Raw genomic sequence first — 51671 nt, 5'->3', positions numbered from 1 at the left:
TGTGGAACCACCCGATCCCATCCCGAACTCGGAAGTGAAACGCAGCTGCGCCGATGGTAGTGTGGCTCAAGCCATGCGAGAGTAGGTCATCGCCAGGGTTTACACCCAAAACCCCGCTGCTCACGCAGCGGGGTTTTTCTTTGTGCGCAGTAAATGCGGGTCGTGCCGGCCGCTGGCCGGCAACCCGATGGCATTACATGGCCCGGTAGATCCACGCCATGCGTGGAGGCCCACTGCGAGGAAGCATGGCGCCAACCAAGGTTGGCCGCTACCAATCGATTGCCGGCCAGCGGCCGGCACTACCGGCAGATCCACACCAATCGTGGATCTGCCGCCGACGGTACGCAAAAGAAAAGCGGCGCCCCGTGGGGCGCCGCTCTGCTCTCAACGATGTTCAGTCGAGCATGGCCCGGCTTTACTTTGCCGAAGCCTTGTCCTTCATCATCGCGTCGCGGGCTGCCTTGAACGGGTTGCCTTCGTACCAGTTCGGCCAACGATCGCCACCGGCCAGTTCCTTGCCGACGCCGTACATCAGCTGCAGGTCCTCGACAGTCCCGTCCAGCTTCCAGGTGGACGCGTCGAACTCGTCCTTCGGACCGTGGTAGCGGTTGGCGCCGTAGTCCGCTGCGGCCTTGCGGCCGGCGTCCACGCCACCCTCTCGCAGATCCTCGCCACCATCGGCGTACAGGGCCGGCACGCCGGCCTTGGCGAAGTTGAAGTGGTCCGAACGGAAGTAGAAGCCGCTCTGCACCGAGGTCTCACCATGCAGCGTGCGGTCCTGGGCCGCAGCCAGCGGCTTGAGGATGTCCTCCAGCTCCGAACTGCCGAAGCCGGTGACGGTCACGTCCTTGGCACGGCCGGCCACCGACATCGCGTCGATGTTGATCACACCGGCAATCTTGTCCAGCGGGAAGGTCGGGTGGGAGACGTAGTACTTCGAACCCAGCAGGCCGGACTCTTCCAGGGTCACCGCCAGGAACACCACCGAGCGCTCCGGTTTCGGATCCTGGTGGGCCATGGCTTCGGCCACCTCAAGGATGCCGGCCACGCCGGTCGCGTTGTCGACCGCACCGTTGTAGATGTTGTCGCCGGTTTCACCCTCGTGCTTGCCCAGGTGGTCCCAGTGCGCCATGTACAGCACGGCCTCGTCGGCACGCTTGCTGCCCGGCAGCACGCCCACCACGTTGCGCGACTGCTTCTGCGCGATCTGGCTCTTCAGGTCGACCGTAGCGGTGGCCTTCAGCGGCACCGGCTTGAAGCCGCGCTTGCTGGCGTCCTTGTAGGCCTGTGCCAGGTCCAGGCCGGCGCCTGCGAACAGCGCCTTGGCGGCGTCGGCACTCAGCCAGCCCTGCACCGGAATGCGGGCTTCCGGGTCATCCTTGGCCGGCAGGTCGTACTGCGGGCCGGCCCAGGAGTTCTTCACCACGTCCCAGCCATAGGAAGCGCCGGCGGTGTCGTGCACAATCAGCGCCGCGGCGGCGCCCTTGCGCGCGGCCTCTTCGAACTTGTAGGTCCAGCGGCCGTAGTAGGTCATGCGCTTGCCGTCGAACAGCTTCGCGTCGTCAACATGGAAGCCCGGATCGTTGACGAACATCACGACCGTCTTGCCCTTCCAGTCCTGGCCGGCATAGTCGTTCCACTTCTGCTCCGGCGCATCAACGCCATAGCCGACGAACACCAGGTCGCTGGCATCGACTTTCACCTCAGCCTGGCCGGTACGAGTGCCGACCACCATGTCGGTACCGAACTTCAGCTCGGTGGTCTTGCCACCCTGGGTGATCTTCAGCACGGTCGATGCGTCGGCCGTGGTCTCGGTCATCGGCACGTCCTGGAACCAGCTGTCACCGTTGCCCGGCTGCAGGCCGATGCGCTGCATCTGGTCGCGGATGTAGTTGACCGTCAGTTCCTCGCCCTTGCTGCCCGGCGCGCGGCCTTCGAATTCATCCGAGGCCAGGGTCTTGACCATCTCGGCGAAGTCGCCGGCGTTGATCTCGGGGGAGAACTGATGAGCCGCCGGCTTCGCGGCAGCGGTGTCGGTGGCTGACGCCGGTGCGGTGGCCGGCGTGTCTTCGCCTTTGCAGGCACTGAGCGCGGCCGCGGCGGCCAGGCACAGGAGGAGTTTGCGGGGCATCGTCGATTCCTGGAAAACAAAGGGCGGCCGCACGTCGTGCACGGCCGGTATCAGCGAGTATCACCGAACCAAGCGGTCCGGTGCGTTCAGTCCGCCGGGGCGGTTTCGGTGTCGAACGGGATCGGTTCGGCGCCGGTGACCGGACCGATGCGCGCGGTGCGATGCACGTAAAGCACCACCTCGCGTTCGAACTGCAGGGGGCCGTTGACCACGGCATTCGGGCCGACGATCACGCGCGGCTTGCGGCTGGCGGTGAGCGAGACGCTGAAGTTCGGCTTGCGCACGTGCACACTGCCGTTGACCTGGGAACCGATGCCGACGGTGATATCGCCGTTGACAGTCTCCACGTCCTTGCCGACGCGGCTTTCGACCAGGCCGATGCCACCGTTCACGGTTTCGACGCCGCCTTCGATCTGGCTGCCGCGATCGGTGAAGATGCTGCCGTTGACGGTGCTGACGCTGCCGTGTGCAATCACCTCGCGGCCCAGGCGTACGCCGCCGTTGACCGTTTCAATCTTGCCGGTACGTGCACGGTCGGCCACCTTGACCCCACCGTTGACGGTGTCGATGCTGCCGGTCTCAACGCCTTCACCAACCCGGATACCGCCGTTGACGGTATCCAGCTTGCCGTAGCGCTGGCCAGGCTCGGCGCTGATGCTGCCGTTGACCTTGCTGATGTTGTCCTGGGCACCGGCGGGGCCGGCAACGAGCAGGACGCCCAACAACAGCGGAATGGAAAGAGTTTTCATGGGACCTCGATGGATGTGCGGCTGGCAGGCCGCGTGCGGAGATGTCACCATTCCCCGGTACCCCCTGCAACTGCCTGAAGTCACTGGAAAGCCCTTGCGCGACAACGCCTTCCCATCACGCCGACATCACATCGCCGCCATCCGCGGCGGGCGCTGCCTGCTGTTGGGGCTGGCCATCGCCTTGGCGCTGCCATTGCCGGGCGCCGCTCAGACCACCCGCGAGACCGAGCGCAAGCTGCAGAAGCTGCGTAGCGAGTTGAAGGGCGTGGCGCAGGAGCGCAGGCAGATCGAGGGCCAGCGGGGCCAGGCCTCGCAGCAGCTGCGTGAGGCGGACGAGAAGGTGGCCCGCACCGGCCGTGCGCTTGCGCAGACTGAAACTGCGCTGCGCGAGCAGGGAAGGGCCCTGGCCGAGGCCGAACAACGCCGCAGCACGCTGCAGGCCAACCTCGCCCAGCAGCATCGCGAGCTGGCCGGCCTGCTGCGTGCGGCCTACCAGCTGGGCAACCATGCACCTCTGAAGCTGCTGCTGTCGCAGGACACGGTGGCCGATGCCAATCGTGCCCTGGCCTACCACCGCTACCTGCAACGCGAGCGGGCACAGCGCATCACCACGCTGACAGCCGACCTGAAAGAGCTGGAAGTGCTGCAGGCGCAGATCGCCGAGCGCAAGCAGAAGCTGCAGGGTGCGCAGCAGGACCAGAAGCAGCAGGCTGCGGCGCTGGAAGCCGACCGTCGCGATCGCGCCAGGACCGTCGCCTCGCTGGATGAGCGCTTCAAGGACCAGCGCGAGAAGGAACAGGCGCTTGGCCAGGACGCCAAGGCACTGGAAACGCTGCTAGCCAACCTGCGTGCCGCTGCGGCACGGGCCGAAGCCGAGCGCCGCGCCGCAGCGCGGCGGGCGGCCGCTGAAAAGGCCGCCGCCGAGCGTGCCGCACGCCAGGCCGCCGCGCAGGGCCGCCCGCCACCGCCGCCCACCAAGGTCCCGCCTGCCGTGGCCTCTGCGCCGGCGCCGAAGGTGGGTGGCCTGGGCTGGCCGTTGTCGGGCAACCTGTTGGCCCGCTACGGCGGAAAGCTGCCCGACGGCCGCACCAGCAGTGGTGTGTTGATCGGCGCGCCCGCCGGCAGCACCGTCACCGCCGTGGCCGACGGCACCGTGGTGTTCTCCGACTGGATGACCGGCTACGGCATGATCCTGATCGTCGATCACGGCAACGGCTACATGAGCCTGTACGCGCACAACGACACCCTGCTGAAGGATGCGGGTGCCCGGGTCAGCCGCGGCGATGCGGTGGCCAAGGTCGGCAATTCCGGTGGCCAGGGCGTGACCGCGCTGTACTTCGAATTGCGCCGGGGCGGGCAGCCGGTCAACCCGGACAGCTGGCTGCAGCGGCGCTGAATCCGGCGCTGTCGCGTGGCGGACGGATTCAACGGGAATTTAGCTGTGCTTCGCGCATAATCGACGCATGTGCCTTGGGCACGATGCCAACGTCGACAGGAGTGATCCATGCGCGCAGCCCGTACCGCCACCCTCTTGCTGGCCCTGTTGCCGGCGCTGTCCTGGGCGCAGCAGACCGCGCCCGCCCCGAGCAAGGAAACCAGCGGGCAGGCAGCGAACAGCGAGGAGGCGGTGACCTCGAAGGTGCCGCTGGAGGACATCCGCCGCTTCGTGGCGGTGTACAACGCGGTGCGCGCGGCCTATGTCGACCCGGTCGATGACAATAAGCTGATGCAGTCGGCGGTGCGCGGCCTGCTGCTCGACCTCGACCCGCACAGCACGTACTTCAACAAGGAAGACGCGCAGGCCTTCGACGAGCAGGCCAACGGCGCCTACGAGGGCATCGGCGTGGAGTTGCAGCAGCAGCCCGACAACGCCAGCATGAAGGTCATCTCGCCGATCGACGACACGCCGGCGGCCAAGGCCGGCATCCTCGCCGGTGACCTGATCATCGCCATCGACGGCAAGCCGATCAGCGCCATTGATGCGAGCGAACCGTTGCGTGGCCCGGCCGGCAGCAAGGTGGTGCTGACCATCGTGCGCGCGGGCAAGCCGAAGCCGTTCGACGTCAGCCTCACCCGCCAGACCATCCGCGTGACCAGCGTGCGCAGCCGCCTGCTGGAGCCGGGCTATGGCTACATCCGCCTGAGCACCTTCCAGGCCGACACCGGGTCGGACTTCCAGAAGCACCTGCAGCAGCTGCAGAAGCAGTCCGGTGGCCAGCTCAAGGGCCTGGTGCTGGATCTGCGCAGCAACCCGGGTGGGCTGCTGACTGCCGCGGTGCAGGTGGCCGACGACCTGCTCGACAAGGGCAACATCGTCAGCACCCGCGGCCGCATCAGCATCAGTGATGCACGGTTCGATGCGACGCCGGGCGACCTGCTGAAGGGCGCACCAGTGGTGGTGCTGGTCGATGCCGGTTCGGCCAGCGCCTCGGAAGTGCTGGCTGGGGCGCTGCGCGACAACAAGCGCGCGCGCGTGGTCGGCAGCCGCACCTTCGGCAAAGGCTCGGTGCAGACCGTGCTGCCGCTGGACAACGGCGATTCGGTGAAGCTGACCACCGCGCGTTATTACACGCCCAGCGGCAAGTCGATCCAGGCCACTGGCATCGTGCCGGAGGTCGAACTGAAGCCTGCGGCGCGCCCGGAAGACGAGGCACTGCCGGCCAGCCTGAGCGATTACAGCGAAGCGACCCTGCCGGGCCATCTGCGTGGCGACGACGAAGGCACCGAGGGCTACCACGCCGGTGCGGTGCTGCCGGGCGATGGCCCGATCAATGACGCGCTGGCCGAGCTGAAGAACCCGGGTTCGGTGGCTGCACGCTTGAAGGCTGAAGCGGCGAAGGCGGATGCGGCCAAGGCCGCGAAGGCCGCTGCGGCGAAGCCGGAAGCGAAGGTCGAACCTAAGCCGGAAGCAAAGCCGGAAGCAAAGTCGGAAGCAAAGCCCGCACCGGCCCCAGCGAAGCCGTGAGGTAGCGCCGGGCCATGCCCGGCGGACGCCCTGTTCATCCGGAAGGCGGCGCAGCCGAGGTGTCGCCCGATAGAATCGGTCCATGGATGATTCGAACCTCGCGACCACGATCAGCCAACTGCTTGGTCGCGATCCGCTGCCGATTGACCGTGCCACTGGCTTGCTGGAATCCTTGGCGAGTCGCCATGGAATTGATCCGCGCTTTGTCTATTGGTGGGCAGGCAAAGCGACGTCTGATCAGACGATCCAATACGACAGCAGTGATGAAGGCCTTTCCTGCCTGGCTGAACTGCTGGCGGAAGTGAACGGCGAAATGTGCCTGGTAGCGTCAGATGAGCGCGCATCGCCGTGGCCGATCTGGACTCTGCAGGCAAGTGAACTGATTCCTTTGCTCGGCGAGTTGCCGTTCTTTGAGTACTTCGTGGTGCTGGATGACGGCGCTACACTGCTGTTCGATACCCACCACAACACGTTGGTGGTCAGTCGCGAGTGACGCATTCAGCATCATCGCGGACGGAGCAGATCCATATCGATGAAGGAGTCGAGCACGCTCGACGCTACGAACCGGCCGGTGAGCGTGGAGCCGGCCAGCGGCCGGCACTACCTGGGCGGTCAGAAGCCGTGGCGCTTGCGTAGGCGGCGGGCGATGGCCGCGCGCACGTAGACCCCGTACACCAGGCCGAACACGAAGCCGCCGATGTGCGCCCACCAGGCCACCATGCCGAAGCTTGGGCCGATATGGGCGAACACCACCTGCAGTGCGGCCCAGACGCCGATCAGCAGGTAGGCCGGGGCCCGCACGAACTCCAGGAACAGGCCGAGCGGGATCACCACGCCCAGCCGGGCGCCCGGGAACAGGGCCAGATAGGCGCCGATCAGCGCCGAGACCGCGCCACTGGCACCGATGATGATCTGGTCCGGGCTGCCCATGGTGTAGATCGCCACCAGGTTCGATACCGCACCGCCGACCAGGAACAGAAGTAGCAGGCGCCAGGGGCCCAGCACCCGCTCAGCGGGCAGGCCGAAGATCAGCAGGAACACCAGGTTGCCCAGCAGGTGCGACCAGTCCGCATGCAGGAACAGGGCGGTGAACAGGCGCAGCACGCTGCCGTCCTGCAGGGTGGCCCACCAGTCCAGCGGGTGGGTCAGGCCGGTGGACAGGGCGCCCCAGTCCAGCCAGAGGCTGCCGCGGGCATCGTCCGGGCGCGAGATCGACCACAGGAACGCCAGCCATAGTGCCGCAAACAGCACGGGCGTGGCCCAGCGCAGGGCCGCCTTCTTGCGGGACGGGAGGGAGACGAACATGGGCAATAGCCTAGCGTGCGGGCGCTTGCGGCGGGGATTGTCCTGTTCAGCTTTTGAGACGAAAAAACCGCCTGCGTCGTTATTGTTTCATTAACGGCTCTGGGTAATACTCGCATACGGCGTCGTATGTCGGGAGGGGAATCCGGCGCGCTTCGACGGGCCTCTGGGCCTGCCGGGCGCAGGCGCACTCAGAGCACCATCACCGCTTACCGGAGAGAGAGAACTACGATGCAAACCGCTTCCACCATTGCCCGACTGACCCTGCTGGCCGTCGGCGTTGCCGGTGCGCTGGCCGCCGCCGATGCCAATGCTGCCGCTTTCCAGCTGAAGGAAAACAGCGCCAAGGGCCTGGGCCGCGCGTTCGCCGGCTCCACCTCGACCGAAGGTGACGCCTCGGTCATCGCCACCAACCCGGCCTCCATGCGCCTGCTCGACGGCACCCTGATCCAGGGCGACGTCAGCGCCATCAGCTTCGGCGCCAAGTTCCGTGGCCAGGGCCAGTACGGCAACGGCGCTCCGATTTCCGGTGGCAACGGCGGCGACGCCGGCATGATCGCCCCGGTTCCGGCGGCCTACTTCCACCTGCCGTTCGGCGAGAAGGAGAACATGCACTTCGGTGCATCGCTGACCGTGCCGTTCGGCTTCAAGACCGAATACGACCGCGACTGGGTCGGCCGCTACAACGGCGTCAAGACCGAGCTGCAGGCGGTCGACCTGGGCGTGGCGTTCTCCTATGACGTCAATCCGTACCTGTCGTTCGGTGCGTCGGTGTTCGCCGAGCGCCTGAACGTCGACCTGACCAGCGCTGTCGACACCGGCACCGCGATCAACGCCACTGCCCAGCGCACCGCTGCGGCGCGCGTGCTGGCTGCCGGCGGCACCGCCGCCCAGGCTGCGGCGGCGTCGCAGGCGGCTGCACGCCAGGCTGCCCAGCTCGGCTTCTCGCCGGGTACCGCCGATGGCTACCTGCGCATCAAGGGCGATGAAGTGTCGGTCGGCTATACCCTGGGCATGACCGTCACCCCGGTGGAAGGCACCAACATCGCCTTCAGCTACCGCTCGAAGGTCGAGCACAAGATCACCGATGGCAAGGCGGACTTCACCATTCCGCAGAATGCGGCGGCCTTCCTGGCCACCGCTGCCCCGGGTACCTTCATCGACAGCAACGGTCGCGCGACCATCACCCTGCCGGCCAGCGCCACCGTGGGCTTCACCCACCGCGTGAACGACCAGTGGCAGATCATGGCCGAAGTCACGCGCACCGCGTGGAGCAAGTTCGACCAGGTCACCGTCGACTATGACTCCAACCAGCCGGACAGCGTGCTGCCGTTCCACTACCGCGACACCACCTTCGCGTCGATCGGTACCGATTTCCGCGTGAACGACAAGCTGACCCTGCGTGGCGGCCTGGCCTATGACCAGACCCCGACCACCGACGCCCACCGCGACGTGCGCGTGCCGGACACCACCCGCAAGTGGCTGTCGCTGGGCCTGACCTACGCCGCTTCGGACAAGATGGAGTACAGCGTGGGCTACACCCACCTGTTCACCAAGGATCCGAACGTGACCTCGACCTCGGCCACCGCCAACACCGTGACCGGCAAGTACAAGGTCAGCGGCGACGTGCTGGCGGCTTCGATGCAGTACAAGTTCTGATTCGGGCGATGGCCTGACGCAGGACGAAGGAGGCCCCGCGCAAGCGGGGCCTTTTTTTTGCGGAGTGGTGTGGGCCATCCACGCACGTGGATCTACGCGACAATAGCGCGATGAACCTGTCCGACCCGAACTTCCAGCTGGAGCTGGCTGCCAACATCGCCGTCGCCGGCTCGATCCTGCTGGCCGGCCGCAACAACGTGCACACCTGGTGGCTGGGCATCGTCGGCTGCGCATTGTTTGCTGCGGTGTTCGAACGATCGCACCTGTATGCGGACATGGTGCTGCAGTTCTTCTTCATCGCCATCAGCGTGCTGGGCTGGTGGCAGTGGCTGCGTGGTGACCATGGCGCGCCGCTGCCGATCACCGCGCTGCGCCCACGGGCCTGGGCCTGGCTGGCGCCGCTGGCGGTAGTGGCCACCTTCAGCTACGGCTGGATGCTGACCCGCCTGACCAATGCCTACGCGCCGTACATCGATTCGGCGGTGCTGGTATTGAGCGTGATCGCGCAGATCCTGATGATGCGCCGCAAGCTGGAATCGTGGTGGGTGTGGCTGCTGGTGAACACCGTGGCGGTGCCGCTGTACTACAGCCGTGGCCTGCACCTGACCTCGATCCTGTACGTGGGCTTCTGGATCAATGCGCTGGTGGCCTTGCGCCACTGGCGGCACCTGATGCGTGACGAGGCCAAGACGGCCGATGCTGCTGCCTGAGCGCGTTGCACGCGGCCTGGTGGTGGGCAAGTTCTGCCCGCTGCATCTGGGTCACGAACACCTGATCGAGTTCGCCGCCACGCGCTGTACGCAGCTGCTGGTGATCGGCTGGTCGCAGCCGGGCTTTGCCGGCTACAGCGCCGAGCGTCGCGAGCGCTGGCTGCGTACGCGCTTCCCACAGGCGACGGTAGCGGTGCTGGATGACGCACGACTGGCGGCATTGTGCACGGAGCACGGTTTGCCCGTGCGAACGCTGCCGCAGGACAGCGACAACGAGCACGTGCAGCGCGAGTTCACCGCCTGGCTGTGCCTGAGCCTGTTCGGCGGGCCGGTGCAGGCGGTGTACACCGGCGAGGACTACGGTGACGGCTTCGCGCAGGCGTTGGCCACGCACTTCGGTGCGCCGGTACGCCATGAGCGGTTCGATCGCGCACTGGACGTCGGGCAGGCGTGTGGCACCCAGCTGCGCGCCGATCCACATGCGCACCGTCATGGCCTCGCACCGCAGGTCTATGCCGGCTATGTGCAGCGCGTGGCGTTCATTGGTGGCGAGTCCAGCGGAAAGACCACGCTGGCGCGCGTGATGGCCGAGCGCCTGCAGACCGCTTGGGTGCCGGAGTATGGCCGCACGCTATGGGAGCAGCAGGGCGGAGAGCTGACGCCAGATGATCTGCTTCGCATCGCAATGGCACAGCCGCAGCACGAAGACGAGACCGCACGGCATGCGCATCGCTGGCTGTTCTGCGATACCACGCCGCTGGTGACGCTGGGCTACAGCGGCTGGATGTCTGGTACGGCGCCGGAGGCACTGCGGCAGGCTGCATTGCGACCGTATGACCTGCTGTTCCTGTGTGCGCCGGATATCCCGTTCGACCAGGACGGCACGCGGGTGGGCGAAGCCTTCCGGGCGCAGCAGCATGCGTGGTACGTGCGCGAGCTGGAGGCGCGGGGAGTCGACTACGTGCTGCTGGAGGGGGGGCTGGAAGCGCGCATCGCGCGCGTGCACGGCGAGCTGGCGAAGCGGGCGGACAATCGGTTCAGTGTTGCCCAGCCTCTGTAGAGCGAGCCCACGCTCGGCTGTGCGAGGCAAACCGAGCGTGGGCCCGGCTCTACAGGAAGCAGGGCACAAAAAACCCCGCTTTCGCGGGGTTTTTCGTTCACTGCATCAACCGGGCGATCAGTCGCCCAGGGTCAGCAGCGAGGCGTTGCCGCCGGCGGCGGTGGTATTCACCGTCACCGTCTTTTCGGTGGCGAAGCGCAGCAGGTAGTGCGGGCCGCCGGCCTTCGGGCCGGTGCCGGACAGGCCCTGGCCGCCGAACGGCTGCACGCCGACCACCGCACCGATCTGGTTGCGGTTGACGTAGACGTTGCCGACATGGATGCCGTTGCTGATGCGGTCGACGGTCTCGTCGATGCGCGAATGCACGCCCAGGGTCAGGCCGTAGCCGGTGGCGTTGATCTGGTCGATCACCGCGTCGAGCTGGTCGCCCTTCCAGCGGATCACGTGCAGCACCGGGCCGAACACTTCCTTCTGCAGCTGGCCCAGGTCCTTCAGTTCGTACGCGCGCGGTGCGAAGAAGGTGCCGTTGGCGGCCTCGGCCGACAGCTCGGCGGCGGCGATCAGGCGCGCTTCGCGGTCCATGCGCTCAGCGTGGTCCTGCAGGATCTTCAGCGCATCTGCATCGATCACCGGGCCGACGTCGGTGGACAGCAGGCCGGGGTTGCCGACCTTCAGTTCCTTCATCGCACCGGCCAGCATGGTCATCACCTTGTCGGCGATGTCGTCCTGCACGAACAGCACGCGCGCGGCCGAGCAGCGCTGGCCGGCGGAGGTGAAGGCCGAACCGATCGCGTCCTTGACCAGCTGTTCCGGCAGCGCCGACGAATCGGCGATGAAGGCGTTCTGGCCGCCGGTCTCGGCAATCAGCACACCGATGGCGGCGTCACGCGCCGCCATCGCGCGGTTGATCGCACGGGCGGTGTCGGTGGAGCCGGTGAAGGCCACGCCGGCCACGCGCGGGTCGGCGGTCAGCGCGGCACCGACGGTAGCACCGTCGCCCGGCAGGAACTGCACCACCTCGGCCGGCACGCCGGCGTCGTGCAGCAGCTTCACCGCGTAGTAGCCGATCAGGTTGGTCTGCTCGGCCGGCTTGGCGATGACGCTGTTGCCGGCGGCCAGGGCGGCAGCGACCTGGCCCAGGAAGATCGCCAGCGGGAAGTTCCACGGGCTGATGCAAACGAACACGCCGCGGCCGTGCAGCTGCAGCTCGTTGGACTCACCGGTCGGGCTCGGCAGCTTCTCGGCGTGGCTGAACTGCTCGCGCGCCTGCTTGGCGTAGTAGCGCAGGAAGTCCACCGCTTCGCGCACTTCGGCGATGCTGTCGGGCAGGCTCTTGCCGGCTTCCTTCACGCACAGCGCCATGAATTCCGGCATGCGTGCTTCCAGCTGGTCGGCGGCGTGCTCGAGGATGGCGGCGCGGCTGGCGGCCGGGGTGCGGTTCCAGGCCGGCTGCGCGGCTACGGCATTCGCCAGGGCCTTCTGCACGGTGGCGGCGTCTGCGGCCAGCCACTGGCCAACTACTTCGCGGGTGTCGGCCGGGTTGGTCACCGGCAGCGCGGCGCCGGCCGGGTTGGCACCCGGCACCAGCGGCGCGGCCTGCCAGGGCTTCACAGCCGCGTTGATCTGCTCGGCCAGGGCGCGCAGTTCGTTGTCGTTGGCGAGGTTGGCGCCCATGGAGTTCTTCCTGTCGTGGTTCTGGCTGCGCAGCAGGTCAACCGGCAGCGGGATCTTGGGATGCGGAATCGAAGCGAACGAGGCGACCATCTCGACCGGATCGCGGATCAGGTCGGCGATCGGCACGCGCTCGTCGGTGATGCGGTTGACGAAACTGGAGTTGGCGCCGTTTTCCAGCAGGCGACGCACCAGGTACGGCAGCAGGTCTTCATGCGAACCGACCGGTGCATACACGCGGCAGGGCAGGCCCAGGCGGTCAGCCGGCACCACTTCGGCGTACAGGTCGTCGCCCATGCCGTGCAGCTTCTGGTGCTCGTACACGCCGCCGTTGGCGATGCTGCGCACGGCCGCGATGGTATGCGCGTTGTGCGTGGCGAACATCGGGTAGATCGCGTCGGCATGGGTGAACAGCCGCTTGGCGCAGGCCAGGTAGGACACGTCGGTGTTCTGCTTGCGGGTGAACACCGGGTAGCCCGGGTAGCCTTCGATCTGCGCGCGCTTGATCTCGGCGTCCCAGTACGCGCCCTTGACCAGGCGCACCTGCAGGCGGCGACCGGCGCGGCGCGCCATGTCGGCCAGGTGGTCGATCGTGTACGGGGTGCGCTTCTGGTAGGCCTGCACGACCACGCCGAAGCCATCCCAGCCGGACAGCGACGCGTCGGAGAACACCTGCTCGATGATGTCCAGCGACAGTTCCAGGCGGTCGGACTCTTCGGCGTCGACGGTGCAGCCGATGCCGTAGCTCTTGGCCAGCTGCGCCAGTTCCAGCACGCCCGGCACCAGGTCCTTCAGCACGCGCTCGCGCTTGGCGTGCTCGTAGCGCGGGTACAGCGCCGACAGCTTGATCGAGATGCCCGGGGCATTGTTGACGTCGCCATCCGGACGGCCGCCGCGTGCCTTGTGATCGCCGCCGATGGCGTGAATCGCACGACGGTAGTCTTCCAGGTAGCGCAGCGCGTCCTTCATGGTCAGCGCACCTTCGCCGAGCATGTCGAAGGAGTATCGGTAGCTGGCGTTGTCGCCCTTGTGCGAGCGCGCGAGCGCTTCGCTGATGGTGCGGCCCATGACGAACTGGTGGCCCATGATCTTCATCGCCTGGCGCACGGCCAGGCGCACCACCGGCTCACCGACGCGGCCGACCAGGCGCTTGAACGCGCTGGGCGCATCGGCGCGGGTGGCGTCGTTCATCTGCACCAGCTTGCCGGTCAGCATCAGGCCCCAGGTGGAGGCATTGACCAGCACCGAGTCGCTGCCGCCCAGGTGCTTTTCCCAGTCGGCATCGGCCAGCTTGTCGCGGATCAGCTTGTCGGCGGTGTCCTGGTCCGGAATACGCAGCAGTGCCTCGGCCACGCACATCAGCAGCACGCCTTCCTCGCTGCCCAGGTCGTACTGGCGCATGAAGGCTTCGATGGCGCCCTGGTCCTTGGCGCGCACGCGCACGCGGCCGACCAGGTCGGCCGCCAGTGCCTGCACCCGGGCCTGCTCGTCGGCGGGCAGGCGGGCCTGCGCCAGCAGCTCGCGCACGTGGGTGGCCTCGTCCTTCAACCAGGCGTCGGTGATGGCCTGGCGGAACGGGTTGGGGGGCGCCGGCAGTTCCGGCGACAGCAACGCGCCGGGACGCGGGGCGTCGTGGGCTGCAGGGGAGGAGGAAGGTGCGTTCATGCCGGTCCGGCCAGTGGAAAACTTGGCGATTTTAATCATTTTTGCGGGTTGCGGAAGTGCCCAGCAGCCACCTTCTTGAAGCGCTGATAGCCAATAGCTGCGGTGGATTCAGCGTGTTCAGCAAGTGCGGAGGAGTTTATGCCGAATTCGTCATTCGTGCCGCCGACCTCATGCTGTGTTGCAGCATCGGAAAATGTGTGAATGCACCCTTGCTACCGGCGAGAGGGCGGGGCTACCATCGAGGCGTTTCCCGCGGCAGGAACGCGGTTGCGACATGATCGAGGTGCTTCCAGCTCCGGATGGGTCAGGTACGCAGCTGCGGCTGCGTCCCCCACGGGCGCTCGATGCCCGGCAGTTCGTCCTGTTGTTCACCGTGTTGTCGGGTGCGATGTGGCTGGTGTCCGCCCTCGGGTGGTTGGCCGGCAATGCATTCGCCCCCCTGTTCGCGCTGCTGTACAGCCTGGTGCTGGCGGCCGCGCTGCGTGCCTTGTGGCGCAGCGGTGAACGGCAGGAGGAGATCCGGGTAGTGCCGGCGTACGTGGAGGTCATCCCCGTACCCGGTGGATCGCCGGTGTTCCGGGCCCATCCCCACTGGGTGCGCCTGCTCACCGACGATGAGAGGGTCCGGCTGGCATCCAGCGGCCGGCAGGTGGAGGTGGGGAGTTTCCTCGCGCCGGCCGAACGTCAGACGCTCGCAGAGACACTTGAAAGCTTGCTCGCCGCCAGCGATGGCGGCAACCGACGACGCTAAGGGTCTAGGCAATGAAGCAAAGCAGCAGGTGGGGCACGAAGTGCGTGAACGCGGTCGCCGCGATGCTGGCGACCGGGGGACTGATGCCGGCGTTGGCCTGGGCCCAGGCGGCCGATCCGAAGCCGTGGCAGCTGAACATGGGCAAGGGGGTGACCCAGACCTCGCGCCTGGCCTGGGAATCGAACAACCTGTCGTTGATCATCTGCACGGTGATCGGCGTCATCGTGTTCGGGGCGATGGCCTACGCCATCTTCAAGTTCCGCAAATCCAAGGGCGCGGTCGCGGCCACCTTCAGCCACAACACCAAGGCCGAGATCATCTGGACAGTGATCCCGGTGATCATCCTGATCGTGATGGCATGGCCGGCCACGGCCAACCTGATCAAGATGTACGACACCCGCGATGCCGAGATGACGGTGAAGGTCACCGGCTACCAGTGGATGTGGAAGTACGAATACCTCGGCGAGAACGTCACCTTCACCAGCCGCCTGGACCGTGAGTCCGACCGGGTGCGGCAGAGCGGCATCGTGCCGACCCGCGAAAGCCATCCGCACTACCTGCTGGATGTCGACAACCGCCTGGTGCTGCCGGTCGATACCAAGGTGCGTTTCGTCATCACCTCCGACGACGTGATCCACGCCTGGTGGGTGCCGGCGCTGGGCTGGAAGCAGGACGCCATCCCCGGCTTCATCAACGAAGCCTGGACCAGCATCGAGCAGCCCGGTGTCTACCGCGGCCAGTGCGCCGAGCTGTGCGGCAAGGACCACGGCTTCATGCCGATCGTGGTCGAGGCGGTGTCCAAGGAGGACTTCAGGAAGTGGCTGGCGCAGCGCAAGCCGGCGCCGCCCGCCGAGCCCACCACGCCTGCGGCACCTGCCGAACCGACTGCACCGACGGGCGAGGCACCGGCCGCGCCTGCTGCTGCAGAAGCCGGCAGCGCGCCTGCCACCGCGGCCAGCGGAGCGTGATGTAAAGCCCGCGGCCGTTCGCGGCCGCGGTGACAACCGATTCTGAGAGGTGTTTTGCAATGGCGCACTCGGCAGTTGGGCACGACGATCACCATCACCACCAGAGCTTCTTCGAACGTTGGTTCTTCTCGACCAACCACAAGGACATCGGCACGCTGTACCTCGGTTTCAGCTTCATCATGTTCATCATCGGCGCGGCGATGAGCGTGGTGATCCGCGCAGAGCTGGCGCAGCCGGGCCTGCAGTTCGTCAAGCCCGAGTTCTTCAACCAGATGACCACCGTGCATGCGCTGGTGATGATCTTCGGTGGCGTGATGCCGGCCTTCGTCGGCCTGGCCAACTGGATGATCCCGCTGCAGATCGGCGCGCCGGACATGGCGCTGCCACGCATGAACAACTGGTCGTTCTGGTTGCTGCCGGTGGCTTTCAGCCTGCTGCTGCTGACCCTGTTCCTGCCGGGCGGTGCACCGGCCGGTGGCTGGACGCTGTACCCGCCGCTGTCGCTGCAGGGCGGCTACAACGTTGCCTTCAGCGTATTCGCCATCCACGTGGCCGGCATCAGTTCGATCATGGGCGCGATCAACATCATCGCCACCGTGCTCAACATGCGTGCGCCGGGCATCGACCTGCTGAAGATGCCGATCTTCTGCTGGGCCTGGCTGATCACCGCCTTCCTGCTGATCGCGGTGATGCCGGTGCTGGCCGGTGCGGTGACCATGCTGCTGACCGACAAGTTCTTCGGCACCAGCTTCTTCAACGCCGCCGGTGGCGGTGACCCGGTGATGTACCAGCACATCTTCTGGTTCTTCGGCCATCCCGAGGTCTACATCATGATCCTGCCCGCCTTCGGCGTGGTCAGCGAGATCATCCCGACCTTCAGCCGCAAGCCGCTGTTCGGCTACCAGGCGATGGTGTACGCCACCGCCGCGATCGCCTTCCTGTCGTTCATCGTCTGGGCCCACCACATGTTCACCGTGGGCATGCCGCTGGGCGGCGAGATCTACTTCATGTTCGCCACCATGCTGATCTCGATCCCGACCGGGGTGAAGGTGTTCAACTGGGTCAGCACCATGTGGCGGGGCTCGCTGACGTTCGAGGCACCGATGCTGTGGTCGGTGGCCTTCGTCATCCTGTTCACCATCGGTGGCTTCTCCGGCCTGATGCTGGCGATCGTCGCCGCCGACTTCCAGTACCACGACACCTACTTCGTGGTCGCGCACTTCCACTACGTGCTGGTGACCGGTGCGGTGTTCGCGCTGATCGCCGCGGTGTACTACTGGTGGCCGAAGTGGACCGGGCGGATGTACAGCGAGAAGTGGGCCAAGGTGCACTTCTGGTGGTCGATCGTATTCGTCAACCTGTTGTTCTTCCCGCAGCATTTCCTCGGCCTGGCCGGCATGCCGCGTCGCATTCCCGACTACAGCGTGGCCTTCGCCGACTGGAACCTGATCAGCTCGATCGGTGCGTTCGGCATGTTCGTCACCCCGTTCATGATGGCCGCGATCCTGCTGTCGTCCCTGCGCAACGGCGAGAAGGCCGAGGCCCGTTCCTGGGAAGGCGCGCGCGGCCTGGAGTGGACGCTGCCGTCGCCAGCACCGGCACATACCTTCACCACGCCGCCGACCATCCGTCCGGGAGATCTGGCGCATGACGACATCACGCATTGAGGTGAGGCATGCATAACGAGAGCCCGCTGCCGATCGGTAGAGTCGACTGTCAGTCGACTCGCGAAGTGCAGCCGACTAACAGTCGGCTCTACCAAAGCCAAAGCCAAAGCCAAAGCCAAAGCCAGACCGAAGCCCAACGCCAAGTCATCGAACAGCAACGGCAGCGCGCCAGGCGCACGGCGATGTGGGTCGGCGCCATCGCCGTGCTGGTCTACGTCGGTTTCATCCTCAGCGGGGTGATCGGCCGATGAGCGAGGCGCCAGCCAGCACACCGTCACGCAGTGCGGGGCTGCCGCGCCTGATCGGTGTGGCGGTGGCGGTGTTCCTGCTCACGTTCTCGCTGGTGCCGCTGTACCGCATCGCCTGCGAGAAGGTGTTCGGTGTGCGCCTGGAACGCGGCCCCGGTGGCGAAGCCAGTGCAGGCGCCGCCACCGGCAAGCGCACCGTGCGCGTGGAGTTCGATGGCGGCGTCAATTCGCGCCTGCCGTGGTCGTTCCATCCCGAACAGCTGACCATGGACGTGGTGCCCGGCGAACTCAACGAGGCGCTGTACTTCGCCCGCAACGACAGCCAGCAGGCGGTGGTCGGCAGTGCGGTGCCTTCGGTGGCGCCGGCGCGTGCCTCGGGCTTCTTCAGCAAGACCGAATGTTTCTGTTTCACCGCGCAGACGCTGCAGGCTGGCGAGAAGCGCGACATGCCGGTGCGTTTCATCGTCGATCCGGACCTGCCGCCGGAGATCAAGACGATCACCTTGTCCTACACCTTCTATCGCAACGACGCGCTGTCCGATCGGCTGGCCCCGGCCGCCACTTCGGAAGGCGCGCACGCCGCACCCTGACCCGGATACCGACATGGCCCAGACACCGACCGACGCCAACGTGTACTTCGTCCCGGCCCAGAGCAAATGGCCGTTCGTGGGTTCCATCGCGATGATGGTGACCATGGTGGGCGTGGCCAGCTGGCTCAACGATGCCAGCTGGGGACGCTGGACCTTCTACATCGGCATCGCGATGCTGGTGCTGACGTTGTTCTGGTGGTTCAGCGACGTGGTGCGCGAGTCGCAGGCGGGCAACTACAACCACCAGGTCGATGGCTCGTTCCGGATGGGAATGATCTGGTTCATCTTCTCCGAAGTGATGTTCTTCGGCGCCTTCTTTGGCGCGCTGTTCTACACCCGCAACCTGGGCCTGTCGTGGCTGAGCGGCGAAGGCCGCGGGGTGATGACCAACGAGCTGCTCTGGCAGGGTTATTCCGCCGGCTGGCCGACCAACGGGCCGGCGGCGATCGGTGGCGCGTTCCAGACCATCCCGGCCTGGGGCCTGCCGCTGATCAATACGCTGATCCTGCTCACCTCCGGCGTGACCTTGACCATTGCCCACCACGCGCTGAAGGCCGGCAACCGTCGCCAGCTGCTGATCTGGCTGGGCCTGACCGTGGTGCTTGGCCTGGTCTTCCTGACCCTGCAGGCGGAGGAGTACATCCACGCCTACAAGGAACTGAACCTGACGCTCGGCTCGGGCATCTACGGTTCAACGTTCTTCATGCTGACCGGCTTCCACGGCGCGCACGTGCTGCTGGGCACGATCATGCTGATCGTGATGTGGCTGCGTTCGGCCAAGGGACACTTCACCCGCGACAACCATTTCGGTTTTGAAGCGGCCGCGTGGTACTGGCACTTCGTCGACGTGGTGTGGCTGATGCTCTTCATGTTCGTCTACGTGCTTTGACCGCGCACGCATCGGTGGCCTCAGCCGCCGATGCCGTGCGGTTTGATCCAGCCCATGTAGATGCTCACGATCACCAGCAGGATCAACGCAACCGACACCGCGATGCGGCGCGTCAGTGCGTTGACCGTGCGCTTGGTCTGGCCGCGGTCGACCAGCAGGTAATACAGGCCGGCGCCCAGATTCCAGACGATGACGATCAGAAACGCGATTACCAGCAGGGTCTTCAGCGAATCACTCATGCGCGGCTCGAGGGCAGGGTGGATGCGCCTATCTGACCGCGTTTGCGCGGACTTGTCATGATGCGCCAGCACACGCGCGTGATCGGATGGCTGCTGGCGGTGCTGGCAATGGTTGGTTTCACCGCATTGGGGCTGTGGCAGCTGCAGCGCATGCATGCCAAGCAGGCAATGTTGGATGCACAAGGTCCAGCTGTGGCACAGGCGCTGCCACTGGCGCAGGCTCTGGTTGCACCTGGCGCCTTGCACGGCGTGGCCGACCACGGTCGCTTCCTGCCCGGCGTGGTGCTGCTGGACAACCAGACCCGGCACGGCCGCGCGGGCGTGAAGATCTATCGCCCGTTCCGCAGTGACGAGGGCAGCGTGCTGCTGGTCGATCTGGGCTGGCGCGCGCTGCCGCCCGATCGCAGGCTGCCGGATGTGCCGTCGCCGCCTTCGCCGGTGGCGGTGCGTGGCCTGCTGGCGCCGCCGCCGTCGGCGGGGCTGGCCCTGGGCCCGGCGTTCTCCGCTACCGATGAGGCCGGGCGTTGGCTGGCCAGCCGCTTGCCCGCCGAGGGCCTGGCGGCGGCGCTTGGCCTGCCGGCATTGCCCGATCGCGTCCTGCGACTGGACCCGGCGCTGCCCTTCGGCGACGAACGCGACCTGGACCTGCTGCCGAACACGCTGCCGCCGCAACGCCACCTGGGCTACGCCGTGCAGTGGTTCGGCCTGGCCCTGACCGTGCTGGTGGTCGCGCTGGTACTGGAGTGGCGCAGGCGACGTGCTGCCCGGTAGTGCCGGCCGCTGGCCGGCAACCCCCGCATTCCTGGATGCCGGCCGGCGGCCGGCGCTACCGCGGCGTCACACCCGCATCCCTCACCCAACCATGAGAAAATGCCCCGCATGAACACTGCTACGTCCCCGCAGGCGCGCGGCTCCGGCCGCCGGACCCTGGTGCTGCTGTTTGCCGTGTTCTTCGGGGCGATGGCGCTGGCCGCCGTGCTGCGCTTCTCTGGCTGGCAGCCCGCCGGGCACCGCAATGCCGGCCAGCTGCTGAAGCCGCCTGTGGACCTGCGCCAGCAGGCGCCGACCCTGGCCAACGGCCAGCCGTACCCGTGGAACCCCGAAGCCCGTACCTGGCGCCTGCTGGTGGCGCCTGCCGGTGCCTGCGACGTCCAGTGCGTCACTTTGTCGCAGGGACTGGGCAAGGTGTGGCAGCTGTTCGGCCATAACGCCGATAATGTCGAAATCCTGTGGCTGGGAACGCCACCGGCGTTGATCGCCTCGCTGCCCGCGCTGCGGCCGCTGGCTCCGTCGCCAGCACTGCGCGCGGCCCTGCCCGGCGTCGACGATCCGGCTGGCCTGCCGGTCTACGTGATCGATCCGAACGGCTTCGTGATCATGCGTCATGCCCCGGGCACCGACCTCGGTGGCCTGCGCAAGGACATGGCCACGTTGCTGAAACTGAAGTGAGTCCCGTTTGATGAGCCTTTCCGCGCGTCCGGCGCTGCACCGCAATTTCCACCGCCTGGCGTGGTTCGCCATGATCATGACCGCGAGCACGATCATGTTCGGCGCCTTCGTGCGCCTGTCCGATGCCGGCCTGAGCTGCCCGGACTGGCCGACCTGCTATGGCCAGGCCACCTGGCCGCAGCACGTGGAAGAGACCATCGGCCACCCGGCGGCGGAGATCCGCCCGCTGGAGACCCACAAGGCCTGGCGTGAACAGGTGCACCGCTTCCTGGCCGGCGCACTGGGCATCGAGATCCTGACCCTGGCGCTGCTGGCCACGCGCAAGCGGCGATTCGGAAGCACGGCGGTGGTGACCGCCTGCGTGCTGGTGGCCGCCGGCATACCGCTGTACATGATGGGCTGGCATGGCACCGCCAGTACCTTGGCTCTGATCGGCGAGGCGATCCTGCTGATCGCCGCGCTGCGCTGGAGCAACATCGACCTGGCGCGCGCTGCACTGCTGACCCTGGCCGTGGTGATCTTCCAGGCCCTGCTGGGCATGTGGACGGTGACCCTGCTGCTCAAGCCCATCGTGGTGATGGGGCACCTGCTGGGCGGCATGCTGATGTTCGCGCTGCTGGTCTGGATGGCCTGGCGCGCCACGCACATGCCGATCACCCTGGCCGAAGCACCGAAGCTGAAGTGGGTGCTGCGCATCGGCGTGGCGGTGCTGGTCACCCAGATCGCATTGGGCGGCTGGGTCAGTGCCAACTACGCGGCGCTGGCCTGCGGCGGCGGCAGCGCCTCGCTGGACAACTTCCCGCGCTGTGCCAACCAGTGGTGGCCGCAGCACAACTTCGTCGAAGGCTTCACCCTGTGGCGCGGCATCGGCGTGGATTACGAAGGCGGCGTGCTGGATGGCGCCTCGCGTATCGCCATCCAGATGGCGCACCGGCTGTTCGCGGTGGTGGTGGCCGTCTACCTGCTGTGGCTGGGCGTGCGCCTGTTCCGCCTGCCGAGCATGCGTGGCTGGGCCAGCGCGCTGATCGCGCTGCTGGTGCTGCAGGTCACCCTCGGCATCCTCAACGTGAAGCTGGCGCTGCCGCTGGAAGTGGCGGTGGCCCACAACGGCGTGGCCGTTGCCCTGTTGTTCGTGCTGGTCAGCCTGCTGGCCCGCCTGCGCGCCCCGGACTGATTCCATGTTTTCCAATTACCGCCAGTACTGGGACCTGACCAAGCCCAAGGTCGTTGCCCTGATCGTCTTCACCGCCCTGGTCGGCATGGTCCTGGCCATTCCGGGCGTGCCGAGCTGGGAGCAGGTGCGCGCCGGCGTGCTCGGTTTCCTCGGCATCTGGCTGGCGGCCTCGGCCGCGGCAGCCATCAACCAGCTGCTGGACGCGCACATCGATGCGCAGATGGCGCGCACCTCGTGGCGTCCGCTGGTGGTGGGCAAGGTCAAGCCATGGCAGGTGCTGGTGTTTGCCGGCGTGCTGATCGTGCTGTCGATGACCATCCTGGTGCTGTGGGTGAACCTGATCACCGCCGTGCTGACCTTCGCCTCGCTGATCGGCTACGCGGTGATCTACACCGTGTACCTCAAGCGTGCGACCTCGCAGAACATCGTCATCGGTGGCCTGGCCGGCGCGATGCCGCCGATGCTGGGCTGGGCGGCGGTGACCGGCATGCAGGGCTCGTCGGACTGGGCGTACTCGTCGCTGCTGGTGCTGATCATCTTCATCTGGACCCCGCCGCACTTCTGGGCGCTGGCGATCTTCCGCCGCGAGGATTACGCCAAGGCAGAGATCCCGATGCTGCCGGTGACCCACGGCGTGGTGCATACCCGCAAGCAGATCATGGTGTATTCGGTGGTGCTGGCGCTGGTCTGCCTGCTGCCGTACCTGGTGGGCATGAGCGGTGCGTTCTACCTGGGCGGCGCGATCGTGCTCAACGCGGTGTTCCTCTGGTATGCCTGGCGCATGCTCAACCCGCCGGACGAATTGTTCTCGATGAAGATGTTCTATTACTCCATCGTGTACCTGATGGCGCTGTTCGCCTTCCTGCTGGTGGACCACTGGATCCTGCCCTGGTTGTGAGGGGCTGCCCTTTTGTAGAGTCGAGCCACGCTCGACTCAGGCCCGGTCTGATGGCGGGAGCATCCACGCACGGCGTGGATCTACTTGAACCGCGGTTGCTGCGTCGCCATTGCTGTTCCTGACCGCAAAGGAAAGGAAGGCGCAGGGATGCATTCGATCTTCCGTTGGACCACCGCGCTGCTGCTGGCGCTGGGTGTGGCCCTCACCGCGCATGCCGATGACACCGCCGCGCAGATCCGCCAGCATGCCGGTGAGCACCGCCTGCTGGTACTGGGCGAATTCCATGGCACCCGCGAGACCCCGTTGCTGGTACGCCAGCTGGTGGACGACTACAGCCGCAACGGCCCGGTCCTGCTGGCGCTGGAACTGCCACGCGCCGAGAACCCTGTGCTGCGCGACTATCTGGAATCCGATGGCGGGGTCAGGGCGCGCCGGCACCTGCACGGCCGCGCGTTCTGGACCGTGCGCGATGACCAGCATGATGGTCGCCGCAGCCGCGACATGCTGGCGATGATCGAAGGCCTGCGTGTGCTGAAGACGCAGGGGCGCGTGATCGAAGTGGTTGGCTATGACGTCAATGCCAGCAGTGGCGGCAACCAGGCGCGCGATGACTTCATGGCAGCCGAATTGCGACGGCTCTATCGAGGGTTGCCAGACAATGCACGCATGCTGGTGCTGACTGGCAATGTCCACGCCATGCTGCGGCGGCCGGAAGGTATGCCGCCGGAAATGCAGAGGCAGCCGATGGCCTCCCAGCTGCGGGACCTGGATATCTACAGCGTGCGGTTGGGTGCGCTGCGTGGCCAGGCGTGGGCGTGCGCGGACCGTTGCATGGCGCGGCCACTTCCAGAGCAGGTGGCCCCGCGGCTGCGGGGCGATACCCATGCGGAACGGGCGTACGACCTGTGGGTGTGGATGCCGGAGCTGAGCGTCGGCACGCTCGTGGATCCGTAGCGTCAGGCAACCCATCCACGCATGGCGTGGATCTACTGGTGGTTCACGCCATCCGTGGTTTGGAGTAGACCCACGCCATGCGTGGATGGTCTACCCGGAACAACCCGCGCGCCCTGTCAGGGCGTGCGCCGCGCATAGCGCTGCGCGATCACGCCGCAGACGATCAATTGGATCTGGTGGTAGATCATCACCGGCAGCACGATCGCGCCCAGGCTGCCGCCGGCGAACAGCACCTTGGCGATCGGCACGCCGGTGGCCAGGCTCTTCTTCGAGCCGCAGAACACGATGGCGATCTCGTCCTCGCGGTTGAAGCGCAGCCGCCGGGCGATGAAGGTGATCAGCGGCATGGCGATGCCGAGCAGCACGGCAGCCACCACGGCCACGGCCAGCAACGAGAGCAGCGGTGTCTTGCTCCACAACCCTTCGGTCACCGCTTCGCCGAACGCCGAATACACCACCAGCAGGATCGTGCCCTGGTCGGTGTAGCGCAGCAGCGCGCGCTGCTTCTCCACCCAGCCGGCAATCCACGGCCGCAGCAGGTGGCCGGCCACGAACGGCACCAGCAGCTGCAGCATGATGCCGCCGATCGCGTGCAGTGGGTCATGCACGCCGCCGGAGGTGCCGGCCAGCGCGGTCAGCAGCAGTGGGGTCAGGAACACGCCGAGGATGCTCGACAGCGAGGCGCTGCACACCGCTGCCGGCACGTTGCCGCGGGCCATCGAGGTGAACGCGATGGACGACTGCACGGTGGACGGCAGGGTGCACAGGAACAGCACGCCCAGGTACAGCTCCGGAGTCAGCAGCCAGCCCGACAGTGGCTTGAACATCAGCCCCAGCAGCGGGAACAGGAGGAAGGTGCAGGCCAGGATGGTCAGGTGCAGCCGCCAGTGCAGCATGCCGCCGATGATCGACTCGCGCGGCAGGCGCGCGCCATGCAGGAAGAACAGCGCGGCGATGGCGACGGTGGTGACATCGTCGAGCACGATGGCGGCGGCGCCCTTCATCGGCAGCAGCGAGGCCAGGCCGACGGTGCACAGCAGGGCGAGGGTGAAGTTGTCCGGTCGCAGGCGCGACCACCAGCGGGTCATGGTGGGCAGAGTCCTTGGTGCGGAGGGTGGTTCAGGGCGAGGTGACCGGTGTGGCCAGGCGCTGGCGGGTGGCGGCTTCCAGCGACTTCAGGCCGGCGCGCTGGCCGAGCTGAAGCGCCTGCTCCGGGCTGGCATGCTCATAGCGGGCATTGACCAGGCCGAGCACGGCACCGGCGCGGTTGCCGGAGGCGCAGTGCAGCAGCACCGGCCCCTGGCTCTGCTGCAGGGCCTGGTGCACGGCGCGCACATTGGCCGCGTCCAGGCCCTCGGCGCCGGCCACCGGAATGCGCACATAGCGCAGGCCCAGCGATTCGGCCGCGTGGATTTCATCGAAGCCCCGGTCCTCGCCAGGCTGGCGCAGGTCGATCACCGTGCGCACGCCCTGCGCGGCCAGGGCCTGCAGCTGTGCGGCGCTGGGCTGGCCGCCGGCATACAGGCCAGAGCGGACTTCGTTGAGGGGCGTGTCTTCGGCCAGGGCCGTCAGTGACAGGCAGAGTGACAACAACAGCAGGCAGGTCAGGCGCAGCAGCATGGTCCTCTCTCCGTGAAACGTTCTGCTGCTACAGGCGCAGCCCGGCGCGGGCCTTCAGCAGCTCGCGCAGTTCGTATTTGTCAGTATCGTCCAGACCCTGCTGGCGCTGCTTTGCCAACAACTCCTCCAGACGTTGCACCAGCAGCTGTTTCTCCAGCTGGGCCACTGCGTCGTGCAGTTCCTGGGTCCAGCTGGCTTCGGTGCCGGGCAGCGTCTGTGCGGCCAATGTATGCAGCGAGGCCTGTTCCTCGCGGCCGTCGAAGTGTTCCAGCAGGGCGCCGGTGCTGATGTCCGGGCGCTGTTCGACCAGCCCCAGCAGCTCCAGAAGCAGTTCCACACCGGGCAGGCGCAGGCCCTGGAAGTGATGCTTGCCGCCCAGGGTCAGCGCCAGCGAGGGTTGCTGCAGCAGCACGGCGATCGCGCCGCGCACCAGGCTGCGCCTGGCCACCGGCTGGATCGTGCGCGAAGGCTGGCGTTGCGGCATCGGCGTGCGTGCAGCCTGGGCGTTGCCGCCGAGCCCGGTCAGCTGCGCCAGCTGCTGCTTCATCAGGTCGCCGAAGGCACCGTCGGGAATCTGCGCCAGCATCGGCTTTGCGCGCTCGGCCAGGCGTGCCTTGCCATCGAGCGTGCCCAGGTTGATCTCGCGGGTCAGTTCGTCGAAGAAGAACTGCGACAGCGGCGTGGCCTGCTTCAGGCGCTCGTTGAAGGCCTCGGCGCCTTCCTTGCGCACGATGGTGTCCGGGTCCTCGCCATCGGGCAGGAACAGGAAGAAGGCCTGGCGGCCATCCTTCATGCGCGGCAGCACCGACTCCAGCGCCTTCCAGCCGGCGCGGCGGCCGGCGGCGTCGCCGTCGAAGCAGAAGAACACGTCCGGCGCGTTGCGGAACAGCAGCTCGGCATGGTCCGGCGTGGTTGCGGTACCCAGTGTTGCCACCGCCTGGGTGACACCGAACTGGAACAGCGAGACCACGTCCATGTAGCCCTCGACCACGATCAACCGCTCGATCTTCTGGTTGGCCTGGCGCACCTGCCACAGGCCGTACAGTTCGCGGCCCTTGTGGAACAGCGCGGTTTCGGGCGAGTTGAGGTACTTGGGGCCGTCGTCCTTCTCGAACACGCGGCCGCCGAAGGCGATCACCCGGCCGCGACGATCGAAGATCGGGAACATCACCCGGTCGCGGAACTTGTCGTAGACATGGCCGCGATCGTTCTTGGAGAACAGGCCGGCGCGGTCGAGCAGCTTCATGCGCCGCTCGTCCTTGCCCAGTGCATCGCGCAGGCCGCTGTACCCATCCGGCGCATAGCCGATCTGGAAGCGCGCGCGGTTCTCTTCGTCCACGCCACGCCCATCAAGGTAACTGCGTGCCTTGTCGCTGCCTTCCAGGTTCTTCTGGAAGAACCGGGCGGCGGCATCCAGTGCCGAATACAGCTCGCGGCTGTCGTCCTGCTGCTGGGGGCTGCGCGGGTTCTCGTTGCGCGGTACTTCCATGCCCGCGCGCTTGGCCAGCTCATCCACCGCGTCGAGGAACTCGAGGCGGTCGTAGTTCATCAGGAAGCTGATCGCGGTGCCGTGCGCGCCGCAGCCGAAGCAGTGATAGAACTGCTTGGTGGGCGAGACCGTGAACGACGCGGAGCGCTCGTCATGGAACGGGCAGCGCGCGGCGTACTCCTTGCCCTGGCGCTTCAAAGGCACGCGGCTGCCCACCACCTCGACGATGTCGGTGCGGGCGAGCAGGTCGTCGATGAAAGCGTCGGGGATACGGGCCATGGGCAACAGGGCAGGGCGCGGTGCAGGACCACGCGACGGAACCGGGGCGGTTGGCCTAGTTTACCCCCTGTCGGGCACCTGGCTGGCGGTTGCCGGATCAATGCCGGCTGCGGCCAGGTGATGACGCGCGCGCAGGCGCTCATCGATCACCGCCGTCATCAGGGCGCCAACGAAGAACACGACGGTGGCGTAGTAGATCCAGACCAGCGAGATCACCAGCGCGCCCATCGAGCCGTAGGCACTGCCGGGGGCCACGGTGGCGATGTAGACGCCGATGCCGTACCGGCCCAGTGCGAACAGTGCCGAGGTGATGACGCCGCCGATGAAGGCCTGGCGCCACGCCACGCGACGGTCGGGCAGGTAGTGGTACATGAAGGCGAAGCCGACTGCGTACAGCAGCAGGCTCGTGACGTACCCCAGCGCGGGCAGGATCGAGGGCAGTTGCGCGAAGGCCACCTGCAGCACCGTGGTGGCGGTCATCGACAGGATCAGCAGGAAGCCCAGCGCCAGCACCACGCCGAACGAGAACACGCGCTTGCGCAGCCAGGCCTTGAGGCCTTCCAGGCGCTCGCCGCTGGTGCGGAAGATCAGGTTCAGTGCGTTCTGCAGCTGGGCGAACACGGCGGTGGCGCCGACGAACAGCAGCAGCGTGCTCCACACACCCGCCAGCGAGCCGACATCCGGCTGGTTGTCGGCGTTCTTCAGAACGGTTTCGGCCACGGTGGCCGCGCTGCTGCCGGCCACCGAGCTGATCTGGTCGATCAGTGCCTGCTGGGCCGGTGGGTACAGCGAGGCGGTCAGCCACAGCAGCAGCACCAGCAACGGTGCCATCGACAGCAGGGCGTAGAAGGAGACGGAAGCTGCCTGGGTCAGCACGTCGACGTCGATGAAGCGCTTGGCCACCGCCATCGGGAAGCTGTCCTGCAGGCGCTTGATGTACTTGTGCAGTGACACGGGAACGTTGGGCTCGGGTTCAACCATGTGTGCGGTTGTAGCAGGCGACCGACGAAGGTGCGGTGAAGCGGGTGCATCAATGGGGTCAGAGCCCTTCCGCGTCGCGGAAGGGATCCGACCGCAAGTGCTGGATTACGCCAGCAGCTGCTTGACCAGCTTGGAGACCAGGCCCATGTCGGCCTGGCCGGCGAGCTTGGGCTTCAGTGCGCCCATCAGCTTGCCCATGTCGGCCGGGCCGGAGGCGCCGGTTTCGGCGATGGCGGCCTGGATGGCGGCCACGATCTCGGCTTCGCCCATCTTGGCCGGCAGGTAGGCTTCGATGACCACGATCTCGGCGCGCTCGATCTCGGCCAGGTCTTCGCGGTTGGCGGCTTCGTACTGGCTGACCGAGTCCTTGCGCTGCTTGACCATCTTGTCGAGCACGGCGATCACGGCGGTGTCGTCCAGTTCGATGCGCTCGTCCACTTCGCGCTGCTTGATGGCGGCATTGATCAGGCGGATCACGCCCAGCTTGTGCTTCTCGCCCGCCTTCATGGCGGCCTTCATGTCTTCGGTGAGCTGCTGCTTCATGCTCATGAGGAACCTCGTGGTGGTAGGTGGGGCGGGGGCGGATGCCCGAACCCGGAAACGCAAAAAGCCGGCGACGCTCGCGCGTGCCGGCTTCGGCTCCATCGCGACAGGCAGGCCCGCCGCAATGAAGATGCGTCCGATCAGTACAGGCGCTGACGCTTGGTGACGTCGCGCGACGAGCGGCGCAGCTGACGCTTCACAGCAGCGGCGGCCTTGCGCTTGCGCTCCTGGGTCGGCTTTTCGTAGAACTCGCGCTTGCGGGTTTCGGCCAGCACACCGGCCTTTTCGCAAGTGCGCTTGAAGCGGCGAAGAGCAAACTCGAAGGGCTCGTTCTCGCGGACTTTGACGCTGGGCATGGAATCTCCGGGACACAGTAGAACCGGGTCACGCCCGGCGAGCCGCACATTATAGCGGCGAATAGACAAACTGCAAGCGGCCAACCCTGAATACGGGCCGGAAGTTCGAAAGCAGTGAGATCTGCACATCCCCCGAGGGGGCGGCAGGGGCGTCATAATAGCAGGCATGCGAGTCCTTGGCATCGAATCTTCCTGTGATGAGACCGGCGTGGCGGTGTATGACACCGGCCTGTCCGGCAGCGCGGCCCTGCGCGCCCATGCGGTCTACAGCCAGATCGCCCTGCACGCCGAATACGGTGGTGTGGTGCCAGAGCTGGCCAGCCGCGACCACGTCCGCAAGCTTCTGCCGCTGGTGCGCCAGACCCTGGCCGAAGCCGGTCTGGGGGTAGACGATATCGATGGCGTGGCCTATACGGCCGGTCCCGGCCTGGTCGGCGCGCTGCTGGTGGGCGCGGGCGTGGCGCGTTCGCTGGCCTGGGCGCTGGAGGTACCAGCCGTGGGCGTACACCATATGGAAGGCCACCTGCTGGCCCCGCTGATGGAAGACGACCCGCCGGAAGCGCCGTTCGTGGCACTGCTGGTGTCCGGTGGCCATACCCAGCTGGTGGCGGTGGATGCGATTGGCCAGTACCGCCTGCTGGGCGAAACCCTGGATGATGCGGCCGGCGAGGCCTTCGACAAGACCGCCAAGCTGATGGGGCTGCCGTACCCGGGCGGCCCGCAGCTGGCCAGGCTGGCCGAGCAGGGCACGCCGGGCGCGTACCGCTTCGCGCGGCCGATGACCGACCGCCCGGGGCTGGATTTCAGCTTCTCCGGCCTGAAGACCCAGGTCCTGATGGCCTGGCGCGACAGCGACCAGAGCGAGCAGACCCGTGCCGACATCGCCCGGGGCTTTGAAGATGCGGTGGTCGAGACCCTGTCGATCAAGTGCGAGCGCGCGCTGGACGCGGCGGGGACCAACGTGATCGTGGTGGCCGGTGGCGTCGGCGCCAACAAGCGCCTGCGCGCCCGCCTGCAGCAGATGGCCGAGCGCCTCGGCGGCCGCGCCTGTTTCCCGCGGCCGGCGCTGTGCACCGACAACGGCGCGATGATCGCCTTCGCCGGCGCCCTGCGCCTGCAGGCCGGCCAGCACAGCCCGCCGAAAGTGGATGTGACCCCGCGCTGGGACATGGCGACCCTGCCGGCGGTGTGAACCGGTTGCGCCGGGCCACGGCCGGCGGACGCATTACCAATGCACTGCCAACGGCGACGCGGCCAACACCGTCGTCGCCCGCTCATGGCGTTGCAGCCAGCCCAGCGTGTGTGGGCAGCGGGCATGGATCAGCCGCCCGATCGCGGCCAGGTCGGCGCCGATGTCGCGCTCGAGGATGGGCTCGTGATGGGCGATGCGGTTGCGCAGGTGGCGGATGCGGTCGAGGTCAGCATGGATGTTCGTGCGGACCACGCTGAGAGCATCCTGTGGCGCGTTCGGCAACGCAATCTTCAAGCCCCGCGCCCAGATGGCTCCCTCGAAGCGCCGCGTGAAAAGCTGCTGCCAGAAAGCGAAACGAAGACTGGCGATGATCTCCGGAGTGTCCATCCGAGGATCTGCCTGTCTATGGATATCCTGCAAGGCCGACAACGCGCCATCTGCTGGCATCCGCTGCAGCAGTGCGGGATGCCAGGGCCAGCGCGGCCCGAAGGTATGCGCCAGCGCCGCGGCCACTGCATTGCGGATTACGATTTCACAGACGTGCGGAGGAGATAGCAGCGCGCCGCACATCTGCATGTTCCATACGTAAAGTGAGGCGGCGTCCAAACAGTGCCGGTATGCAATGCGTTTGTACGTCGCCCACCGTGGGCGTGACAGCGCTGCCTGCAGGATTCGTTGCTCTCTCATCAAAACGGGACCACATGGCGGATCACTAGCCTGCGCTGGTTGCCGCAGGCGTGATATCGGGCAATGCCGCCGTGTCAGGCAGCAAAATTCCTGTATCGCCTTGGGCATCCTCCAGTATGTCGTGATTGACTCTGGACCGTAGAGGAAATGAACGTCACGATCTGCATCGTGTGCTCCGGGACTCGCGGCTGGATTCCAGCTCCCCCCGGGGACGTTGATAGGTACCAAAGGGCCCCGCTAGCAGGGCCCTTTGTTTTTTCCGGGCCGCCCCACGCCGGTGGCCCGCCGCCTGTTCCGGGCAGGCTCACCGCCGTGCCGGTACCATGGCCGTCTGTATTCGGCTGGTAACCGCAATGGACAAGGTTTTCATCGAGGGGCTGACGATCGACGCCCTGATCGGCATCTACGATTGGGAGCGGCGGATCCGCCAGGACCTGGTGTTCGACCTGGAAATGGGCTTCGACAACCGTCGCCCCGCAGCCACCGATGACATCGCCCACACCCTGAACTACAAGGCGGTGAGCAAGCGCCTGGAACAGTTCGTGCGCGAGTCGGAGTTCGGCCTGGTCGAGACCCTGGCCGAGCGTTGCGCGCAGATCGTGCTGGACGAATTCGACGTGAAGTGGCTGCGCCTGAAGCTGAGCAAGCCGGGCGCGGTGCGCGGCGCGCGCGCGGTGGGCGTGATCATCGAACGCACGCGGGACTGACCCGGTCGCGCCGGCCATTGGCCAGCAACCCCGGTAGTGCCGGCCGCTGGCCGGCAACCTTGGCAACAACGAAACAGACAGGAGACAACCGATGGTGGACGCGGTGGTGGCGGTACAGTGGCTGGAACGGCTGCAGAACACACTGGAACCCTATCCTGGCGCCTACCTGGCGTTGATGATCTCGGCGCTGCTGATCGCCGCTGGCCTGGCCAACTGGGTGACCAAGCGCATCCTGCTGCGCGGGCTGCGACGCCTGCTCAGCCGCCTGCCGGGCGCTGATACCGGCCGCGGCAGCCACCTGATGCGGGTGATCTCGCGTCTGTCCAATGTGGTGCCCAGCCAGGTGATCGCCTCGGGCATCCGCATCGTGCCGGACCTGCCGCCGGGGCTGGTGAGCTTCATCATCGGCGCCTGCCAGGCGTGGGCGATCCTGACCGTGGTGCTGGCCATCTCGCATGCGCTGGATGCGGCCAATGATCTCTACGAGCGCCGCCCCGAGGCACGCAACAAGCCGATCAAGGGGTACCTGCAGGTCGCCAAGATCGTCATCTTCGTGATCGCCGGCCTGTCGATCATTGCCACCCTGGCCGGCGTCGACCTCCGCTATCTGGTCACCGGTCTCGGCGCCGCCACCGCAGTGCTGATGCTGATCTTCCAGGACACCATCCTGTCGCTGGTGGCCAGCGTACAGATCAGTGGCGATGGTCGTGTGCGCATCGGTGACTGGATCGAGATGCCCAGCCAGAACGCCGATGGCGATGTGATCGACATCGCCCTGCACACCGTCACCGTGCAGAACTTCGACAAGACCATCACCACCATCCCGACCAAGAAACTGGTGACCGAGTCGTTCAAGAACTGGCGCGGCATGCAGGAGGCGGGTGGGCGCCGGATCAAGCGCGCGCTGTACCTGGACCAGCACAGCGTCGGCTTCCTGGATGAGGGCGACCTGGCCTTCCTCGGTGAATTCGCGCTGCTGCGCGACTACCTGCAGGCCAAGGAGCAGGAGCTGGGGCAGTGGAACGGGCGCCTGCGCGAGCAGGGCGTGGCCGAGGTCAACAGCCGCCGGGTGACCAACCTGGGTACCTTCCGGGCCTATGTGGAGCGCTACCTGCGCAGCCACCCGGGCATCCATACCGACATGACCCTGCTGGTACGTCAGCTGCAGCCAACCACCGAAGGTCTGCCGCTGGAGCTGTACTGCTTCACCCGCAGCACCGCCTGGGGTGAGTACGAGGCGGTGCAGTCCGACATCTTCGACCACCTGCTGGCGATCCTGCCGGCCTTCGGCCTGCGGGTGTTCCAGGCCTCCAGCGACGCCATGTTGATGGCCGGGCAGCGCCAGTTGGCCGGCTCGGAGTAAGCTGCGGTGCCCCCGGCGGGGCCATACGGACCCCGCTGGTGGCTGAAACTGAATGAACAAACCCCTCGCCAAATCGTCCGGGATCGCTAGAATGCCGGGCTTGTAAACGTTTTCATCAAGGACTGCCGGTGGCCTCCGATCGCATCGAATCCCTCATTGCCCAGATGACCGTCGAGGAAAAGGTCGGCCAGCTGGGTGTCTTCGCGGACATGGTCCGCCCGTTCGCCCCGGACGTGAACCCGGAAGCCAACGTGCGCAATGCCGACCAGGTGCTGCAGCAGGTGCGCGAGGGCAAGGTCGGCTCGCTGTTCAATGGTGTGGGCGCCGAACTGGGCCGCCGGATCCAGCAGGTCGCCACCGAAGAGAGCCGCCTGGGCATCCCGGTGATCCTGGCGGCCGACGTCATCCACGGCATGCGCACCGTGTTCCCGATTCCGCTGGGTGAGGCCGCCAGCTTCGAGCCGGCGCTGGCCGAGCGCACCGCGCGCGCCACCGCCATCGAGGCCACCGCTGCCGGCCTGCACTGGACCTATGCCCCGGCCGTGGACATCGCCCGCGACCAGCGCTGGGGCCGTGGCGCCGAAGGTGCCGGTGAGGACGTGGTGCTGGGCTGTGCCTTTGCCGCCGCCCGCGTGCGCGGCTTCCAGGGCAGCGACCTGCGCGCCGCCGATTCGCTGCTGGCCACGCCGAAGCACTTCGCCGCCTATGGCGCGGTGATGGCCGGCATGGAATACAACATGGTGGACATCTCGCCGCAGACCCTGCGCGATGTGCACCTGCCGCCGTTCAAGGCCGCCTTCGACGCCGGCGCGATCACCGTGATGTCCTCGTTCAACGACATCAACGGCGTGCCGGCCAGTGCCAACGCCGAACTGCTGACCGACATCCTGCGCGGTGAATGGAAGTTCCCGGGCGTGGTGATCTCCGACTACACCGCCGATATGGAACTGGTCGCGCACGGCTATGCCGCCGACGACCGCGATGCCACCGCCAAGGCGTTCACCGCCGGCCTGGACCTGAGCATGCAGAGCGGCTTCTACGCCGAGCACCTGCCGGGCCTGGTCGAGAGCGGCGAGGTGCCGATGGCGGTGCTGGATGAGGGCGTGCGCCGCATCCTGTGGCTGAAGGAAACCATCGGCCTGTTCGACGACCCGTACCGTTCGCTGGACCCGGCGCGCGAAGCCGATACCTCGTACCTCGCCGCGCATGACGAACTGTCGCGCGATGCCGCGCGCCGTTCGATCGTGCTGCTGAACAACCGCGACAACGTGCTGCCGCTGCAGAAGACCGGGCAGAAGATCGCGCTGATCGGCCCGTTCGTGCAGGACCGCGAGAACATTGAAGGCTGCTGGACCCTGTTCGGCGACAAGCAGCGTTACGTGGATCTGGAAACCGGCGTACGCGCCGCCATCGGCGATGAAGCGCTGCTGGAGATCGTGCCGGGCTGCGAACTGGAAACTGCCATTCCGGGCGGCACCGAAGCCGCCGTGGCGGCCGCGCTGCGCGCCGACGTGGTGGTGCTGGCGCTGGGCGAACCGCAGCGCTACAGCGGTGAAGCGCAGTCGCGCGTGGAGATCACCCTGCCGCCGGCACAGCAGGCACTGGCCGAGGCGGTGGCGATGACCGGCAAGCCGCTGGTGGTGCTGCTGCGCAACGGCCGTGCGCTGGCACTGCAGGGCGCGGTGCGCAACGCGCACGCGGTGGCGGTCACCTGGTACCTGGGCACGCAGACCGGCCATGCCGTGGCTGATGTGCTGTTCGGCGACTACAGCCCGTCCGGCCGCCTGCCGGTCAGCTTCCCGCAGGTGTCCGGCCAGCAGCCGTACTTCTACAACCACCCGCGCACCGGCCGCCCGGAACTGCCGACCATGTCTGAGTTCAAGGCTCGCTGGCGCGAGATCCCGAACGAGCCGCTGTACCCGTTCGGCCACGGCATCGGCTACACCACCTTCGCCTACGGCGTGCCGCAGCTGAGTGCGGCGCGGCTCGGCTGGGACGACACCCTGACCATCACCACCACGCTGACCAACAGCGGCGACGTGGCCGGCGAGGAAGTGGTGCAACTGTACATCCACGACCGCGTGGCCAGCCGCGTGCGTCCGGTGCGTGAACTGAAGGACTTCCGCAAGGTGGCACTGCAGCCAGGCGAGTCGACCGACGTGGTGTTCACCCTCACCCGCGAGCAGCTGGCCTTCACCGGCCGCGACGGCGTGCTGCGTGCCGAACCGGGCCACTTCGACCTGTGGGTCTGCGCGTCCTCGGCGGCCGGCGAAGCCGTGCAGTTCGAGCTGCTGAAGGCCTGATCGAAGAAAAAGGGGACGGAGGGGATTAAGTCGTTTGTGCCACTGACGACTTAATCCCCTCCGTCCCCTTTTTGTTGTCCTCACCGCGGCGGCGCTACCATCGGGCTCCCTGTTTCGATGGAGTGCGCGCATGCGCCGGATGGCTTGTCTGATTCCCGCCCTGATGCTGGCCGCCTGTTCGCAGCCGGCGGCACCGCCGGCCGAGCCTGCGGCGGATGCACCGCCGCCGATGGAGGCCAGCGCCCCGGCAACGCCTGCGGCATCTGCCACTGAACCCGCTGCTTCGGCACCGGCCGCGGCCGCAGCGGAAGCGCCCGCCGAAGACGCACGCGCACGCATCGAAACGCTGCTTGGCGATGCGGCGCAGTTCGAGAAGGTCTTCAATGCGTTCAAGGCCGCCGTGGTTGGCGGCGATCGCGCTGCGGTGGTCGAGGAAGTGCGCTTTCCATTGAACGTCGGTGGCGGAAAGAAGATCACCGGCCCCGGTGAGTTCCAGCGCAACTACGAGAAGATCATCACCCCGGCGGTGGTCAAGGCGGTGTCCGAGCAGGATTTCGGCAAGGTGTTCGTCAACCAGCAGGGCGTGATGATCGGCAGCGGCCAGGTGTGGTTGAACGGGCAGTGCCTGGACCAGGCCTGCACGAAGACCGAGGTGAAGGTCATCACCATCCAATGAACGCAGACGGCCCCGCGTGCGGGGCCGTTGCGGACAAACGTGCCGGCCAGCGGCCGGCACTACCTCAGGTGCTCGGGGTGAGCTTCAGCAGGCGCGCCTTGCTGCCGTCTTCCAGCAGCCACAGGGCGCCATCCGGGCCCTGTTCCACTTCGCGGATGCGCTCGCCCATGTTGAAGCGTTCGGCTTCGCGCGCGCTGTCGCCGTCGAAGGCCACGCGCACCAGCGAGGTGGAGGACAGGCCGCCGATGAAGCCGCTGCCCTTCCACTGCGGGAACAGGTTGCCGCTGTAGATCACGAAGCCGGCCGGCGAGATCACCGGCGTCCAGGTCACCTTCGGCGCGGCGAATTCCGGGCGGGTGCTGTGGTCGGGAATCGGCCGGCCGTCGTAATGGTCACCATTGGAAACGATCGGGTAGCCGTAGTTGGCGCCGCGCACGATCAGGTTCAGTTCGTCACCGCCGGCCGGGCCCATCTCGTGTGCCCACAGCTTGCCGTTGGCATCGAAGGCCATGCCGAGGATGTTGCGGTGGCCCAGTGACCACACCTGCGCGGCCACGCCGCCCTGCGAGGCGAATGGGTTGTCGGCGGGCAGGCTGCCATCATCGTTGAGGCGGATGATCTTGCCGAGGTTGCCGCCCATGTCCTGCGCCGGATCGAACTTCTGGCGCTCGCTGGAGCTGATCCACAGCTTGCCGTCCGGGCCGAAAGCAAGGCGATGGCCGTAGTGGCCTTCACCACTCACCTTCGGGCTCTGTCGCCAGATCACCTTCAGGTCCTTCAGCTGGCCGGCACCGTTGGCATCCAGCGCCAGCGTGGCACGGGCCACGGCAGCGCCGCGGGTGTCCAGCGTGCCTTCCTCGGCATAGCTGAGATAGATCACGTGGTTGCTCGCGAATTGCGGGTGCAGGATCACGTCACCGAAGCCGCCCTGGCCGCCGTAAGCAACCTTCGGAACGCCGGTAATCTCGTGCTTCTGGCCGCTGGCCAGGTCCAGGTGCTGCAGCTTGCCGCGCTTTTCAGTGACCAGCAGGCTGCCGTCCGGCAGGAAGGTCATCGCCCACGGCTGGTCGAACCGGCTGATTTCGGTGGCGGTGAACGGGCGCTGGTCGGCAGTGGTGGAGGCTGCGGGCGCTGCGGTCTGGGCGCCGTTGGCGGCCGGGTCGGCGGCATTGCAGGCGGAGGTGGCAAGGATCGGCACCAGGCCGAGGGCGAGCAGCAGGGGCGTGCGGGTCATGGGTATCTCCAGGGCGGGGATGCGGATGGCCGGGCTGTCCCTTGTATACCAGCTGTCCCTTGTATACCACTGGCGTCGTGAGCGTCGTGGCCCGAAGGTCCTGCGACCCCTGTGCGAGCGCGGCGGGATCGTCTAGGGTGGGCACGCCCGGGCAAAGCGTGCCCGTCTGCGTGCCAAGGATCTGCAATGAACACTGCCATGCCCCACAAGCCCTCCACCGCCTTCATCGCCGCCTCATGGGTGGCCCTGCTGCTGGGTGCGGCGGCCTACCTGATCGGTCTGTTCAACGCCACGATGGCGCTCAACGAAAAGGGCTACTACCTGACCCTGCTGCTGTTCGGCCTGTTCGCGGCGGTGTCGCTGCAGAAGAGCGTGCGTGACCGCGTCGAGGGCATTCCGGTGAGTGGCCTGTACTACGCGCTGTGCTGGTTCGCACTGCTGTCGGCGTTGATGCTGCTGCTGGTTGGCCTGTGGAATGCCACGCTGGCACCGAGCGAGAAGGGCTTCTACGGCATGGCGTATGCACTGTCGCTGTTCGGCGCGGTGGCGGTGCAGAAGAACACCCGCGACCTGATCGCCGCCGGTGGCGGTGAGAGCAAGCGTAGCGCGGTCGTGCCGCCGCTGCCGGAACAGGAGTGAATGTGTAGAGCCGGGCCCATGCTCGGCTGTCCTGCGGCGTTTGTGGAGTCGAGCCGAGCGTAGGCTCGGCGCGACAAAAGCGTGGCGCTATCGCTTCAACAACGGATCCGCCTGCTGCGCGTCCTCCCAGCCACGGCGCACGGCATTGCGTGCCTGCGCCCATTCCAGCCGGCTGCGGCCACGCTCGCTGGCCCAGCGCGACTCCAGTTCAGCTTCGACCTGTTCGTAGGCGCGGATCATGTCCTGCGCACGGGCGGCATGGCCGATGCGGTAAGCCGGTTCATAGTCCTCGAAGAACAGCTGGTCGTCGTAGTACGGTTCGGCGGTGTAGCGTTCGCGCCAGTAGTTGCTGACCGCATCGCGCGGCGTGCTGTCGTCCGGTACGCGGCCGGGGATCTGGTACTCGGTCATGGAAGGCTCCGTTGTGGACGAAGCCTGATCCTGCCTGCGTGGCGGTTAACGGCCCGGTCCGGCAGCGTGATCACCAGATCAATCCGCCGGGCATGGCCCGGCGCTAACGGTCATCCGGCGTCGGCATCTTTTCGCGGCAGCTTGTAGATCACCGCACCGATGGCGAACGCCACCAGCGCAGCAGCGATGTTCTGCCAGCTGGCACTGGCGAACAGCGCCAGGCACAGCAGCAGCGCGAGTACCGGAATCAGCGGGCCACCCGGCAGTTTCAGTGCGCCCGGCCGGTCCGCATAGCGCTTGGCCAGCACCAGTACCGCAGCGGCCGTTCCGATGTAGGCGAACAGGCGCGTGGTCATCGACAGCAGGGCCAGCTGCACGAACGAACCGGACAGGGCCAGGCCCAGCGCGATCAAACCCTGGCACAGGATCGACGCGGCTGGCGTGTGGAAGCGCGGATGCACCTGCGCCAGGATCTTCGGCCCATAGCCATCGCGGGCCAATGCGAACAGGAAGCGTGGGCCCATCATCATCGTGTTGCTGTTGGTGCCGAGGATGGAGATGGTCGCGCCTACGGTGAGGATCAGCGCCAGTGCTTCGCCGCCGAAGCCGGCAGCGGCATCGGCCAGCGGCGTGGCCGAGCTGGCCAGGCCGGCCAACGTGCCCTGTGCCACCACCTGCACCGCGCCGTAGATGACGGTGACGGTGATGATCATGGTGATCAGCGCGAACGGAATATCGCGACGCGGATTACGGTACTCGCCGGCGGCGGCCGGGATGTTCTCGAAGCCGGCGTAGGCGTACAGCAGCAGCAACGCGGCCTCGCCCATGCGCTGCAGGTCGTGCGGGTCGGGGCGCTGGCCGGAGAAGGCCAGCTGCGGGTCGATATAGAACGCACCGATGGCCACGAACAGCAGCAGCGGCAACATCTTGCCGATCACCAGCACCACGCCGGTGCGCGCGGCCGAGCGCACGCCGATGATGTTGACGCCGGTGAGGAAGCCCAGCGACACCACGATCACCGCGATGCGCCCCATGCCGGCACCGGCCCACGGCCAGAAGCGCGCGACCGCATCGGCCAGCGCGTTGCTGAGTGCGGCCGCCGAGCTGATGCGGGTCAGCCAGATCATCCAGCCGATCTCGAACCCGGCGAAGCGCCCGAACGCCTCGCGTGCATACAGGTAGCTGCCACCGGGCTCATCGAAGTAGCTGGCGGCCTGCGCGTAGCACAGCACCAGCAGGGCGACCACGATGCCGGCGGCGACCACGCCCCACAGGCTGAAGGGGCCGAGCAGGGCGACGGTGGCGGCCGGCAGCAGGTAGATGCCGCTGCCGATCACATCGTTGATCGACAAGCCGACGATCTGCCAGCGGCTGACCGCGCGCTGCAGCTGCGGTTCGTCCTGCGCGCTCAACGGGCGTCTCCACGCAGTGCGGGCAGTTGCCACTGGGCCTGCAGGCGCGTGTACTCGGCGCGCGGCAGCAGCACGAAGCGCGGCGCATCCTGCGGCCGCAACCAGTCCAGCAGGGCCTGCATGCGGGCGTGCGGCATAGCGGTGCAGCCGGCCGTGGCCTCACCGGGTTGGCGCCACAGATGGGCGAAGATGCAGCTGCCCTTGCCGGGCTGGTTGTCCGGGTTGTGGGCGATCACGAAGCCTTCCTGGTAACGCACGTCGCCCCTGTTGTGCAGATCCAGACGCATCGGCTCGGTGGAGCCTTCCACAGCTGCCTTGCCGACCTTCTTCGCGTCGACGATGCGGTTGTAGAACGGCGACGCCGGCACATCCATGCAGTAGCTGCTGTCGAGCATCGGCTGGTACGGCATGGCGGTGCCGGGGCGGGTGACGGCATAGCCGAACGCGCTGCCGAGCGCGAACACGCCTGCCGGGCTGCGGCCATCGCCTTCCTGCTTCTGCGGGCCATCGGCCTGCGCCGGGTGCAGGCCCAGGCCCCAGGCGCTGCCGGTGCGGCCCAGTGCCACCGGGAACGCCTCTCCATGTGCATGCCAGCCCTTGCCATCACGCACATAGGCCTGCAGCTGGCCCTGTGTGCTGTCCCAGCTTTCGCTGGTGACCACGATCAGCTGGCGCGCACCCTGCAGCGGCGCAGCGTGGACGGATACCGCCGCGGCAAGCAGCAGTGCAGCGGTAGCGAGACGGACCAGCGATTTCATCAACAGGTGCTCCGGTCAGGAATCCAGCAGGTGGTCGATCCGCTCCAGGTTCACCGCCAGCTGCTGCTGGCGGTCCGGATTGGTGTGGCAGAGCAGCACGAACAGGAAATCGAGCAGGGCGTGCATGGCGCTACGGTACAGCAGCTGCGCGACCTGCGGCGTGCGTTCGTGCGCACACACCACCAGCGCTGCGTCAGCATGCGCGCGCAGCGGGTTGGCGGTATGGCGGGTGATGGAAATCACCTTGCCACCCATGTCCTGGAACTGGCGCGACAGCTGCGAAAGCTGAGGCAGGTTGCCGAATTCGGAGAACACCAGCAGCGCATCACCGGGGCGCGCGGCCGACAGGTTGGCCAGCATCAGGATCGGGTCGGTATGCGGCACCACCAGCAGGCCGAGCAGCGACAGCCGCATGGCGAACTCGCGCGCGAACAGGCCGTCGTCGCCCAGGCCGTACACGAACAGCTTCGGCGCGCCGTCGAGCAGCTGCACGATGCGCTCGATCTCCTCGCGCGGGTTGGCCTGGCGGGTTTCCTCTTCGGCCTGTGCCTTGCTGCGGCGCAGGGTGTCGCCCAGGCGCAGGTAGTCGTCGCCGCTGTCGGGTTCGCTGGGGGCCTGCTGCGGATCGGCGCCAGCACGGGCGACATCCTGGCCGATGGAGTACTTCAGGTCCGGGTAGCCCTTGAAGCCGAGCTTCTGGCTGAACTTCACCACGCTGGACTGGCTGATGCCCAGCGCGCTGGCCAGCTGCTGGGACGAGTAGTCGCGCAGCAGGTGGGCGTTGTCGAGGATGAAGTCGGCGATGCGGCGCTCGATGGCCGACATCTGCCCGCGCTCGGAACGGATCTTCAGCAGGGGCGGCATGCGGGGTGTCCGGACATGGATAGGCGCGTTGCGGTTGGCAGCATAGGGCAGATTATGTGGTGGCTCGGGCGGACGGGGTTTGCGGGGGACGCCGCAAGTACGTCCGTGTAGGCTTGGCCGCCGCATCCATGCGGCGGACACCCCCGCAAGCCCCGCCCGCCCGACCCCGGACAGATCGCGCGCGTGCCAGCCGCGAAGAGGATACGAGGTAGAGCAGAAGCAGGAGCATCCACGCGTGGCGTGGATCTACCCGGAGCTGTCGTTGAGTCCGCCTTCAAGCGAGCCGAGCACCGCAGGTCCGGCGAGGGCGAAGAGGCGCGGGTGTTTGAGCGCAGCGAGTTCCGCGCCGTCCCTCGACGGACCGAGGAGCGCAGGGTACCGGCGTGCGCAGTACGTCGGCTCGCGGCCGGCGGAGCGTTTCTTTTGGTTACTTTTCTTTCCGCGGAAAGAAAAGTAACGCGCGACCCAGGATCAGTTGAGGACCAAGCCAGCCGCAAGGCGCAAATCACCCCAGCATCTCCAGCCCGCGTACTTCGGTGATGCCCAGCCCCGGCACGTCGCTGATGCTGATCTCCGATTCGTTGAAATGCACGCCGCCGCTGACCGGGTCGAACTGGCCCAGCGAGGGACCGTCGAGGTCAACCTTGGTGATCACATCACTCTTGGCCACGGCCAGGTGCACGGCGGCGGCCACGCTGATGCTCGATTCGATCATGCAGCCGATCATGCACGGCACGCCGTAGATGCCGGCGATGTCGGCGATGCGGATCGCATTCGACAGGCCGCCGGTCTTCATCAGCTTGATGTTGATGATGTCGGCCGCGCGCTGCTGGATCAGGTCCATCACCTGGCTCGGGCTGAACACGCTTTCATCGGCCATCACCGGCGTGTTGACGCGATCGGTGACGTACTTCAGGCCGCTGATGTCAGCCGCCTTCACCGGTTGCTCCAGCAGCTCCAGCACCACGCCGGCCTCTTCCAGCGTACGCATCGCATGCACCGCCTGCTTGGCGGTCCAGCCCTGGTTGGCATCCAGCCGCAGCAGGGCGCGGCCTTCCACGGCGGCATGGATGGCCTTGACCCGTTCGATGTCCAGGCCGATGTCCTTGCCGACCTTGATCTTCAGCGACTCGAAGCCGCGTTCGATCGCCGACAGCGAATCGGCCACCATCTTGTCGATGTAGTCCACGCTGATGGTGATGTCGGTGGTGATCACCGGGTCGCCGCCACCGAGCATCTGGTACAGCGGCGCACCGTGCAGCTGCGCCCACAGGTCGTACAGCGCGATCTCCACCGCTGCCTTGGCGCTGGTGTTGCGCTCCATCGCGGTCTGCACCAGCGTGCACAGATGGTTGAGGTTGACCACGTCCTGGCCGATCAGGCGCGGGGCGATGAAGTGGCGGATCGCTTCGACGATCGAGCCGTGCGTATCGCCGGTGATCACCGCGGTGGCCGGGGCCTCACCGTAACCGGTGTTGCCGGTGTCGGTGCGGATCAGCACCACCACGTCTTCCACGGTTTCCACCGTGCGCAGGGCAGTCTTGAACGGCGTCTTCAGCGGCACGCGCAGCATGCCCAGTTCGATGGCGGTGATCTTCATTCAGGAGTCTTGGCCCGCAGGCGCTGGATGTTGGTGATGCGGTCGATGTAGCGGACGGTATCGCTGGCCATCATCGGCTCCAGCGGCGTGACCGAAACACCATTGAGATGGGCCTGCACACGTCTGCCGTCGGCACCGAACCAGCTGCCGCCCGCCGTATCGTGGATCACCCAGGTGTGGCCGTCGACGTGGCCAATGGCCATCATCACGTGGCCGGGGATGTAGACCAGGTCGCCGACCTGTAGTTCGGTGACCGCACGGTCGCGCGCGGCCTTGCCGACCTTGTCGGTGAACGGCAGGCGATCCAGTGCCGGGCTGACCGCCTGTGCACTGGTATTGCGCGGCAGCAGCACGCCGAAGCTGCGGTAGATCTCGGAGACGAACCCGCTGCAGTCACGGGTGTCGTAGTCATGGCCCCAGCCGTAGCGTTCGCCCAGGAACTTGAAGGCCTGCTGCAGCAGCAGACGCGGGGTCAGTGGCAGGTAGTCGGCGGCGGTGTCCTGCGAGCGCGGCAGCAGCGCCGGTACGAGCTTCAGACGCCCATCGGCCTCGCGCACCGGCAACTGCACCACCCACGAGGCATGCGCCTGCTGGCCGTTCACGGGTTCTGAAGCGGGCCAGTCGGCCAGCACCGGCAGGCGTACGCCCATGTCCAGCTGCAGGCGCGATACGCGCGGTTCCTCCGGGGTGTAGGCGGTCTGCGCGGTGGCGCCGGTGACAATGCGGTACGGGCCCTTCGCGCCATAGCCGAGCACCGTGGCCTTGTCGCCGCTGGCGATGGCGTCGGCTTCGATCCACGCGCTGTAGCGCTCGCTGTGCACGAACAGCCAGCGGCCGTCGGCACTGCGGTGAACCACCGCGACCTTGTCGCCGGGGAACAGCGCCGATTCCTGGAAGCGGTCGATGTCGGTGTCACCGGCGGTGCTGAAGACGCGCTCGCGGGTGGGGAAGGTACGCAGTGCCGCGCGCTTCACCACCAGCCCATAGGCCGGTGCCACCTGGGCAGGAATCGCATCGAGGCCGAGGTTGGCTTCGATGCCGCTGCGCAGCGCGGGAGCGATGGCCTGGCCCGTCTCGTTGAACAGTGCACGCGTGGGCCAGCTGGACAGCGCGCTGATGCTGGCACGCACCGTCGCCGCATCAAGCTGGGCGGGCAGTGTGGCGATGTCCTGGATATGGTTGTCCTGCACCCGCATCCGCGCGTTCTGCGCCTCGATCTGCGCGCGATCCAGAATCGGCGCATCAGCGTTGTCCAGGCGCGCGGCCCAGTACTGCGGGGTGAGGTAGGCCTCGTGCAGGCCGATCACATAGGGCAGCGGCGCACCCGGGTCGGGCGGTGGTGCCGCCTGTGCAAAGGCTGGTGCGGCCAGCAGGCACAGGGCCAGGGTCAACCGGCGCGGCCAACGCCGGTGCGGTTCGCGGGAAGCCAGGCTCATGCGGTGCACACCCTCCTCGAATGCCTGTTGGAATATTTATTCCTTTTGGCATCGAAAGCAAGAATAAATTATTGACCGGCATCCCGGCCCGTGTTACACAGCCGTTACCACCCGCGCTGGGGAAGTGTCGCTGTGGATCCTGCCGTTCGCAAACCGCGTCTGCCTGCTGCTGCCGGCCTGTGTGCCGCGCTGCTGCTGTGGGCGTCGGCCACGCAGGCGGCAGACGGGCGCAGCAGCCAGCAGCGTGCGCGCGAAACGCAGGTGATCGACCTGATCGACAGCGGCCGCTTCAGCGACGCCGATGCGCTGCTGGCGACCGGGAGCGATGCTGCCGAAGGCGCGTTCCAGCGTGAGCGCATGCGCCGCATCCGCCAGGATTTTTCCCTCGACGAAACCGCCGCCAAGGCGGCCGTGCGCCGCTGGATTCCCGACCTGACCGACGAGGAGTTCGCGCGCTGGGATCAACTCGGCCTGATCGAGCATCTCGATATCGATGGTACGCGTCGGTATTTCAAGCGCGCGCCGTCGAACCTGTTCCTGCTCAGTGACGAAGCACGCGCACGCCGCCGCGCGGATGCACCGATGCCGGCGCCGGGCCCGAACGAAGTGCTCAACGCGCACCACGCGCGCGTGCTTGCCGCAGCCGAACAGAGTGGCCAGGCGTCCGTATTGCCGCAGCGCATTGAGTTCACCCAGTCGCTCACGGTGAAAGCCGATGCCGTCCCGGCGGGTGAAACCGTACGCGCCTGGATTCCATACCCGCGCGAGATCCCGGGCCAGCAGGAACAGGTGCAGTGGCTGGGCAGCGCCCCGGCCAAGGCACGGGTGGCACCGGCCAGTACCCTGCAGCGCACCGCCTATCTGGAAGCCAAAGCCGTAGCCGGCAAGCCGACCCGGTTCGAGATCCGCTATGCGGTAACGGTCTTCGCGCGACACACCGCGATCGATCCCGCGAAGGTGCAGGCCACCCCGAATGATCCCGCATTGAAGCCCTATCTGGCCGAGCAGCTGCCACATGTGCGCTTCACCCCGGCGCTGAAGCTGTTCTCCGACCAGGTGCTGCAGGGCGAGACGCGCCCCTATGAAGTGGTGCGCAAGCTGTTTGCTGCCGTGGACCGCATTCCATGGGCCGGTGCGCGCGAATACTCGACGCTCAGCAACATCAGCGATTACGGGCTGCGCGCCGGCCATGCCGACTGTGGCCAGCAGACCCTGCTGCTGATTGCGCTGCTGCGCATGAACGGCATTCCTGCACGCTGGCAGTCGGGCATGGTGTTCTCCGACGATGGCAGCGGCTACAACAACCTGCATGACTGGGGACAGGTTTACCTGGCGCCATACGGCTGGCTGCCGATGGACGTGACCACCGGCGCGCTTGCCAGCGATGTGCCTGCACTGCGCGATTTCTATCTGGGTGGCCTCGACGGCTACCGCATTGCTTTCAACGACGATTTCGGCCAGCCCTTCGTGCCGGCCAAGCAGCACTTCCGCTCGGAAACGGTCGACTCGCAGCGCGGCGAGGCCGAGTGGGCAGGCGGCAACCTGTACTTCGACCAATGGAGCTACGACTTCCAGTGGCGGGTACTGCCAGCCAGGCAACGCTAGCGCGACACATCGCATTCCACACCATTCAATTCTTGCAGGAGAGAGCAGGGGATGAAGGCTTACAGCATCAAGCGGGCGGCGTTGTGCGTCGCCCTCGGGGCGTGTCTGGGCGTAGTGCTGCCCGGTATCGCGATGGCACAGAACGTGAGCGGTGCAGTCGCCGGCCGTGCAACCGCTGGTGACCAGGTGACCGTGGTCAGCAGCAGCACCGGCCTGACCCGTACCGTCACCGTAGGCGCCGATGGCAGCTACCGCCTCGGCCAGCTGCCGGTGGGTGACTACCAGCTGCAGCTCAGCCGCGATGGCCAGAAGCTGGGCGACCAGGTATCGGTGAGCGTTGCCGTCGGCGGCACCACCACGGTCAACCTGGGCAGCGGCGGCGGTGTCACCAACCTGGATGCACTGCAGGTGGTTGGCACCCGCGTGGTCAACCGCGTGGATGTGTACTCCACCGAAACCTCGTTCAACATCAACCGCCAGGAGATCTCGCGGCTGCCGGTGGCGCAGGACCTGTCCGCGGTCGCGCTGATGGCGCCGGGCGTGGTCGGCGGCAACTCGTCATTCGGAGGCCTGTCGTTCGCGGGTTCATCGGTGGCCGAGAATGCGGTCTTCATCAACGGCCTGAATGTCACCGACATGTATACCCGTCGTGGCTTCAGCACCGCGCCGTTCGCCTTCTTCAAGGAATTCCAGGTCAAGACCGGTGGCTACTCGGTCGAGTTCGGCCGCTCCACCGGTGGCGTGATCAATGCAGTGACCCGTTCGGGCAGCAACGAGTTCGAAGGCGGCGTTGAAGTCACCGCCGAGCCCAGTGCGTGGCGCGCCAGTGGCGGCGATCATTTCCACCGCGACGGCACCCCGCATTCCTACGGAAGCCGCGACAACAACTCCTTCCTGAAGACCAACGTCTGGGGCTCGGGGCCGATCGTCAAGGACAAGCTGTTCCTGTTCGCGATGTACGAGGACCGCAGCGACAAGGGCCACAACACCTCGTCCGATGGCAGTACCTGGTTCAAGAACGACTCCGGCAACGGCTTCTGGGGCACCAAGCTGGACTGGAACATCAACGACAACCACAGCCTGGCGCTGCTGGCGTTCTCCGACGAGGGCGATGTCACCAATGCGTCGTACGGCTACAACTGGAATGCGGACCGGATCGGTTCCTGGGGCGGCGACTCGGTCACCGAGACCGGCGGCCGCAACTGGTCGGCCACCTACACCGGCCACTTCGGCCAGAGTTTCACCGCGCGCGCCATGGTCGGCCAGAACAAGCAGCGTGCCTTCACCAACTCGTCGCTGGACCAGGCCTGTAGCCCGGTGTTCACCGACAGCACCTACGGCCCGCGGCTGGGCAAGCTGCAGGGGCTGCGCGCGGGCTGCCACCCGACCGGCGCGGCGGTGGCCGAGCGCGATGACACCCGCGATGTCGCGCGCCTGGATTTCGAATGGCAGCTCGGTGATCACCTGCTGCGCTTCGGTGTCGACCGCGAACTGATGACCACCAAGCAGTCCACCCGTTATCCAGGGCCGACCGAGCTGAGCTACACCGCCTACGTGGCGCGCCCCGGCGATGAAGTGTGGGATGGCGCAAACGCCTACGTACCGGCTGGCGTCACCGAGATGCTGCGCGCTCGCAACCGCCGCTCCGGCGGCACCTTCGAGACCGAGGCCAATGCCTTCTATCTGGAGGACATCTGGAACATCACCCCGAACCTGATGCTGAACCTCGGCGTGCGCTGGGACCGCTTCGAGAACCGCACCGCCGCCGGCAAGGCGTTCATCAAGATGGACGACCTGATCGCGCCACGCGTCGGCTTCTCGTGGGACATGCGCGGTGATGGCAGCACCAAGCTGTTCGGCAACGCCGGCCGTTACTACCTGCCGGTCACCAACAACATCAACGTGAACTTCGCCGGTGGCCTGACCGACGAATACAGCTATTACGTGCTGAACGGCTGGGAGCAGAAAACCTCGCCGACCGGTTCGCCGTACATGGCACCGATCGTCGGCCAGCAGATCGGGCTGACCGACACCCGCATGAACACCGGCGGTGCCGACCTGCGCCAGAGCGTGGACCGCGACCTGAAGGCGGTCTACCAGGACGAATACATCCTGGGCTTCCAGAACATGATCAACCAGGCCTGGTCGTGGGGCGTCAATGCCACCTACCGGCGCATGACCCGCGCGCTGGATGACATCCGCATCAACTACACCCCGTGCGGCCCGACCCCCAGCACGCTGTGGCCGATCGCCAACCCGGGCGAGAGCCTGACGATCTGGGGCGACAAGAGCATCGGTTGCGCCAACGAAGGCTGGATCACCATCGACACCGCCAACAGCGGCTATCGAAAGGGCGGCAGTGGCGAGGTGATCGGTTACTCCAAGCCCAAGCGCACCTACAAGGCGCTGGAGTTCCAGATCGACCGTGCGTGGGACGAGAAGTGGATGTTCAACGCGTCCTATCTGTGGTCCAAGAGCGAGGGCAACTTCGAAGGCCCGGTGAACTCCGATACCAACTACGGCGACACCGGCATGGTGCAGTTCTGGGACCACCCGGCCACCAATGAACGCTATGGTGTTCTGTTCAACGACTTCCGCCATCAGTTCAAGCTGCGTGCCGCGTATGCGCTGAACAAGCAGTGGTCGTTCGGCACCACGCTGCAGGTGCAGTCCGGTGGCCCGATCACCGCCTACGGCGTGATGTGGCCGAACGACTCCATCGCCGGTGGCAGCACGTCCAGTGAAGGCAGTGGTGGTGGCACCGGTTGGCTGTGCGTGGCCAACTGTTCGGGCCCGTACAACCAGCGCCAGTTCGAGTACAGCCCGCGCGGCGCGTTTGGTCGCCTGCCGTGGACCTGGACCATGGGCGCCAACGTGACCTGGCGCCTGCCGGTGGAGGGCATCGACCTCAGCGCCCGGTTGTCGGTGTACAACCTGTTCAACAACCAGAAGACCATCAACGTGCACCAGCGCTACGAGGCGCAGCCCGGCCAGTATCGCGAGGCGACGTTCGCTACCGGTACGCGCTGGCAGGCACCGCGCTACACCCAGCTGGTGGTGACCTGGAACTTCTGAGGCCACGATCCGCGCCGTCCACCGTGACGGCGCGGGCAATGGAGGGGCTGCCCGCATGCACCACCTGCTGATCCTCGCGGCGGCACTGGCCGCAGCGTCCGCTTCGTCGGTCGACAGTGCAGCCATCGAGGCCGACATCGCGACCGTGGTCCGGGCCGAGCATCTGCCCGGGCTGGCGTTGGCGGTGGTCGAGGATGGACAGGTGGTCCATCGCCATGCAGAGGGGGCGCGCGGCGATGGCGGCCGCATCAACGAGGACACGCTGTTCAAGATCGCCTCCAACAGCAAGGCGATGACCGCTGCGCTGCTGGCGAGGTTGGTGCAGCAGGGCACGCTGCGCTGGGATGATCCGGTGCAGCGGCATCTGCCGGGCTTCCGCATGCACGATGCGTGGGTGGGCGAGCAGATGCAGGTGCGCGACCTGCTGATCCACAACAGTGGCCTTGGCCTGGGCGCCGGTGACCTGATGCTGTGGCCGGAGCCGAACGCGTTCACCCGCGCCGACATCATCGCCGGCTTGGCGCATCTCAAGCCGGTCAGCAGCTTCCGCAGCCACTATGCCTACGACAACCTGATGTATGTGGTGGCCGGCGAAGTGGCGGCGGCAGCGGGTGGCAAGCCGTATGACCAGCTGATGCGCGAGCAGGTGTTCGAACCACTGGGCATGACGCGCTGCCAGGTGGGTGCGTGGTCGGTGAAACGCGTGGGCAACGTGGCACAGCCGCATGCCTGGCGTGGTGAACGCAACGAGGTGGTGAACGCCGATGCTGCGATCAGCCCGGACCTGCCCTCGATGGCGGCGGGAGGCATCCGTTGTTCGCTGCGCGACATGACACGCTGGATGCAGGTGCTGCTCGATCCCGCGCTGGTGCCGGACTGGCTGGGCAGCGAGCAGCGGCGCACGCTGTGGACCCTGCACATGCCGATGCCGTTGGGTGAACGCCAGAGGCGCTGGGACAACGCGCATTTCTACGGTTATGGATATGGCTGGCGGGTGTCGGACATGGACGGGCAGTGGAAGGTGGCGCATACCGGCACGTTGTCGGGCATGTACTCGTCGCTGGCATTGCTTCCTGACCGCAGGGTCGGCGTGGTGATGCTGATCAACGGCGAAGGCGAGGATGCACGCACGGCGCTGATGCAGGCCACTCTGAAGCGCTTCACCGCACCAGACGATGCGCGCCCTGCGATGGAGTACCTGGCCGAACTGAAGGCTGACCGGGCAGCGCAGGCAGCATCTGGCCATCAACGGCCAGCAACCACCGCCGCACAGCCGGCACGCGGCAATGACCTGCCGCATTGGCAGGGCCGCTACTCCGACCCTTGGCTGGGCCCGGCTTCGCTGTGCCCGGGCAAGGATGGCCTGCGCTTCAGCGTGGACAAGTCGCCCAGGCTGCAAGCGGCCGTGCTGCAACTGCAGGGGCGCTGGCTGCTGCGCTGGGATACGCTGGGTGACGAGGCGCAGGCGTGGCTGCAGCCGGGCCAGGGCCCGGCGCCGACACTGGACCTGCGCGCCATCGATCCTGACATCGACTTCAGCTATGACTTCCAGGACCTGCATTTCACTCGTACTGGCGACTGCCCTGGCGGCGACCGCCAACGCCGCTGAGCCACCGCGCGTTTCGCCGGCCACTGATGCGGCCAGCGCCGGATTGGTGGAGATCCGCACGTTGTCGCCAGGCATCGACATGGACATCCGATACGCCAATGCCAACAACTTCACCGGCGCGCGCGTGCCCGGCTATGAGGCGCCGTCCTGCTACCTGCTGGCGCCCGTGGCGAAAGCGCTGGCGCAGGTAGAACAGGATCTTCGCGCGCAGGGCTTTGGCTTGCGCCTCTACGACTGCTACCGGCCGGTGCGCTCGGTGCAGGCCTTCATGGCCTGGGTGAACGATCCGCGCGAACTCTCGCGCAAGGCACAGCAGTACCCGGACCTGGACAAGCCACGGCTGCTGGCCGACGGCTACATCGCCGAGCGCTCTGGCCATAGTCGTGGCGCCACGGTTGATCTTGGCCTGCTGGATTGCCGCACTGGCGCCTGCACGCCGCTGGACATGGGCACCGACTTCGATTTCTTTGGCCCGCGCGCGCATACCCGGACGAGCGGGCTGAGCACTGTGCAGCAGGCGAACCGCCAGCAGCTGGTGCAGGCGATGGCACGCCACGGCTTCGTCAACTATCCGCAGGAGTGGTGGCACTACACCCTGCAGCCCGAACCGGATCCCGGCACCGCGTACGACGTCCCGGTGCGGTAGGGGTATCGGCAGGGCTGCGCCCTGCACCCGCGGTAGTGCCGGCCGCTGGCCGGCAACATCAGACGCAACAGCAACAGCGTGCGTTCCGTGGGTTGGCTGGGCGGTGCCGGAGTGCGGGGACGCCGTAAATCCGTCCATGGAGGCTTGGCAGCCGCATCCATGCGGCTGACACCCCGCACTCCGGCACCGCCCAGCCTCTGACAGTTTCCCGCGCGGTCCGTTGTAGAGCCGAGCCCATACTCGGCTGCTCTTTGTTCATCGGCTGCTTTTTGTTCAATCGTCGAGATACTCGATTTCGATGGAGATTCATCCACGCATGGCGTGGATCTTATCTCTTGCCAATCTGGCACCTTGGGTGCCGAGAGCCCGGCGTGGGCGACCGTGTGGATCCAGGTCTTGCGACCGAGAAGTAGCTTGGGTCCCCACGCCGGATTCTCCCTGAACCGC

The 51671-nt window shown here is 66.7% G+C and carries 46 protein-coding genes and 1 rRNA gene; 28 read left to right on the top strand and 19 right to left on the bottom strand.

Annotation, left to right across the window (positions count from 1 at the left end; genetic code table 11):
- Positions 1-98 (top strand): 5S ribosomal RNA (gene rrf, locus AC5P7E_RS19935); the annotation flags it as partial.
- Positions 99-415: 317 nt separating this feature from the next.
- Here rrf and AC5P7E_RS19930 read toward each other — a convergent pair.
- Positions 416-2131: a M28 family metallopeptidase gene (locus AC5P7E_RS19930; protein WP_005407779.1), complete on the bottom strand. Its 1716-nt coding sequence runs from the start codon at positions 2129-2131 to the stop codon at positions 416-418.
- Between the two features lie 86 nt (positions 2132-2217).
- Entirely contained in the window at positions 2218-2880 is a 663-nt protein-coding gene (locus AC5P7E_RS19925; protein WP_049396192.1) for a DUF4097 family beta strand repeat-containing protein, read from the bottom strand.
- Between the two features lie 94 nt (positions 2881-2974).
- Here AC5P7E_RS19925 and AC5P7E_RS19920 point away from each other — a divergent pair, with 94 nt between their 5' ends.
- The 3 genes from AC5P7E_RS19920 to AC5P7E_RS19910 all read left to right on the top strand — a co-directional run bounded on the left by AC5P7E_RS19920 (position 2975) and on the right by AC5P7E_RS19910 (position 6338).
- Complete coding sequence (locus tag AC5P7E_RS19920; protein WP_032965528.1) at positions 2975-4276, top strand: murein hydrolase activator EnvC family protein; 1302 nt, start codon at positions 2975-2977, stop codon at positions 4274-4276.
- A gap of 108 nt (positions 4277-4384) precedes the next feature.
- Complete coding sequence (locus AC5P7E_RS19915) at positions 4385-5845, top strand: S41 family peptidase (protein ID WP_329761755.1); 1461 nt, start codon at positions 4385-4387, stop codon at positions 5843-5845.
- 82 nt (positions 5846-5927) lie between these two features.
- Positions 5928-6338 carry a hypothetical protein gene (locus AC5P7E_RS19910; protein WP_005407783.1) on the top strand — a complete coding sequence of 137 codons (411 nt, stop codon included), beginning with the start codon at positions 5928-5930 and terminating at the stop codon, positions 6336-6338.
- Between the two features lie 119 nt (positions 6339-6457).
- Here the strand turns inward: AC5P7E_RS19910 and AC5P7E_RS19905 are convergent, their stop codons facing one another.
- Positions 6458-7150 (bottom strand): rhomboid family intramembrane serine protease, encoded by a 693-nt coding sequence (locus tag AC5P7E_RS19905; RefSeq protein WP_005407784.1) that lies wholly within the window; start codon positions 7148-7150, stop codon positions 6458-6460.
- A gap of 228 nt (positions 7151-7378) precedes the next feature.
- Between AC5P7E_RS19905 and AC5P7E_RS19900 the strand changes: the two genes are divergently transcribed.
- The 3 genes from AC5P7E_RS19900 to AC5P7E_RS19890 all read left to right on the top strand — a co-directional run bounded on the left by AC5P7E_RS19900 (position 7379) and on the right by AC5P7E_RS19890 (position 10576).
- Positions 7379-8806, top strand: coding sequence for an outer membrane protein transport protein (locus AC5P7E_RS19900; protein WP_062606908.1), 1428 nt, complete (start codon positions 7379-7381; stop codon positions 8804-8806).
- Positions 8807-8916: 110 nt separating this feature from the next.
- The gene (pnuC, locus tag AC5P7E_RS19895; RefSeq protein ID WP_062606910.1) at positions 8917-9516 is read left to right on the top strand and encodes a nicotinamide riboside transporter PnuC; all 600 of its coding nucleotides are present in this window, start codon (positions 8917-8919) and stop codon (positions 9514-9516) included.
- The gene (locus AC5P7E_RS19890; RefSeq protein ID WP_062606912.1) at positions 9503-10576 is read left to right on the top strand and encodes an AAA family ATPase; all 1074 of its coding nucleotides are present in this window, start codon (positions 9503-9505) and stop codon (positions 10574-10576) included. The genes pnuC and AC5P7E_RS19890 overlap by 14 nt, the downstream gene beginning before the upstream one ends.
- 117 nt (positions 10577-10693) lie before the next feature.
- On the opposite strand, the gene putA is transcribed toward AC5P7E_RS19890, so the two are convergent.
- On the bottom strand, positions 10694-13912 hold the full coding sequence (gene putA, locus AC5P7E_RS19885; RefSeq protein ID WP_062606915.1) for a bifunctional proline dehydrogenase/L-glutamate gamma-semialdehyde dehydrogenase PutA: 3219 nt from the start codon (positions 13910-13912) through the stop codon (positions 10694-10696).
- A 274-nt stretch (positions 13913-14186) separates the two neighbouring features.
- Here putA and AC5P7E_RS19880 point away from each other — a divergent pair, with 274 nt between their 5' ends.
- Genes AC5P7E_RS19880 through AC5P7E_RS19855 form a run of 6 tightly spaced genes read left to right on the top strand, consistent with a single transcriptional unit; the run spans position 14187 to position 19025 of the window.
- Complete coding sequence (locus AC5P7E_RS19880) at positions 14187-14663, top strand: DUF2244 domain-containing protein (protein ID WP_004153894.1); 477 nt, start codon at positions 14187-14189, stop codon at positions 14661-14663.
- Between the two features lie 11 nt (positions 14664-14674).
- A complete protein-coding gene (coxB, locus tag AC5P7E_RS19875) occupies positions 14675-15631 on the top strand; it encodes a cytochrome c oxidase subunit II (protein ID WP_043035491.1) in 957 nt (318 codons plus the stop codon).
- 59 nt (positions 15632-15690) lie between these two features.
- Positions 15691-17298, top strand: coding sequence for a cytochrome c oxidase subunit I (gene ctaD, locus AC5P7E_RS19870; RefSeq protein WP_005407790.1), 1608 nt, complete (start codon positions 15691-15693; stop codon positions 17296-17298).
- An 8-nt stretch (positions 17299-17306) separates the two neighbouring features.
- Positions 17307-17549, top strand: a complete 243-nt coding sequence (locus AC5P7E_RS19865) for a hypothetical protein (protein ID WP_111193943.1) — start codon at positions 17307-17309, stop codon at positions 17547-17549.
- Entirely contained in the window at positions 17546-18136 is a 591-nt protein-coding gene (locus tag AC5P7E_RS19860; protein ID WP_005412023.1) for a cytochrome c oxidase assembly protein, read from the top strand. Before AC5P7E_RS19865 ends, AC5P7E_RS19860 begins: the two co-directional genes overlap by 4 nt.
- 13 nt (positions 18137-18149) lie before the next feature.
- Complete coding sequence (locus AC5P7E_RS19855) at positions 18150-19025, top strand: cytochrome c oxidase subunit 3 (RefSeq protein ID WP_049396186.1); 876 nt, start codon at positions 18150-18152, stop codon at positions 19023-19025.
- Between the two features lie 20 nt (positions 19026-19045).
- Here AC5P7E_RS19855 and AC5P7E_RS19850 read toward each other — a convergent pair whose 3' ends face one another.
- Complete coding sequence (locus tag AC5P7E_RS19850; RefSeq protein WP_005412025.1) at positions 19046-19264, bottom strand: twin transmembrane helix small protein; 219 nt, start codon at positions 19262-19264, stop codon at positions 19046-19048.
- A gap of 57 nt (positions 19265-19321) precedes the next feature.
- Between AC5P7E_RS19850 and AC5P7E_RS19845 the strand changes: the two genes are divergently transcribed.
- The 5 genes from AC5P7E_RS19845 to AC5P7E_RS19825 all read left to right on the top strand — a co-directional run bounded on the left by AC5P7E_RS19845 (position 19322) and on the right by AC5P7E_RS19825 (position 23739).
- Complete coding sequence (locus AC5P7E_RS19845; protein WP_099562852.1) at positions 19322-20035, top strand: SURF1 family protein; 714 nt, start codon at positions 19322-19324, stop codon at positions 20033-20035.
- A gap of 108 nt (positions 20036-20143) precedes the next feature.
- Positions 20144-20713, top strand: a complete 570-nt coding sequence (locus AC5P7E_RS19840; protein ID WP_114619150.1) for a redox-active disulfide-containing membrane protein — start codon at positions 20144-20146, stop codon at positions 20711-20713.
- 10 nt (positions 20714-20723) lie between these two features.
- Positions 20724-21887, top strand: coding sequence for a COX15/CtaA family protein (locus AC5P7E_RS19835; protein WP_005407797.1), 1164 nt, complete (start codon positions 20724-20726; stop codon positions 21885-21887).
- Between the two features lie 4 nt (positions 21888-21891).
- Positions 21892-22785 (top strand): heme o synthase, encoded by an 894-nt coding sequence (gene cyoE / locus AC5P7E_RS19830; protein WP_005407798.1) that lies wholly within the window; start codon positions 21892-21894, stop codon positions 22783-22785.
- A 147-nt stretch (positions 22786-22932) separates the two neighbouring features.
- Positions 22933-23739, top strand: coding sequence for a calcium-binding protein (locus AC5P7E_RS19825; protein WP_065183831.1), 807 nt, complete (start codon positions 22933-22935; stop codon positions 23737-23739).
- A 116-nt stretch (positions 23740-23855) separates the two neighbouring features.
- Here the strand turns inward: AC5P7E_RS19825 and AC5P7E_RS19820 are convergent, their stop codons facing one another.
- The 6 genes from AC5P7E_RS19820 to rpsU all read right to left on the bottom strand — a co-directional run bounded on the left by AC5P7E_RS19820 (position 23856) and on the right by rpsU (position 29007).
- On the bottom strand, positions 23856-24827 hold the full coding sequence (locus AC5P7E_RS19820) for a bile acid:sodium symporter family protein (RefSeq protein ID WP_043035496.1): 972 nt from the start codon (positions 24825-24827) through the stop codon (positions 23856-23858).
- A gap of 31 nt (positions 24828-24858) precedes the next feature.
- A complete protein-coding gene (locus AC5P7E_RS19815; protein WP_076739838.1) occupies positions 24859-25359 on the bottom strand; it encodes a protein tyrosine phosphatase family protein in 501 nt (166 codons plus the stop codon).
- A gap of 28 nt (positions 25360-25387) precedes the next feature.
- The gene (gene dnaG, locus AC5P7E_RS19810; RefSeq protein WP_033833640.1) at positions 25388-27127 is read right to left on the bottom strand and encodes a DNA primase; all 1740 of its coding nucleotides are present in this window, start codon (positions 27125-27127) and stop codon (positions 25388-25390) included.
- A gap of 60 nt (positions 27128-27187) precedes the next feature.
- On the bottom strand, positions 27188-28108 hold the full coding sequence (locus tag AC5P7E_RS19805; RefSeq protein WP_049396179.1) for a YihY/virulence factor BrkB family protein: 921 nt from the start codon (positions 28106-28108) through the stop codon (positions 27188-27190).
- Between the two features lie 105 nt (positions 28109-28213).
- The gene (locus AC5P7E_RS19800) at positions 28214-28657 is read right to left on the bottom strand and encodes a GatB/YqeY domain-containing protein (RefSeq protein ID WP_005412032.1); all 444 of its coding nucleotides are present in this window, start codon (positions 28655-28657) and stop codon (positions 28214-28216) included.
- Positions 28658-28791: 134 nt separating this feature from the next.
- Positions 28792-29007 carry a 30S ribosomal protein S21 gene (rpsU, locus tag AC5P7E_RS19795; protein ID WP_002808376.1) on the bottom strand — a complete coding sequence of 72 codons (216 nt, stop codon included), beginning with the start codon at positions 29005-29007 and terminating at the stop codon, positions 28792-28794.
- 166 nt (positions 29008-29173) lie between these two features.
- On the opposite strand from rpsU, the gene tsaD reads away from it, so the two are divergent.
- Positions 29174-30199 (top strand): tRNA (adenosine(37)-N6)-threonylcarbamoyltransferase complex transferase subunit TsaD, encoded by a 1026-nt coding sequence (gene tsaD / locus AC5P7E_RS19790; protein ID WP_043035499.1) that lies wholly within the window; start codon positions 29174-29176, stop codon positions 30197-30199.
- Positions 30200-30232: 33 nt separating this feature from the next.
- On the opposite strand, the gene AC5P7E_RS19785 is transcribed toward tsaD, so the two are convergent.
- Positions 30233-30886 carry a hypothetical protein gene (locus tag AC5P7E_RS19785; protein ID WP_114619151.1) on the bottom strand — a complete coding sequence of 218 codons (654 nt, stop codon included), beginning with the start codon at positions 30884-30886 and terminating at the stop codon, positions 30233-30235.
- Positions 30887-31239: 353 nt separating this feature from the next.
- On the opposite strand from AC5P7E_RS19785, the gene folB reads away from it, so the two are divergent.
- The 4 genes from folB to AC5P7E_RS19765 all read left to right on the top strand — a co-directional run bounded on the left by folB (position 31240) and on the right by AC5P7E_RS19765 (position 35935).
- Positions 31240-31593, top strand: a complete 354-nt coding sequence (gene folB / locus AC5P7E_RS19780; RefSeq protein ID WP_005407807.1) for a dihydroneopterin aldolase — start codon at positions 31240-31242, stop codon at positions 31591-31593.
- Between the two features lie 91 nt (positions 31594-31684).
- On the top strand, positions 31685-32956 hold the full coding sequence (locus AC5P7E_RS19775) for a mechanosensitive ion channel family protein (RefSeq protein WP_114619152.1): 1272 nt from the start codon (positions 31685-31687) through the stop codon (positions 32954-32956).
- 128 nt (positions 32957-33084) lie between these two features.
- Positions 33085-35259 carry a glycoside hydrolase family 3 N-terminal domain-containing protein gene (locus AC5P7E_RS19770; RefSeq protein WP_114619153.1) on the top strand — a complete coding sequence of 725 codons (2175 nt, stop codon included), beginning with the start codon at positions 33085-33087 and terminating at the stop codon, positions 35257-35259.
- 130 nt (positions 35260-35389) lie between these two features.
- Positions 35390-35935, top strand: coding sequence for a hypothetical protein (locus AC5P7E_RS19765; protein ID WP_062606927.1), 546 nt, complete (start codon positions 35390-35392; stop codon positions 35933-35935).
- Positions 35936-35999: 64 nt separating this feature from the next.
- Here the strand turns inward: AC5P7E_RS19765 and AC5P7E_RS19760 are convergent, their stop codons facing one another.
- Complete coding sequence (locus tag AC5P7E_RS19760) at positions 36000-37169, bottom strand: PQQ-dependent sugar dehydrogenase (protein WP_043035504.1); 1170 nt, start codon at positions 37167-37169, stop codon at positions 36000-36002.
- Positions 37170-37355: 186 nt separating this feature from the next.
- Here AC5P7E_RS19760 and yiaA point away from each other — a divergent pair, with 186 nt between their 5' ends.
- Positions 37356-37808 carry an inner membrane protein YiaA gene (gene yiaA / locus AC5P7E_RS19755; protein ID WP_005407812.1) on the top strand — a complete coding sequence of 151 codons (453 nt, stop codon included), beginning with the start codon at positions 37356-37358 and terminating at the stop codon, positions 37806-37808.
- Between the two features lie 87 nt (positions 37809-37895).
- Here yiaA and AC5P7E_RS19750 read toward each other — a convergent pair whose 3' ends face one another.
- The 6 genes from AC5P7E_RS19750 to AC5P7E_RS19725 form a co-directional block, all read right to left on the bottom strand.
- On the bottom strand, positions 37896-38219 hold the full coding sequence (locus AC5P7E_RS19750; RefSeq protein WP_005412038.1) for a hypothetical protein: 324 nt from the start codon (positions 38217-38219) through the stop codon (positions 37896-37898).
- A gap of 110 nt (positions 38220-38329) precedes the next feature.
- Entirely contained in the window at positions 38330-39631 is a 1302-nt protein-coding gene (locus AC5P7E_RS19745; protein ID WP_005407814.1) for an APC family permease, read from the bottom strand.
- Positions 39628-40389, bottom strand: a complete 762-nt coding sequence (locus tag AC5P7E_RS19740; protein WP_076739836.1) for a L,D-transpeptidase family protein — start codon at positions 40387-40389, stop codon at positions 39628-39630. Before AC5P7E_RS19740 ends, AC5P7E_RS19745 begins: the two co-directional genes overlap by 4 nt.
- Before the next feature lie 15 nt (positions 40390-40404).
- Positions 40405-41253 (bottom strand): MurR/RpiR family transcriptional regulator, encoded by an 849-nt coding sequence (locus AC5P7E_RS19735; protein ID WP_049459316.1) that lies wholly within the window; start codon positions 41251-41253, stop codon positions 40405-40407.
- A 505-nt stretch (positions 41254-41758) separates the two neighbouring features.
- A complete protein-coding gene (locus AC5P7E_RS19730) occupies positions 41759-42853 on the bottom strand; it encodes a dipeptide epimerase (protein WP_005407817.1) in 1095 nt (364 codons plus the stop codon).
- Positions 42850-44289 carry a C40 family peptidase gene (locus AC5P7E_RS19725; protein WP_005407818.1) on the bottom strand — a complete coding sequence of 480 codons (1440 nt, stop codon included), beginning with the start codon at positions 44287-44289 and terminating at the stop codon, positions 42850-42852. The genes AC5P7E_RS19730 and AC5P7E_RS19725 overlap by 4 nt, the downstream gene beginning before the upstream one ends.
- A gap of 132 nt (positions 44290-44421) precedes the next feature.
- Here AC5P7E_RS19725 and AC5P7E_RS19720 point away from each other — a divergent pair, with 132 nt between their 5' ends.
- From AC5P7E_RS19720 to AC5P7E_RS19705, 4 genes are read left to right on the top strand one after another with little or no spacing between them, the layout of a single operon-like run.
- Complete coding sequence (locus AC5P7E_RS19720; protein WP_099524496.1) at positions 44422-45894, top strand: transglutaminase-like domain-containing protein; 1473 nt, start codon at positions 44422-44424, stop codon at positions 45892-45894.
- A 51-nt stretch (positions 45895-45945) separates the two neighbouring features.
- On the top strand, positions 45946-48969 hold the full coding sequence (locus AC5P7E_RS19715; protein WP_114619154.1) for a TonB-dependent receptor: 3024 nt from the start codon (positions 45946-45948) through the stop codon (positions 48967-48969).
- Positions 48970-49024: 55 nt separating this feature from the next.
- Entirely contained in the window at positions 49025-50578 is a 1554-nt protein-coding gene (locus tag AC5P7E_RS19710) for a serine hydrolase domain-containing protein (RefSeq protein ID WP_114619155.1), read from the top strand.
- Entirely contained in the window at positions 50511-51224 is a 714-nt protein-coding gene (locus AC5P7E_RS19705; protein WP_049440784.1) for a M15 family metallopeptidase, read from the top strand. The genes AC5P7E_RS19710 and AC5P7E_RS19705 overlap by 68 nt, the downstream gene beginning before the upstream one ends.
- Positions 51225-51671: the final 447 nt, after the last annotated feature.

Source organism: Stenotrophomonas sp. YJH_SMC_25, assembly GCF_059369595.1.
Note: the sequence above shows the minus strand (reverse complement) of the source record. Positions and strands in the feature narration are given on the sequence as shown.

Bases quoted from the DNA above. Each gene is read 5' to 3' on its own strand.
- putA (WP_062606915.1), bottom strand. From the start codon at position 13,912: ATGAACGCACCTTCCTCCTCCCCTGCAGCCCACGACGCCCCGCGTCCC.
- coxB (WP_043035491.1), top strand. From the start codon at position 14,675: ATGAAGCAAAGCAGCAGGTGGGGCACGAAGTGCGTGAACGCGGTCGCC.
- AC5P7E_RS19805 (WP_049396179.1), bottom strand. From the start codon at position 28,108: ATGGTTGAACCCGAGCCCAACGTTCCCGTGTCACTGCACAAGTACATC.
- AC5P7E_RS19715 (WP_114619154.1), top strand. From the start codon at position 45,946: ATGAAGGCTTACAGCATCAAGCGGGCGGCGTTGTGCGTCGCCCTCGGG.
- pnuC (WP_062606910.1), top strand. From the start codon at position 8,917: ATGAACCTGTCCGACCCGAACTTCCAGCTGGAGCTGGCTGCCAACATC.
- AC5P7E_RS19900 (WP_062606908.1), top strand. From the start codon at position 7,379: ATGCAAACCGCTTCCACCATTGCCCGACTGACCCTGCTGGCCGTCGGC.
- AC5P7E_RS19930 (WP_005407779.1), bottom strand. From the start codon at position 2,131: ATGCCCCGCAAACTCCTCCTGTGCCTGGCCGCCGCGGCCGCGCTCAGT.
- AC5P7E_RS19815 (WP_076739838.1), bottom strand. From the start codon at position 25,359: ATGCTGCTGCGCCTGACCTGCCTGCTGTTGTTGTCACTCTGCCTGTCA.
- AC5P7E_RS19850 (WP_005412025.1), bottom strand. From the start codon at position 19,264: ATGAGTGATTCGCTGAAGACCCTGCTGGTAATCGCGTTTCTGATCGTC.
- AC5P7E_RS19820 (WP_043035496.1), bottom strand. From the start codon at position 24,827: ATGACCCGCTGGTGGTCGCGCCTGCGACCGGACAACTTCACCCTCGCC.
- AC5P7E_RS19905 (WP_005407784.1), bottom strand. From the start codon at position 7,150: ATGTTCGTCTCCCTCCCGTCCCGCAAGAAGGCGGCCCTGCGCTGGGCC.
- folB (WP_005407807.1), top strand. From the start codon at position 31,240: ATGGACAAGGTTTTCATCGAGGGGCTGACGATCGACGCCCTGATCGGC.
- AC5P7E_RS19760 (WP_043035504.1), bottom strand. From the start codon at position 37,169: ATGACCCGCACGCCCCTGCTGCTCGCCCTCGGCCTGGTGCCGATCCTT.
- AC5P7E_RS19710 (WP_114619155.1), top strand. From the start codon at position 49,025: ATGCACCACCTGCTGATCCTCGCGGCGGCACTGGCCGCAGCGTCCGCT.
- AC5P7E_RS19735 (WP_049459316.1), bottom strand. From the start codon at position 41,253: ATGCCGCCCCTGCTGAAGATCCGTTCCGAGCGCGGGCAGATGTCGGCC.
- cyoE (WP_005407798.1), top strand. From the start codon at position 21,892: ATGTTTTCCAATTACCGCCAGTACTGGGACCTGACCAAGCCCAAGGTC.
- AC5P7E_RS19910 (WP_005407783.1), top strand. From the start codon at position 5,928: ATGGATGATTCGAACCTCGCGACCACGATCAGCCAACTGCTTGGTCGC.
- AC5P7E_RS19800 (WP_005412032.1), bottom strand. From the start codon at position 28,657: ATGAGCATGAAGCAGCAGCTCACCGAAGACATGAAGGCCGCCATGAAG.
- AC5P7E_RS19880 (WP_004153894.1), top strand. From the start codon at position 14,187: ATGATCGAGGTGCTTCCAGCTCCGGATGGGTCAGGTACGCAGCTGCGG.
- AC5P7E_RS19825 (WP_065183831.1), top strand. From the start codon at position 22,933: ATGCATTCGATCTTCCGTTGGACCACCGCGCTGCTGCTGGCGCTGGGT.
- ctaD (WP_005407790.1), top strand. From the start codon at position 15,691: ATGGCGCACTCGGCAGTTGGGCACGACGATCACCATCACCACCAGAGC.
- AC5P7E_RS19860 (WP_005412023.1), top strand. From the start codon at position 17,546: ATGAGCGAGGCGCCAGCCAGCACACCGTCACGCAGTGCGGGGCTGCCG.
- AC5P7E_RS19865 (WP_111193943.1), top strand. From the start codon at position 17,307: ATGCATAACGAGAGCCCGCTGCCGATCGGTAGAGTCGACTGTCAGTCG.
- AC5P7E_RS19750 (WP_005412038.1), bottom strand. From the start codon at position 38,219: ATGACCGAGTACCAGATCCCCGGCCGCGTACCGGACGACAGCACGCCG.
- AC5P7E_RS19775 (WP_114619152.1), top strand. From the start codon at position 31,685: ATGGTGGACGCGGTGGTGGCGGTACAGTGGCTGGAACGGCTGCAGAAC.
- AC5P7E_RS19840 (WP_114619150.1), top strand. From the start codon at position 20,144: ATGAACACTGCTACGTCCCCGCAGGCGCGCGGCTCCGGCCGCCGGACC.
- AC5P7E_RS19785 (WP_114619151.1), bottom strand. From the start codon at position 30,886: ATGAGAGAGCAACGAATCCTGCAGGCAGCGCTGTCACGCCCACGGTGG.
- tsaD (WP_043035499.1), top strand. From the start codon at position 29,174: ATGCGAGTCCTTGGCATCGAATCTTCCTGTGATGAGACCGGCGTGGCG.
- AC5P7E_RS19845 (WP_099562852.1), top strand. From the start codon at position 19,322: ATGATGCGCCAGCACACGCGCGTGATCGGATGGCTGCTGGCGGTGCTG.
- dnaG (WP_033833640.1), bottom strand. From the start codon at position 27,127: ATGGCCCGTATCCCCGACGCTTTCATCGACGACCTGCTCGCCCGCACC.
- AC5P7E_RS19730 (WP_005407817.1), bottom strand. From the start codon at position 42,853: ATGAAGATCACCGCCATCGAACTGGGCATGCTGCGCGTGCCGCTGAAG.
- AC5P7E_RS19740 (WP_076739836.1), bottom strand. From the start codon at position 40,389: ATGAAATCGCTGGTCCGTCTCGCTACCGCTGCACTGCTGCTTGCCGCG.
- AC5P7E_RS19890 (WP_062606912.1), top strand. From the start codon at position 9,503: ATGCTGCTGCCTGAGCGCGTTGCACGCGGCCTGGTGGTGGGCAAGTTC.
- AC5P7E_RS19835 (WP_005407797.1), top strand. From the start codon at position 20,724: ATGAGCCTTTCCGCGCGTCCGGCGCTGCACCGCAATTTCCACCGCCTG.
- yiaA (WP_005407812.1), top strand. From the start codon at position 37,356: ATGAACACTGCCATGCCCCACAAGCCCTCCACCGCCTTCATCGCCGCC.
- rpsU (WP_002808376.1), bottom strand. From the start codon at position 29,007: ATGCCCAGCGTCAAAGTCCGCGAGAACGAGCCCTTCGAGTTTGCTCTT.
- AC5P7E_RS19915 (WP_329761755.1), top strand. From the start codon at position 4,385: ATGCGCGCAGCCCGTACCGCCACCCTCTTGCTGGCCCTGTTGCCGGCG.
- AC5P7E_RS19925 (WP_049396192.1), bottom strand. From the start codon at position 2,880: ATGAAAACTCTTTCCATTCCGCTGTTGTTGGGCGTCCTGCTCGTTGCC.
- AC5P7E_RS19855 (WP_049396186.1), top strand. From the start codon at position 18,150: ATGGCCCAGACACCGACCGACGCCAACGTGTACTTCGTCCCGGCCCAG.
- AC5P7E_RS19765 (WP_062606927.1), top strand. From the start codon at position 35,390: ATGCGCCGGATGGCTTGTCTGATTCCCGCCCTGATGCTGGCCGCCTGT.
- AC5P7E_RS19725 (WP_005407818.1), bottom strand. From the start codon at position 44,289: ATGAGCCTGGCTTCCCGCGAACCGCACCGGCGTTGGCCGCGCCGGTTG.
- AC5P7E_RS19705 (WP_049440784.1), top strand. From the start codon at position 50,511: ATGACTTCCAGGACCTGCATTTCACTCGTACTGGCGACTGCCCTGGCG.